57 protein-coding genes and 2 tRNA genes (2 of these 59 only partly in view) are annotated in these 54,092 nt (G+C 71.0%); 25 read left to right on the top strand and 34 right to left on the bottom strand.

All coding sequences use genetic code 11. The features are described from left to right. From NUG21_RS19035 to crp, 3 genes are all read right to left on the bottom strand, one after another. Positions 1-3, bottom strand: partial view of a glycoside hydrolase family 5 protein gene (locus NUG21_RS19035; protein ID WP_242160199.1) — the 5' end (the start) only. 1,011 nt of this gene lie to the left of the window's left edge; only the first 3 of its 1,014 coding nucleotides appear in the window; its start codon is at positions 1-3; its stop codon lies off the left edge, out of view. Between the two features lie 184 nt (positions 4-187). Next, complete coding sequence (locus NUG21_RS19030) at positions 188-946, bottom strand: sulfite exporter TauE/SafE family protein (RefSeq protein ID WP_160946128.1); 759 nt, start codon at positions 944-946, stop codon at positions 188-190. Positions 947-973: 27 nt separating this feature from the next. Continuing rightward, complete coding sequence (gene crp, locus NUG21_RS19025; RefSeq protein ID WP_010341415.1) at positions 974-1,663, bottom strand: cAMP-activated global transcriptional regulator CRP; 690 nt, start codon at positions 1,661-1,663, stop codon at positions 974-976. A gap of 142 nt (positions 1,664-1,805) precedes the next feature. Between crp and speD the strand changes: the two genes are divergently transcribed. Continuing rightward, positions 1,806-2,600 (top strand): adenosylmethionine decarboxylase, encoded by a 795-nt coding sequence (gene speD, locus NUG21_RS19020; protein ID WP_017910332.1) that lies wholly within the window; start codon positions 1,806-1,808, stop codon positions 2,598-2,600. A 118-nt stretch (positions 2,601-2,718) separates the two neighbouring features. Next, positions 2,719-3,036: a DMT family transporter gene (locus NUG21_RS19015; RefSeq protein WP_019795961.1), complete on the top strand. Its 318-nt coding sequence runs from the start codon at positions 2,719-2,721 to the stop codon at positions 3,034-3,036. A 22-nt stretch (positions 3,037-3,058) separates the two neighbouring features. Here the strand turns inward: NUG21_RS19015 and NUG21_RS19010 are convergent, their stop codons facing one another. Together NUG21_RS19010 and coq7 are read right to left on the bottom strand one after the other, a co-directional pair. After that, complete coding sequence (locus NUG21_RS19010) at positions 3,059-3,565, bottom strand: hypothetical protein (RefSeq protein ID WP_237473071.1); 507 nt, start codon at positions 3,563-3,565, stop codon at positions 3,059-3,061. Between the two features lie 186 nt (positions 3,566-3,751). Then, entirely contained in the window at positions 3,752-4,396 is a 645-nt protein-coding gene (gene coq7, locus NUG21_RS19005; protein ID WP_160946130.1) for a 2-polyprenyl-3-methyl-6-methoxy-1,4-benzoquinone monooxygenase, read from the bottom strand. 214 nt (positions 4,397-4,610) lie between these two features. Between coq7 and rplM the strand changes: the two genes are divergently transcribed. Together rplM and rpsI are read left to right on the top strand one after the other, a co-directional pair. Further along, positions 4,611-5,039, top strand: coding sequence for a 50S ribosomal protein L13 (gene rplM, locus NUG21_RS19000; protein WP_010341420.1), 429 nt, complete (start codon positions 4,611-4,613; stop codon positions 5,037-5,039). 2 nt (positions 5,040-5,041) lie between these two features. Further along, positions 5,042-5,434, top strand: a complete 393-nt coding sequence (gene rpsI / locus NUG21_RS18995; protein ID WP_019797755.1) for a 30S ribosomal protein S9 — start codon at positions 5,042-5,044, stop codon at positions 5,432-5,434. A 478-nt stretch (positions 5,435-5,912) separates the two neighbouring features. On the opposite strand, the gene NUG21_RS18990 is transcribed toward rpsI, so the two are convergent. Then, positions 5,913-5,987, bottom strand: a tRNA-Gln gene (locus tag NUG21_RS18990). Positions 5,988-6,028: 41 nt separating this feature from the next. Beyond that, positions 6,029-6,105 (bottom strand) — tRNA-Met (locus NUG21_RS18985). A 120-nt stretch (positions 6,106-6,225) separates the two neighbouring features. On the opposite strand from NUG21_RS18985, the gene NUG21_RS18980 reads away from it, so the two are divergent. The 3 genes from NUG21_RS18980 (at position 6,226) to bfr (ending at position 7,702) form a co-directional block, all read left to right on the top strand. Then, on the top strand, positions 6,226-6,837 hold the full coding sequence (locus NUG21_RS18980; RefSeq protein ID WP_010341422.1) for an RNA pyrophosphohydrolase: 612 nt from the start codon (positions 6,226-6,228) through the stop codon (positions 6,835-6,837). 79 nt (positions 6,838-6,916) lie between these two features. Further along, on the top strand, positions 6,917-7,126 hold the full coding sequence (locus NUG21_RS18975; RefSeq protein ID WP_160946132.1) for a (2Fe-2S)-binding protein: 210 nt from the start codon (positions 6,917-6,919) through the stop codon (positions 7,124-7,126). A 105-nt stretch (positions 7,127-7,231) separates the two neighbouring features. Beyond that, entirely contained in the window at positions 7,232-7,702 is a 471-nt protein-coding gene (gene bfr / locus NUG21_RS18970; protein WP_263391694.1) for a bacterioferritin, read from the top strand. A gap of 780 nt (positions 7,703-8,482) precedes the next feature. Here the strand turns inward: bfr and NUG21_RS18965 are convergent. The 3 genes from NUG21_RS18965 to NUG21_RS18955 are packed head-to-tail and all read right to left on the bottom strand — an operon-like array spanning position 8,483 to position 13,772. Then, a complete protein-coding gene (locus NUG21_RS18965; protein WP_263391693.1) occupies positions 8,483-11,170 on the bottom strand; it encodes a hybrid sensor histidine kinase/response regulator in 2,688 nt (895 codons plus the stop codon). A gap of 2 nt (positions 11,171-11,172) precedes the next feature. After that, positions 11,173-13,110, bottom strand: a complete 1,938-nt coding sequence (locus NUG21_RS18960; protein ID WP_263391692.1) for an EAL domain-containing protein — start codon at positions 13,108-13,110, stop codon at positions 11,173-11,175. A 35-nt stretch (positions 13,111-13,145) separates the two neighbouring features. Next, entirely contained in the window at positions 13,146-13,772 is a 627-nt protein-coding gene (locus tag NUG21_RS18955; RefSeq protein ID WP_242084692.1) for a DUF4126 domain-containing protein, read from the bottom strand. Between the two features lie 192 nt (positions 13,773-13,964). On the opposite strand from NUG21_RS18955, the gene NUG21_RS18950 reads away from it, so the two are divergent. From NUG21_RS18950 to NUG21_RS18930, 5 genes are read left to right on the top strand one after another with little or no spacing between them, the layout of a single operon-like run. Next, on the top strand, positions 13,965-14,699 hold the full coding sequence (locus tag NUG21_RS18950) for a DUF6776 family protein (protein ID WP_160946137.1): 735 nt from the start codon (positions 13,965-13,967) through the stop codon (positions 14,697-14,699). A 7-nt stretch (positions 14,700-14,706) separates the two neighbouring features. Then, the gene (locus NUG21_RS18945; protein ID WP_160946138.1) at positions 14,707-15,156 is read left to right on the top strand and encodes a bactofilin family protein; all 450 of its coding nucleotides are present in this window, start codon (positions 14,707-14,709) and stop codon (positions 15,154-15,156) included. A gap of 31 nt (positions 15,157-15,187) precedes the next feature. After that, the gene (gene erpA, locus NUG21_RS18940; protein WP_017908990.1) at positions 15,188-15,574 is read left to right on the top strand and encodes an iron-sulfur cluster insertion protein ErpA; all 387 of its coding nucleotides are present in this window, start codon (positions 15,188-15,190) and stop codon (positions 15,572-15,574) included. Positions 15,575-15,622: 48 nt separating this feature from the next. Further along, the gene (gene nudC, locus NUG21_RS18935) at positions 15,623-16,549 is read left to right on the top strand and encodes an NAD(+) diphosphatase (RefSeq protein WP_263391691.1); all 927 of its coding nucleotides are present in this window, start codon (positions 15,623-15,625) and stop codon (positions 16,547-16,549) included. A gap of 53 nt (positions 16,550-16,602) precedes the next feature. Continuing rightward, on the top strand, positions 16,603-17,499 hold the full coding sequence (locus NUG21_RS18930) for a hypothetical protein (protein WP_160946140.1): 897 nt from the start codon (positions 16,603-16,605) through the stop codon (positions 17,497-17,499). Positions 17,500-17,720: 221 nt separating this feature from the next. On the opposite strand, the gene NUG21_RS18925 is transcribed toward NUG21_RS18930, so the two are convergent. The 8 genes from NUG21_RS18925 to NUG21_RS18890 all read right to left on the bottom strand — a co-directional run bounded on the left by NUG21_RS18925 (position 17,721) and on the right by NUG21_RS18890 (position 23,688). Further along, a complete protein-coding gene (locus NUG21_RS18925; protein WP_019797682.1) occupies positions 17,721-18,128 on the bottom strand; it encodes a DUF2752 domain-containing protein in 408 nt (135 codons plus the stop codon). Between the two features lie 5 nt (positions 18,129-18,133). After that, the gene (locus tag NUG21_RS18920) at positions 18,134-18,484 is read right to left on the bottom strand and encodes a CD225/dispanin family protein (protein WP_160946142.1); all 351 of its coding nucleotides are present in this window, start codon (positions 18,482-18,484) and stop codon (positions 18,134-18,136) included. Positions 18,485-18,560: 76 nt separating this feature from the next. Beyond that, positions 18,561-18,983: a DUF2752 domain-containing protein gene (locus NUG21_RS18915; RefSeq protein WP_184502400.1), complete on the bottom strand. Its 423-nt coding sequence runs from the start codon at positions 18,981-18,983 to the stop codon at positions 18,561-18,563. A gap of 58 nt (positions 18,984-19,041) precedes the next feature. Next, positions 19,042-19,323: a CD225/dispanin family protein gene (locus NUG21_RS18910; RefSeq protein WP_160946144.1), complete on the bottom strand. Its 282-nt coding sequence runs from the start codon at positions 19,321-19,323 to the stop codon at positions 19,042-19,044. 46 nt (positions 19,324-19,369) lie between these two features. Further along, positions 19,370-19,669, bottom strand: a complete 300-nt coding sequence (locus NUG21_RS18905; RefSeq protein WP_048489319.1) for a CD225/dispanin family protein — start codon at positions 19,667-19,669, stop codon at positions 19,370-19,372. 94 nt (positions 19,670-19,763) lie between these two features. Continuing rightward, complete coding sequence (locus NUG21_RS18900; RefSeq protein ID WP_263391690.1) at positions 19,764-21,686, bottom strand: MFS transporter; 1,923 nt, start codon at positions 21,684-21,686, stop codon at positions 19,764-19,766. A 27-nt stretch (positions 21,687-21,713) separates the two neighbouring features. Continuing rightward, positions 21,714-22,658, bottom strand: coding sequence for a LysR substrate-binding domain-containing protein (locus NUG21_RS18895; RefSeq protein WP_263391689.1), 945 nt, complete (start codon positions 22,656-22,658; stop codon positions 21,714-21,716). A 103-nt stretch (positions 22,659-22,761) separates the two neighbouring features. Further along, on the bottom strand, positions 22,762-23,688 hold the full coding sequence (locus tag NUG21_RS18890) for a 2OG-Fe(II) oxygenase (protein ID WP_242084680.1): 927 nt from the start codon (positions 23,686-23,688) through the stop codon (positions 22,762-22,764). A 214-nt stretch (positions 23,689-23,902) separates the two neighbouring features. On the opposite strand from NUG21_RS18890, the gene NUG21_RS18885 reads away from it, so the two are divergent. Further along, complete coding sequence (locus NUG21_RS18885) at positions 23,903-25,114, top strand: MFS transporter (RefSeq protein WP_263391688.1); 1,212 nt, start codon at positions 23,903-23,905, stop codon at positions 25,112-25,114. Here the strand turns inward: NUG21_RS18885 and yccS are convergent. The 6 genes from yccS to NUG21_RS18855 all read right to left on the bottom strand — a co-directional run bounded on the left by yccS (position 25,059) and on the right by NUG21_RS18855 (position 32,351). Next, complete coding sequence (yccS, locus tag NUG21_RS18880) at positions 25,059-27,281, bottom strand: YccS family putative transporter (RefSeq protein ID WP_263393118.1); 2,223 nt, start codon at positions 27,279-27,281, stop codon at positions 25,059-25,061. The genes NUG21_RS18885 and yccS overlap by 56 nt on opposite strands. A gap of 67 nt (positions 27,282-27,348) precedes the next feature. Beyond that, the gene (locus NUG21_RS18875; protein WP_263391687.1) at positions 27,349-28,026 is read right to left on the bottom strand and encodes a uracil-DNA glycosylase family protein; all 678 of its coding nucleotides are present in this window, start codon (positions 28,024-28,026) and stop codon (positions 27,349-27,351) included. Positions 28,027-28,278: 252 nt separating this feature from the next. Next, entirely contained in the window at positions 28,279-29,568 is a 1,290-nt protein-coding gene (purD, locus tag NUG21_RS18870) for a phosphoribosylamine--glycine ligase (protein WP_263391686.1), read from the bottom strand. A gap of 55 nt (positions 29,569-29,623) precedes the next feature. Continuing rightward, on the bottom strand, positions 29,624-30,475 hold the full coding sequence (locus tag NUG21_RS18865; protein ID WP_263391685.1) for a hypothetical protein: 852 nt from the start codon (positions 30,473-30,475) through the stop codon (positions 29,624-29,626). 15 nt (positions 30,476-30,490) lie between these two features. Continuing rightward, complete coding sequence (purH, locus tag NUG21_RS18860) at positions 30,491-32,074, bottom strand: bifunctional phosphoribosylaminoimidazolecarboxamide formyltransferase/IMP cyclohydrolase (RefSeq protein ID WP_160946152.1); 1,584 nt, start codon at positions 32,072-32,074, stop codon at positions 30,491-30,493. 109 nt (positions 32,075-32,183) lie between these two features. Then, the gene (locus tag NUG21_RS18855) at positions 32,184-32,351 is read right to left on the bottom strand and encodes a hypothetical protein (RefSeq protein WP_160946153.1); all 168 of its coding nucleotides are present in this window, start codon (positions 32,349-32,351) and stop codon (positions 32,184-32,186) included. Positions 32,352-32,417: 66 nt separating this feature from the next. On the opposite strand from NUG21_RS18855, the gene NUG21_RS18850 reads away from it, so the two are divergent. The 8 genes from NUG21_RS18850 (at position 32,418) to NUG21_RS18815 (ending at position 40,351) form a co-directional block, all read left to right on the top strand. Beyond that, complete coding sequence (locus NUG21_RS18850; protein WP_160946154.1) at positions 32,418-33,032, top strand: CDP-alcohol phosphatidyltransferase family protein; 615 nt, start codon at positions 32,418-32,420, stop codon at positions 33,030-33,032. 63 nt (positions 33,033-33,095) lie between these two features. Then, positions 33,096-34,850 (top strand): bifunctional alpha/beta hydrolase/class I SAM-dependent methyltransferase, encoded by a 1,755-nt coding sequence (locus tag NUG21_RS18845; RefSeq protein WP_263391684.1) that lies wholly within the window; start codon positions 33,096-33,098, stop codon positions 34,848-34,850. Next, the gene (locus NUG21_RS18840) at positions 34,847-36,184 is read left to right on the top strand and encodes a phosphatase PAP2/dual specificity phosphatase family protein (protein WP_263391683.1); all 1,338 of its coding nucleotides are present in this window, start codon (positions 34,847-34,849) and stop codon (positions 36,182-36,184) included. Before NUG21_RS18845 ends, NUG21_RS18840 begins: the two co-directional genes overlap by 4 nt. Continuing rightward, the gene (locus NUG21_RS18835; protein ID WP_263391682.1) at positions 36,181-36,615 is read left to right on the top strand and encodes a hypothetical protein; all 435 of its coding nucleotides are present in this window, start codon (positions 36,181-36,183) and stop codon (positions 36,613-36,615) included. Before NUG21_RS18840 ends, NUG21_RS18835 begins: the two co-directional genes overlap by 4 nt. A gap of 13 nt (positions 36,616-36,628) precedes the next feature. Next, positions 36,629-38,098 carry a TIGR04222 domain-containing membrane protein gene (locus tag NUG21_RS18830; RefSeq protein ID WP_263391681.1) on the top strand — a complete coding sequence of 490 codons (1,470 nt, stop codon included), beginning with the start codon at positions 36,629-36,631 and terminating at the stop codon, positions 38,096-38,098. A 20-nt stretch (positions 38,099-38,118) separates the two neighbouring features. Then, positions 38,119-38,751 (top strand): CDP-alcohol phosphatidyltransferase family protein, encoded by a 633-nt coding sequence (locus NUG21_RS18825; protein ID WP_184502582.1) that lies wholly within the window; start codon positions 38,119-38,121, stop codon positions 38,749-38,751. Continuing rightward, on the top strand, positions 38,748-39,380 hold the full coding sequence (locus NUG21_RS18820; RefSeq protein ID WP_263391680.1) for a lysophospholipid acyltransferase family protein: 633 nt from the start codon (positions 38,748-38,750) through the stop codon (positions 39,378-39,380). The genes NUG21_RS18825 and NUG21_RS18820 overlap by 4 nt, the downstream gene beginning before the upstream one ends. After that, a complete protein-coding gene (locus tag NUG21_RS18815) occupies positions 39,377-40,351 on the top strand; it encodes a phosphatidate cytidylyltransferase (protein WP_160946161.1) in 975 nt (324 codons plus the stop codon). The genes NUG21_RS18820 and NUG21_RS18815 overlap by 4 nt, the downstream gene beginning before the upstream one ends. 464 nt (positions 40,352-40,815) lie before the next feature. Here the strand turns inward: NUG21_RS18815 and fis are convergent, their stop codons facing one another. From fis to prmA, 4 genes are all read right to left on the bottom strand, one after another. Next, entirely contained in the window at positions 40,816-41,088 is a 273-nt protein-coding gene (fis, locus tag NUG21_RS18810; RefSeq protein WP_010343856.1) for a DNA-binding transcriptional regulator Fis, read from the bottom strand. Between the two features lie 116 nt (positions 41,089-41,204). Next, the gene (locus NUG21_RS18805; RefSeq protein WP_263391679.1) at positions 41,205-42,059 is read right to left on the bottom strand and encodes a DUF3426 domain-containing protein; all 855 of its coding nucleotides are present in this window, start codon (positions 42,057-42,059) and stop codon (positions 41,205-41,207) included. Between the two features lie 299 nt (positions 42,060-42,358). Continuing rightward, positions 42,359-42,736 carry a helix-turn-helix transcriptional regulator gene (locus tag NUG21_RS18800; protein WP_160946162.1) on the bottom strand — a complete coding sequence of 126 codons (378 nt, stop codon included), beginning with the start codon at positions 42,734-42,736 and terminating at the stop codon, positions 42,359-42,361. 186 nt (positions 42,737-42,922) lie between these two features. Further along, positions 42,923-43,843, bottom strand: coding sequence for a 50S ribosomal protein L11 methyltransferase (gene prmA / locus NUG21_RS18795; protein WP_263391678.1), 921 nt, complete (start codon positions 43,841-43,843; stop codon positions 42,923-42,925). A 221-nt stretch (positions 43,844-44,064) separates the two neighbouring features. On the opposite strand from prmA, the gene NUG21_RS18790 reads away from it, so the two are divergent. Continuing rightward, complete coding sequence (locus tag NUG21_RS18790; RefSeq protein ID WP_263391677.1) at positions 44,065-44,991, top strand: hypothetical protein; 927 nt, start codon at positions 44,065-44,067, stop codon at positions 44,989-44,991. Then, a complete protein-coding gene (locus NUG21_RS18785) occupies positions 44,988-45,344 on the top strand; it encodes a hypothetical protein (protein ID WP_160946165.1) in 357 nt (118 codons plus the stop codon). The genes NUG21_RS18790 and NUG21_RS18785 overlap by 4 nt, the downstream gene beginning before the upstream one ends. A gap of 200 nt (positions 45,345-45,544) precedes the next feature. Here the strand turns inward: NUG21_RS18785 and accC are convergent, their stop codons facing one another. The 4 genes from accC to aroQ form a co-directional block, all read right to left on the bottom strand. Continuing rightward, a complete protein-coding gene (gene accC / locus NUG21_RS18780; protein ID WP_010343850.1) occupies positions 45,545-46,909 on the bottom strand; it encodes an acetyl-CoA carboxylase biotin carboxylase subunit in 1,365 nt (454 codons plus the stop codon). Next, complete coding sequence (locus tag NUG21_RS18775) at positions 46,899-47,333, bottom strand: four helix bundle protein (RefSeq protein WP_263391676.1); 435 nt, start codon at positions 47,331-47,333, stop codon at positions 46,899-46,901. The genes accC and NUG21_RS18775 overlap by 11 nt, the downstream gene beginning before the upstream one ends. A gap of 16 nt (positions 47,334-47,349) precedes the next feature. Continuing rightward, positions 47,350-47,832 carry an acetyl-CoA carboxylase biotin carboxyl carrier protein gene (accB, locus tag NUG21_RS18770; RefSeq protein ID WP_010343848.1) on the bottom strand — a complete coding sequence of 161 codons (483 nt, stop codon included), beginning with the start codon at positions 47,830-47,832 and terminating at the stop codon, positions 47,350-47,352. Between the two features lie 86 nt (positions 47,833-47,918). Then, positions 47,919-48,365, bottom strand: coding sequence for a type II 3-dehydroquinate dehydratase (gene aroQ, locus NUG21_RS18765; RefSeq protein ID WP_160946166.1), 447 nt, complete (start codon positions 48,363-48,365; stop codon positions 47,919-47,921). A 325-nt stretch (positions 48,366-48,690) separates the two neighbouring features. Here aroQ and NUG21_RS18760 point away from each other — a divergent pair, with 325 nt between their 5' ends. Together NUG21_RS18760 and NUG21_RS18755 are read left to right on the top strand one after the other, a co-directional pair. Then, the gene (locus NUG21_RS18760; protein ID WP_263391675.1) at positions 48,691-50,649 is read left to right on the top strand and encodes a glycoside hydrolase family 84 protein; all 1,959 of its coding nucleotides are present in this window, start codon (positions 48,691-48,693) and stop codon (positions 50,647-50,649) included. A gap of 159 nt (positions 50,650-50,808) precedes the next feature. Next, on the top strand, positions 50,809-52,209 hold the full coding sequence (locus NUG21_RS18755) for an FAD/NAD(P)-binding protein (RefSeq protein WP_263391674.1): 1,401 nt from the start codon (positions 50,809-50,811) through the stop codon (positions 52,207-52,209). A 122-nt stretch (positions 52,210-52,331) separates the two neighbouring features. Here the strand turns inward: NUG21_RS18755 and NUG21_RS18750 are convergent, their stop codons facing one another. After that, complete coding sequence (locus NUG21_RS18750) at positions 52,332-52,925, bottom strand: TlpA family protein disulfide reductase (protein ID WP_263391673.1); 594 nt, start codon at positions 52,923-52,925, stop codon at positions 52,332-52,334. Continuing rightward, a protein-coding gene (locus NUG21_RS18745; protein ID WP_263391672.1) for a protein-disulfide reductase DsbD family protein crosses the window boundary here: on the bottom strand, positions 52,922-54,092 show its 3' portion. 1,124 nt of this gene lie beyond the right edge of the window; only the last 1,171 of its 2,295 coding nucleotides appear in the window; its start codon lies off the right edge, out of view; its stop codon occupies positions 52,922-52,924. Before NUG21_RS18745 ends, NUG21_RS18750 begins: the two co-directional genes overlap by 4 nt.

The following is a 54,092-nucleotide window of genomic DNA, read 5'->3' as shown; positions in this document are numbered from 1 at the left end:
CATGGCGGTCTCGCGGGGCAGTGGAGTGGTGAGACGCACCGCCATCGGCGGCGGCATCCCGGCCGCGATCATCGCGCGGCCCGCCCAGGGAAAAGCGAACGCGGCCTGACCGCCTGATGCGTGGCCAGCGCCGCGTCAGGTGCCGCCGACGCCGCTCCTGCGAATCCCCAATCCCGACTCCCGGGCGTCAGCCCAGCCAGCGATACAGCGCCCCGCCCACCTGATACAAGCTGATGCCCAGCACCAGCAGGCCGACCGCCACCAGCACCCAGCGCTCGCGCACGCGCTTGACCAACAGCGCTGCCAGCGGCGCGGCGAGCATGCCGCCGACCAGCAGGCCGAGCACGATGTCCAGGTGCTGCAGGCCCATCGTCAGCAGGAAGGTCAGCGAGATCGACAGCGTCACCAGGAACTCGGCGGCGTTGACCGTGCCGATGGTGGTGCGGGCCTGGCCGCCGCGGGCGAGCAGCGTCGAGGTCGCCACCGGCCCCCAGCCGCCGCCGCCGCTGGCGTCCAGCAGGCCGGCGACGAAGCCCAGCAGCGGCACCCGCTGCACCTCGCGGCGCGGCAGTGCACGGCCGGCCGCGCGCAGCAGGATCAGCACCGCCAGGGCGAGCAGGTACAGATAGACGAAGGGGCGGATCAGCTCGCCCGGCAGCTGCGTCAGCACATAGGCGCCGGCGATGCCGCCGACCATGCCCGGCAGCGCCAGGCGCAGGAACAGCCGCTTGTCGACGTTGCCCAGGGCCAGATGCGACAGGCCGGAGGCGCCGGTGGTGAACACCTCGGCGCTGTGCACGCTGGCGCTGACCACCGCCGGCGGCAGGCCCAGGCTCAGCAGCACCGAGGAGGAGACCAGGCCGAAGGCCATGCCCAGCGCGCCGTCCACCAGTTGCGCGGCCAGGCCGACCAGCACGAACCAGTAGAAGGTCTCGCTCAGCAGCATCGCGCCGGGCCTAGCGCCCCATGGCGGTCAGCGCGCGCCGTACAGCACCACGGTCTTGCCGCGGGCATGCAGGATGCCGTCGACCTGCAGCTTCTTCAGCACCCGGCCGGCCATCTCGCGCGAGCAGCCGACCAGCCGCGCCAGTTCCTGGCGCGACACGCGCAGCTGCATGCCCTGCGGGTGGCTCATCGCCTCCGGCTCCTGGGCCAGGTCGTGCAGGGTGCGCACGATGCGGTCGGTGACGTCCAGGAACGCCAGGCGGCTGGCCTTGCGCGAGGTGTCCAGCAGGCGCTTGGACAGCTGCACGCCGATCGCGTACAGCACCCGCGGCGCATCGGACGACAGCGAGCCCAGGAACAGCTGGTGCAGGCGCTCGTAGCTGATCTCGGCCAGCTCGCAGGGCGTGCGGGTGCGCAGGATCACCTCGCGCTGGTCGGATTCGATGAACAGGCCCATCTCGCCGACGAACTCGCCGCTGCCGAAATAGCCCAGCACCAACTCGCGGTCGTCATCTTCCTCGGCGATGATGCTGACCGAGCCGCTGACGACGTAGTAGAGGGTGCCGGCCGGATCGCCTGGCCTGAACACGTCCGTCCGCGCCGGATAGCGGCGACGGTGGCTGTGGGCCAGGAAGCGGTCGATGGTGGCGGTGTCCAACGTCAGAGGACTTGGAGCGATGCGCACAGGTGCTGCAGTCGATGTGTTTCCGGGGCTCATGGCGGCTTCGCTACGGCGTAATTCCTGAAGCTTAACGGGACGCGTTCGCGGCGGCAAACAAGAGACGGGCGCCACGTTTCGCAGTCGGGCCATTTGGCTCATAATTGAGTGTCTTTCCCCCCACTTCCAGAGGATCCACGCCGTGGTCAAGCCGTTGCCTCGCCTGAGGCTGCAAGGTTTCAACAACCTCACCAAGGCGTTGAGCTTCAACATCTACGACGTCTGCTACGCGATTTCCGAAGAGGAGCGCCAGCGCTACATCGAGTACATCGACGAGCAGTACGACGCCGATCGCCTGACCCAGATCCTCACCGATGTGGCCGAGATCATCGGCGCCAACATCCTCAACATCGCGCGCCAGGACTACGATCCGCAGGGCGCTTCGGTGACGATCCTGATCTCCGAAGAGCCGGTCATCGACAAGAAGGCGGCGGGCAAGGAGATCATTTCCGACGCCGTGGTCGCGCACATGGACAAGAGCCACATCACCGTCCATACCTACCCGGAAACCCATCCGCAGCACGGTATCGCCACGTTCCGCGCCGACATCGACGTCGCCACCTGCGGCGTGATTTCGCCGCTGAAGGCCCTCAATTACCTGATCGAGAGCCTGGAATCGGACATCGTGATCATGGACTACCGCGTGCGCGGCTTCACCCGCGACGTGAAGGGCAAGAAGCACTACATCGACCACAAGATCAACTCGATCCAGAACTTCCTGGCCAAGAACGTCAAGTCGCGCTACGAGATGTTCGACGTCAACGTCTATCAGGAGAACATCTTCCATACCAAGATGCACCTGAAGGACTTCGACCTGGACCAGTACCTGTTCGAGGAAAAGGCCAAGAACCTCTCGTTCAAGGAGCGCATGCGCATCGAGGCGCTGCTCAAGCGCGAGATCGAGGAGCTGTTCCACGGGCGCAACCTGTCCGAGTAAGCGACCGCGACATTGGCGGGACGGCCCGCCCGCAGCCTGCGCTGCGACCCCTGCCGACGGCGGCCCGATGTGCAGACATCGGGCCGTTTTCATTTGGATTTGTCTACGGAGAAAGACAATGCCCTGGATCTACCTGTTGCTGGCCGGCCTGTTCGAGATCGGCTTCGCCCTCGGCCTCAAGTACAGCGAAGGCTTCACCCGGCCCTGGCCGACCGTGGCGACCCTGGCCGGTGCCGGCCTCAGCCTGTGGCTGCTGACCCAGGCGCTCAAGCACATCCCGCTCGGCACCGCCTATGCGATCTGGACCGGCATCGGGGCGCTGGGCACGGCCATGCTCGGCGTGGTCCTGTTCGGCGACAGCGCCTCGCCGGCGCGGCTGGCCTGCATCGGCCTGATCGTGGTCGGGGTGATCGGCCTGAAGCTGGTCGGCCACTGAGCGCGGCGCGCGAGCGCGGGACTCAGGCGGCGATGCGGCGCCGGGTCAGGACCCGGCCGATCAGCATCCGGTGCGCGACCACCGCCAGCAGCGCGGCGATCGACAGCGCGATCATCGCGCGGGTGAACACGCTGCCGAGATTGCCGGCGTGCTGCAGCTGGTCCAGGCGCCCGAAGCGCGAGGGATCGGCATTGGCGTAGGCGATCTCGACGGTGGCGCCGTCCAGCAGCAGCGGCGCGGCTTCGGCGCCGCTGGCTTCGAAGGCGCCGCTGTGCAGGCGGCCCTTGCTCTCGAACACGTAATGGAAGCGGTAGCGCACCAGCGGCTGGGTCTGCATGCCGAAGGCACCGTCGGCGATCACCGGCACGGTGGCGACCGAGTGGTCGCGCAGGATCGCGCTGGCCTGGCGATAGTCGCCGAGCAGGTGATGCAGCAGGGCGCCGCCGCCGAGCGCGAACAGGCTCGCGAACAGCAGGCGCGACAACCAGCGGGTGCGGGGCGACGGTAGATGGAGCGAAGATGCGGGCATGGCGATCGGCAGGCGGAGCGCACGCGTGCGTGACTCGGCGCGGGTACTTCGGAGAGCGGACGGCACGAGGGACGCACCGCGGCTCGAACGGCGTGCGCCGACGTGGAATCAGTCAGCGTTCGTTCACTTTAACGCGATCGAGCCGGTAATGCCAGCCGGGGTGGTGCCAGCCCGACCGGCGGACGCCTACAGCCGATAGGCGACGGCCTTCATCAGCCGCGAGGCGGCGGCCATGACCGTGGGGATCGGCGGCGGCAGGCGCCGTGCGCCGGCCTGTTCGGCGTGCTCGGCGTGGCGGGCCTCGTCGGCCTTCATCACGTTCAGTATGTCGCGGCTGCGCAGGTCGGCCGGCGGCAGGGTCTGCAGATGTTCGTCCAGGTGCGCCTCGACCTGGCGCTCGGTCTCGACCACGAAGCCCAGGTTCCAGCCATCGCCGCGCAGCCCGGCCAGGGTGCCGATCGCGTAGCTGCCGGCGTACCACAGCGGATTGAACAGGCTGGGGCGGCTGTCGAGCTCGCGCAGCCGCGCCGCGCACCAGGCCAGGTGGTCGGTCTCCTCCTGCGCCGCCTCCAGCAGGTGCGCGCGGGTAGCCGGATCGCGCGCGACCGCGGCCTGGCCGAAGTACAGGCCCTGGGCGCAGACCTCGCCGACGTGGTTGATGCGCATCAGGCCGGCGGCGTGGCGGCGCTCGTCCGGCGCCAGCACCACGTCGGCGGTGGCCGCGGCGGGGTAGGGGCGCTGCGCCGGCGGATCGCCGAACACGGTCTCCAGCGCGCGCTGGGCCTCGACCAGGGCGCGATCGAGCGGGGAATGCTGGCGGCTGGCGATCATGGGGAAGGCCCGAAGCGGTGGGGCCCTCGATTTTGGCCCCCGGCCGGCGCACTGCCAAGCGTGCCGCCGGACCCGCGGCCGCCGGTCAGGGGTGGACTTGCGCGCCGCGGCCGGGCCACGTAGAATTTCGCCTCTTGCGTTTTTGCAATTCACAACGCGTGGCAAAGTTCCGGCCGTTCGCCGCAGGAATCCGCCCGACCAACCGAGTCTTATAATGAGCACCTTCACTGCTAAGTCCGAGACCGTCCAGCGCGACTGGTATCTCGTCGACGCCGCCGGCAAAACGCTGGGCCGGCTTTCCACCGAACTGGCCCGCCGCCTGCGCGGCAAGCACAAGCCGGTCTACACCCCGCACGTCGATACCGGCGATTACCTGGTGGTGATCAACGCCGAGAAGATCGTCGTCACCGGCAACAAGCTCAAGGACAAGAAGTACCATCGCTTCACCGGCTACATCGGCAACCTGAAGACCGAGAGCCTGGAGCAGGCGCTGGAGCGCCACCCGGAGCGCGTGATCGAAATCGCGGTCAAGGGCATGCTGCCCAAGGGCCCGCTGGGCCGCGCGATGTACCGCAAGCTCAAGGTCTATTCCGGTGCGGAGCATCCGCACGCCGCTCAGCAGCCGCAGGTTCTGGATATCTAATCATGGCGATTTCGCAAAACTACGGCACTGGCCGCCGCAAGTCCTCCACTGCCCGCGTGTTCCTGCGCAAGGGCACCGGCAACATCTCCGTCAACGGCCGTCCGCTGGACGAGTTCTTCGGCCGCGAGACCGCGCGCATGATCGTGCGCCAGCCGCTGGAGCTGACCAAGAACACCGAGAGCTTCGACATCGTCGTCACCGCCACCGGCGGCGGCACCACCGGCCAAGCCGGTGCGATCCGCCTGGGTATCGCCCGTGCGCTGGTCGAGTACGACGAAACCCTGAAGAGCGAGCTGCGCAAGGCCGGCTTCATGACCCGCGACGCCCGCGAAGTCGAGCGTAAGAAGGTCGGTCTGCACAAGGCCCGCCGCGCCACCCAGTTCTCCAAGCGCTGATCCATCGCGCCTGGCGTGGGCTCCTTCGGGAGCCTGCTGGGACCACGCAAAAGCCCGGCTTTGGCCGGGCTTTTGTCGTTCTGGGGTGTGGTTTGTGCTGGCAGGTGCCGTGGTGGTCGTCGAGGCTCTGCCTCGACGGATCTGCTCACAGGGCTTGGGCGATCTCCAGCCTGATTGGAGATCCGGGGTCGCTGGGGAGTTTCCTGCCTCAAACTCGTGGTCGCGCGCCCTGCTGCCGAAATGCTTCCGATGAAGTTCATAGGCGCGCGCTTACTTCCGACGATCCGCATTCCATCTGGTGGAGTAGCCCCTTGGAGTCCAAGGGGCCCCGCCGACAGGCGCGGGGATGTGGAGGCGGAAGGGCTGGGGTCCACGCCTTGCGCAGCAAGGTGTGGGGCGCAGGCGCTGCGCGCCTGCGCGAACCCGCAGCCAAACACACAAAAAAGGCCGATCTTACGATCGGCCTTTTTTGTGTGTTTGGCTGCCCCGGATGGATTCGAACCACCGAATGCCTGAGTCAGAGTCAGGTGCCTTACCGCTTGGCGACGGGGCAATGTGGACTGCAAGTATCGCACGCCTTGGGCGTACACACCATGGTGGCTATGGGTGGACTCGAACCACCGACCCCAGCATTATGAGTGCTGTGCTCTAACCGGCTGAGCTACATAGCCCTGGTGAACCGCCAATTCTTATGGAGAAGCGGCCGGCTGTCAACGGGTTTCTGCGCTGCTTGTGGCCCGGCCGCAGCCATGGCAGAGTCGGAGCCAGTAGATTTTTCAGGAGTCCGCATCGTGATCGATCCGGACGGCTATCGACCGAACGTAGGCATCGTGCTGATGCGGCCGGATGGTCAGGTGTTCTGGGCACGCCGTGTGCGCCGGGACGGCTGGCAGTTCCCGCAGGGCGGCATGAACACCGACGAGACCCCGGTGGAGGCCATGTACCGCGAGTTGCGCGAGGAAACCGGGCTGTTGCCCGAGCATGTGGAAGTGCTCGGCGCCACCCCCGGTTGGCTGCGCTATCGCCTGCCCAGCCGGGCCATCCGCCGCAACGAGCGCCAGGTCTGCATCGGCCAGAAGCAGGTGTGGTTCCTGCTGCGGATGCAGTGCGACGAGAGCCAGCTGAACCTGGAACTGACCGAGACGCCGGAGTTCGACCACTGGCGCTGGGTCGATTTCTGGTACCCGGTGGAGCACGTGGTGCTGTTCAAGCGCGGGGTCTACGCGCGGGCGCTGCGCCACCTGGCGCCGCTGGCGCAGACCATCGCCGGCGCCGGCATCCGCGCCATGCCGACCCTGGCCCAGGAGGCCTGGCTACCGGGCAATACCGCCGGCCACGAGCGCCCGCGCAAGCGTCCGCGCAAGCGCGGCGGGCCCTGGGCGGCCCGAATTAATAACGATTAACGGGCGGAATTGACAACCATTCTCACTTTGGTTTGAATGGCGGCAGGCGCAGTCCGCGCCGTCCGCCGCCAAGCCTGCCGTGTACGTCTGCATCTGCAATGGGGTCACCGATCGCCAGATCCGCGAAGCCGCCGAAGCCGGCTGCCGCAGCGTGTCCGAACTGACCATGCGCACGGGCTGCGGTGCCACCTGCGGCTCCTGCCTGGACATGGCCGGCGAGGTGCTGGAGCGCGCGCTGAGCCGCGAGCTGCCGTTGCCGGTGCTGGGCGGCCTGGCCCGCGCCGCCTGAGACCATCCGCCGCGCTGCGGCGCGGGATGATCACGATTCGCGTTCCTTCACGTCGCGGCGCGATTCGCTAGAGTCTGCGCTTTCCGGATTTACGCGAGCGACATCATGAAGGGCGACAGCAAAGTCATCGAGTTCCTCAACAAGGTCCTCTACAACGAGCTGACCGCGATCAACCAGTACTTCCTGCACGCCAAGATGCTGAAGAACTGGGGCCTGAAGGAACTGGCCGAGCACGAGTACAAGGAATCCATCGACGAGATGAAGCACGCCGACAAGCTGGCGGACCGCATCCTGTTCCTCGAGGGGCTTCCCAACTTCCAGGCGCTGGGCAAGCTGCGCATCGGCGAGAACCCCAAGGAAATCCTCGAGTGCGACCTGGCGCTGGAGCGAGAAGGCACCGTCATTCTGCGCGACGGCATCGCCTACGCCGAGTCGATCCAGGACTACGTCAGCCGCCAATTGCTGGCCGACATCCTGGAATCGGAAGAAGAGCACATCGACTGGCTGGAAACCCAGCTCGACCTGATCGAGCGCATCGGCGAGCCGAACTACCTGCTGACCAAGCTCGACGATTGAATCGTCGGCGCATGACGCCGCGGCGCCGGCCTGTGTCCGCGCCGCGTTGGAGAGTGTGCGGGCTCTGCACTCCGGGACGTGGATCGGCTCAGCCACGCACGTGCAGCAGCGGCTTCAGTCGCGACGCGTGGATGGCGGAAGGTCGCCGATGATCCCGAGCAGCAACACATGCCGTTCCTGCGCGAATCCATGATGACGGCATCGCATCCGCATCGTGCGGCGTCGCCCTTTTGTTGGAGCGGCTTCCGCCGCGACGCGTCGCGGGCCGAAAGTCGCCGCTGATCCCGAACAGCGGCACATGCCGCTGCTGCGCGAGCCCATGTGGCCGACATGGCATCGGCAGCGCACGACCTCCGCGTTTCTGTGGGAGCGGCTTCCGCCGCGACGCATTGATGGTGATCGGTCGCAGCTGAAGCTGCTCCTGCATGCACCGAGCCGGCGGCGACTGCGGCCGCATCGCGCGCGGCGAGAGTTTCCTGTGCGGATCAACCGCAACACCTCGCATCTGACTCTCGCGACGTCCCCTGCGCGATCGCAGGCGGAGCATGCGACACGGCGAAGGTCATGGCGGTGCATCGCGACGCCCATGCACGCACCGCGCCCTCTTACGGTAGGAGCGGCTTCAGCCGCGACAGGCGTTACCGGTAACGCCTGTCGCGGCTGAAGCCGCTCCTGCGAGAAAAGCAGCAGGCGGTGCGTCTGCGTCTTCGACGCTCGGTGGCAGGTCTGGGCGGGCGATCGTGCCGCCTGCAGGCACGGGGCGACCCGCGCGATGCCGCGTTACGGCGCAGCGGGTTCGGCGGCATCGTGGACGCTGGCGCGGTAGCCGCTCAGTGCCAGGCGCGCGCGCGCGAACTCGGCGATCACCAGCGCGACCGCGACCACGGGCCGATCCAGCGTGCCGGTGCGCACGCCCGACTCGATGCGCAGTGCCGCCGCCGACAGCGCCAGTGCGCCGAGGTTGGCGGCCGAGGACTTCAGCGTGTGCGCGGCCTCGCGCAGCGCGTCGCTCTGCGCGGTCGCGGCGGCCTGCTCCAGGCGCTGGATCAGCAGTGGCGCATCAGCCAGGAACAATTCGACGATCTGCGCCACGCTGGCCGAGCCGACGACCTCGCGCAGCTCGTCGAGCACCGCGATGTCCAGCACCGGCGCCGGCACCGCCGATGGCGGCTCGAGATCCCCTGCCTCCGGCGGGGCGAGCGGTGGCGTCGACGTCGCGGTGGCGCCGCGCGACGCCCCGTCCTGTTCCAGCGCAGGCGCTGCCGGGGAAACGTCGCGCCTGTCGTGATTGGGCGATGGCAGCGGGGCAGTCGACGTCGTGGTGGGGCTGGACGCCGTGCCAGCGTCCGCCGGGTGCATGACGGCGCGGTCGGTGTCCTGCGGTTCGACGTGCATCGCGTCGGCGAGCGCATCCGCCGCCGGTCCATTGACGATGGCCGCATCCGCCCCGGGCGCGACTGCCACGCGGGCCGGCATGGCCGCCGGCTGCTTCGGCAGCCAGCGCTGCAGGCAAGCCTGCAGCCGCGCGCGGTCGATCGGCTTGGACAGGTAATCGTCCATGCCGGCCTCGAGGCAGCGCTGGCGGTCGCCGGCCATCGCGTTGGCGGTCATCGCCACGATCGGCAGGCGCGGGCGTGCCGCCTCGGCCTCGCGCTGGCGCCACTGGCGGGTGGCGGCGTAGCCGTCCAGCACCGGCATCTGGCAGTCCATCAGCACCAGGTCGTACGGCTGCCGCGCCAACTGCGCCAGCGCGGCGGCGCCGTCCTCGACGCTGTCGGCGTGGTGGCCCAGCGATTCCAGCAGGCGCCGTGCCACCATCAGGTTGACCGGATTGTCCTCGACCAGCAGCAGCCGGTAGCCGCTGTGCGGTGGCGGCGCATCGGCCTCCGCCGCAGCGGTCGCCGCAGCGGCGGCGCGGATTGGCGTGGGGCTGTCCTTGGCGTCCTGCGCGAAGGCGTCGTGGTAGAACGTATCCGCGGCGTCTTCGCTGGCGCCGGCGGTCTCGCTGGCCAGGCTCGGCGTCGCAGGCGCCAGCGCCAGCATGCTGCGCAGGTCGATGTCGGCGGCCTGCCGCGACAGCAGCGCGCCGTGCGCGCGAATTTCCTCGGGAATGTCGGCCTCGCCGTACAGCCAGATCAGCCGCGTGGTCTGCGGTGCCGGCAGCCGCGCCACGGCACGCTGCAGGGCGCGCGCGCTCTGCCGCAGGCCGTCCAGGTCGCCGATCACCAGATCGTAGGCCGGGCGCGCGCCGCTGCCGTTGCCGCGCAGCCGCTCCAGCGCCTCCTGGGTCGAATCGACCTTGCTGAGCTGCACGCCCCAGTTCGGCAGCAGCACGCTCAGGCGCTGCTGCAGGCGCTGGTCGGCGCCGACCAGCAGCGCGTGCAGCCGCGGCAGGCCGCCCGGGTTCTGCGACAGGTCGCCGATCACCTTCAGCAGCGGGATCTCGAACCAGAACGTGGCGCCCTGGCCCAGCCGCGACGCCACGCCGATGCGTCCGCCCATCAGTTCGACGATGCGCTTGCAGATGGTCAGGCCCAGCCCGGTGCCGCCGTACAGGCGGGTGGTGGAGGCATCGGCCTGGGTGAAGGCCTGGAACAGGTGCTCCTGGCGCTCGGCGCTGATGCCGATGCCGGTGTCGCGGACCTCGAAGCGCAGCAGGTGCTGCGCCGGGGTCTCGCCGAGCCGGCGCACGCCCAGGTCGATGCCGCCGCGCGCGGTGAACTTGACCGCGTTGCCGAGCAGGTTGCTCAGCACCTGGCGCAGGCGCACCGGATCGCCGCGCACCGGCAGGCGCACCGCCGGGTCCAGTTGCAGCGCCATGCGCAGGCCCTTGGCCTCGGCCGCGCGCTGCATCAGCTCCAGCACGCCGTCGAGCAGTTCGCGCAGGTTGAAGGTGGTGATCTCCAGCTCCAGCCGGTTCGCTTCCAGCTTGGAGTAATCCAGGATGTCGTCGACGATGCGCAGCAGCTGCAGCGAGGAGGTGTTGGCCGCGCGCAGCATCTCGCGCTGGTCCAGGCCGAGCGGGCCGCGCCCGATCAGCTCCAGCATCGGGATGATGCCGTTGAGCGGGGTGCGGATCTCGTGGCTCATCGTCGCCAGGAACTCGCCCTTGGCCAGCACCGCCGCTTCAGCCGCCTGGGTGGCCGCCTCGGCAGCCTGCTTGGCCTGCAGCAGTTCCTGCTCCAGCCGCGCGCGCGCGTGCACGTCGTGCTGCAGGGCATTGCGTTCGGACTCGGCCAGCGCCGCACGCGCCAGCGCCGCATCCAGGCGTTCGATCTGCTGGCGCGCGCGGCAGCCGGCAAGGGTGGCCAACACTGCGGCGGCGGCCATGCACAGCGGCGCCAGCCAGTGCCACGGCGCCGGCAACGGCAGTGCCAGCGGCGGCAGTGCCAGCAGGGTGCCGGCGACCGCGAGCGCCGCGGCGAAGGCCGCCGGCCGCGGAACCGGCCGGCGTCTGCGGTCGGACATGGCTACAGCACCGCGTTCTGGAAGTCGAAGTTCAGCTGGTCGCCGACCGACTGCACCAGGTTGCCCTGGATGAAATCGACCCCGCCCATCCACATCGCAGCCGCCGCCTGCGCCTGCTCGATCTGCTGGCCGATGATCAGCAGGCCGGCGCGGTGCGCCAGGTCGATGGTGGCGCGCAGCTGGTCGCGCAGATCCGGATCGGCATGCGCGCCGGCGAAGCGTGCCGACAGGCGCAGATAGCCCAGCGGCAGGTGCGCGAGCAGGGCCTCGGCTTCGGCGCCCGGCTCGAACTGGCTGATGCAGAACTGCACGCCCAGCGGCATCAGCCGCGCGCAGAACTGCTGCAGCGTGGCGGTATGGACCAGCGCATCGTCCAGGCGCAGGTCGATCACCAGCGAGGTGCCGGTGACGCCACGGCGGCCGATCGTGTCGATCAGCCATTCGGCGAAGGCGGTGCGCGCCAGCGTACGCGAGGATTGCGACACGAACAGGCGCAGCGGCGGGGTGGCGTGCTGGTACAGGTGCAGCAGGCCCAGCGCGTGGTCCAGCACCTGCTGGTCGAGGTCGGCGATGCGGCCGCCGGCCTCGGCCGCCGGCAGCACCTGGCCGGCCGAGAGCAGGCTGCCGTCGCGCTGGCGCAGGCGCAGCAGCACCTGATACTGGGCGATGTCGCCGCCGGCGACGGCGACGATCGGCTGGTAGGCCGGTTCCAGCTGCCCCTCCAGCATGGCGATGCGTTGCAGGTCCTCGTCCGCGTGCGGCGGCACGTAGGCGGCGATGCCCTGCGGCTGCAGCCGCGCCTGCAGCGCGGTGCGTTCCACCGCCTCCAGCGCGCTGCCCGCGTCCTCGAAGCCATGGCCGAAGTCGGCATAGCCGATCGCGCAACGCAGGTGCAGCGCCTCGTCCTCGCGCAGCGGGAAGGCGTGGCCGGACAGGGTGTCGCGCAGGCCCTGCGCGCGCTGCCGCTGCGCGTCGGCATCGGCGTCCTCGGCCAGCAGCAGGAAACTGTTGTCGTTGAGCCGCGCCAGCGGCTGCGGCGCGGTGATGCCGGCCAGGCGGCGCCCGACCTGCGCCATCAGCCGCTCGAATGCGGCGTAGCCGTAGCGTTCGCGCAGGCCGAGCGCGCTGGCGATCTCGATGAAGTACAGGCTGCCGGGGCGGCGCGCGCGCAGCGTCGTGTCCAGCAGCTGCAGCAGATGCGCGCGAGTCGGCAGACCGGTCTCGGGATTGTTCAGCGGCGCCGCCTCGGCGTGGTCCTGCTGCGCCTGCTGGCGCGCGCGGCGGATACGGTTGGACACCGCGGCGATCAGGTGCCGCGGCCGGATCGGCTTGGTCAGGAAGTCGTCGGCGCCGCTGTCGAGCACTTCGTACTCCAGCTCCGGATCCGCATCGCCGGACAGGAACACGATCGGCAGCAACTGGTGCTGCGGCTGCTGGCGGATCAGGGTGGTCAGGCGCATGCCGTCCAGGCCCGGCATGTGCAGATCCATCAGGATCAGGTCCGGGCGGTAGTCGACGATGGCCTGCTGCACGTCTTCGGCCTGCATCTGCACCTGCGCGTGCATGCCGGCACCGTGCAGCACGCTCTGCGCGAACAGCGCCTGCGCGCGGTCGTCCTCGACGATCAGCACGCGGTAGGGCGCGGCTGCGGCCGCGGCCTGTGCGGCGGGATCGGCGTCGGTGTCGGCGACGACGAAGGCGGCCGCGCTGGCATCGGCCGGGCCGTCGTCGTGCTCGCTGCTGGCCAGCGGCATGGCGGCCGCCGTGGAGTCGGCCGCGAGAGCGGCCACGCGATCATCGGCGGCGAGGTCGGCGGGCGCCGTGGTCTGCGCGTCGCCGACCCAGCGGCGCCAGTAGTGCGGCGGCGGGGTTTCGGCGCGGACATGGCGCGCGCGCGGGTCCTCGCGATGGGAAAGCGGAGCGGCGTCGTTGGCGGGCATCGCGTCTGGTTCCTGGTGCGCGTCCAATTATGCGATCAAGTTCGCGAAGGCTGCGTGCCTTGCGGCGCGGCAGACGGCGCCGCCGGCGCCAGCAGGCGGCGCATGCCCCGCCACAGCAGGCGCCACGTCCACCACACCAGCAGCGCGCCGAGCACGCTCGCCGCCAGCACCACGGCCAACGCCAGCCACGGGTGCGCCAGAGCCAGGGCCAGGGCGGCGATCACCACCGAATCCTCGGCCAGCGAGGCGATCCAGTTGCTCGCCGGCTCCGGCGAGGTGTTGAGCAGGGCGCGGGTCCCGGCCTTGAGCGCGTGGCTGGTCAGGGCCACGCCGGCCCCGGTGGCCAGCGCGCCGGCGCCGAGCTGGCCGTCGGGCGAGAGCGTGGCCGCGGCCAGGAAGGCGCCGGCGGGGATCCGGGTCAGGGTCTGCAGCAGGTCCCACACCGAATCCACGCCGGGGATCTTGTCGGCGAAGAACTCGGCCAGCGCCAGCGCGCCGGAGGTGCCGAGCACCCACCACGACTGCGTCGCCTGCAGCGCCGGCGGCAGGTCCAGCCAGCCGAGCAGGCCGGCCAGGCCGACCCCGAACACGGTCAGGTAGACGCGGATGCCGGCCAGCCAGGCCAGCAGGATGCCGATTACGAAAAGATGGGCGTCGGTCATGGCAGGCGCTCCTGCAACTGCACGGATGCCGGCCACTATCGGCCAAGCCTGCCGCGAAGGCCAGCCCGCGGGGCGGGGCGTGGGATGCGGTGCAGTCCGGCGCCGCTCAGGAGGGTGGCTTACACTAGGTGGCCCAGCAGGCCGACCCGCGAGGATCGACGCCGGCGCCGCCTCGGTGGCGCGGCAGCGCGCATGAACCGACCCGTTCCCCGTTTCCAGATCGTGCCCAACGGCGCCGCGCCCCGCCGCGGCCGCGGGTTGTGGCTGCTGCTGGCCGGACTGTGGCTGCTGTCGCTGGCGCTGACCTGGTGGCTGGCCAGCCGCCAGGCCGCACCGCGGCTGAGTGCGGTCAGCGCGCAGTTGCGCGAGGCCGAGCGCAACCTGCAGGCGCAACAGCGGCAGATCGAGACGCTCAACCAGCGCCAGGCCACCCTGGCCCGCTCCGACCAGATCAGCCGCGCCGCCAACAACGAGGTGCAGAGTTCGCTGGCCGAGCGCGACGAGGAGATCGCCGGGCTGCGTGCCGACGTGGCCTTCTACGAGCGCCTGGTCGGCGCCACCAGCCAGCGCAAGGGCCTGAGCGTGCATTCGGTGGAGTTTTCCGCCGAGGCCGGCGGCACCTGGCGCTACAACGTGGTGCTGACCCAGAACCTCAACCGCGGTGCGATCAGCCAGGGCCAGCTGCGCCTGACCGTGGAAGGCGTGCGCGGCGGCAAGCTGACCAGCGTGGGCTGGGACGAATTGCACCAGAAGACCGGTGTGCCCGGGCAGGACTACTCGTTCCGCTACTTCCAGCAACTGGATGGCAGCGTGATCCTGCCCAAGGGCTTCACGCCGCAACGGGTGCGGGTGGTATTGAGCGGCGGCGGGGCGCCGGTCAGCCAGACCTTCGATTGGACATTGGCCGGTAACGGCAAAGGGGAATAATCAGCCTATGTTTGGAAACAAGAACAGCCGCAGCAGCGGCCAGACCGTGGTCGATACGCTGATCGGCGCGCAGGTGGTGATCCGCGGCGACCTGGTGTTCAGCGGCGGGCTCTACGTGGAAGGGCGCATCCTCGGCAAGGTCGTGGCCGAGGACGGCGCGCCGGCCACGCTGACCCTGTCCGAGCACGGCAGCATCGAGGGCGAAGTGCGCGCGCCGGTGGTGATCATCAACGGCCAACTGATCGGCGACGTGCATGCCGCCGAGCGCGTGGAACTGGCGTCCAAGGCGCGGGTGCAGGGCAACGTGCACTACCAGGTGGTGGAGATGAACGCCGGCGCGCAGCTGACCGGGCGCCTGATCCACGCCGGCAGCCTGGCGGCGCTGGCGCCGCCGGAAGCGCATCGCGAGGCCGCCGGCGACGCCGAGCCGCCGCGCGCGCTGACCGCCGAGGCTTGATTCGGGGGCCGGCCGTCCCCATCCTGCCGCCATGAGCACTCTCGTTTCCCTGCCGGGCGCCGCGCCCACGCCCGACTACCAGTCGCTGGATCGGCCGTTGAACTTCACCGCGGCCGCCGCGGCCAAGGTGCGCGAGCTGATCCGCGAGGAAGGCAACGACGCCCTGGCGCTGCGCGTGTACATCCAGGGCGGCGGCTGCTCCGGCTTCCAGTACGGCTTCGAGTTCGACGAGAACCGCGCCGAGGACGACCTGGCGGTGCAGACCGACCAGGTCACCCTGCTGGTCGACCCGCTCAGCCTGCAGTACCTGATGGGCGCGGAAGTGGACTACAGCGAGGGCCTGCACGGGGCGCAGTTCGTGATCCGCAATCCCAACGCCAAGACCACCTGCGGGTGCGGCAGCAGCTTCAGCGTGTAGACACGCTGCGGCTTGCGGGACGCGCGGTTTGCCTGCACCCTGCGGCGCATGTCCGATCCGACTGACTCCTTCGCCTTCGCCGGTCCCGCGATCGACCGTGCCGATACCGTGCGCAACGATCCGGCCGCGCTGCGCCAGGCCTGGGAGCAGGCACGGGTGCTGGTGCTGGACGCCGATGGCCATGCGCATGCCGAGACCGACGGACGCCCGCTGATCGCCAGCGCCGCCGCGCTTGGCGCGCCGGCGGAGCAGGCGCTCTTCCTCGGCCTGGACCACAGCCAGGCCTGGTTCGCGCTGGCCGCCGAGGCGGTGCCGCAGCGGGCGCCGCCGCCGCAGCGCATCGACCTGCGCCGTGCCGCCACCGAGTGGCCGGCGCTGGAGGCTGGCCTGTTCGCCTACGCCCGCGCGATGCTGCACTGGCAGGCGCGCACCCGCTTCTGCGGCGTGTGCGGCGGTGCCATCGCGCTGCAGCGCGGCGGCTTCCTCGGCGTCTGCACGCAGTGCGCCAGCGAACACTACCCCCGGGTGGATCCGGCGGTGATCGTCGCGGTCAGCGATGGCCGGCGCCTGCTGCTGGGGCGCCAGGCGAGCTGGCCGGCGCGGCGCTACTCGGTGATCGCCGGCTTCGTCGAGCCGGGCGAATCGCTGGAGCAGACGGTGGCGCGCGAAGTGGCCGAGGAGACCCAGGTACGGGTGCGGCCTGGCAGTTGCCGCTACTACGGTGCGCAGCCGTGGCCGTTTCCGGGCGCGCTGATGCTCGGCTTCACCGCGCAGGCGGAAGCGGACACGCCGCAGGTGGACGGCGAACTGGAAGACGCGCGCTGGTTCGAGCGCGAAGAGGTCGGCGCCGCGCTGGCTCGCCTGGCGGCGCACGGCGACAGTGCCGACGACGGCCACGGCCTGCGCCTGCCGCCGCGCATTTCCATCGCCCGTGCGCTGATCGAGGACTGGTACCGGCACGGCGCGCCGGCCTGACCGCGCCGGCGCGCTGCGCGCATCCGTTTTCAGAACGGTCCCGGAGGACCTGCATGTTCACGACCCTCGTCGCTGTGATCGTCGCCCTGGTGCTGGGCCATGTCGCGCCCGGCATGGTGGCCTCGTTGCGCCGCTTCGACGCCTTCGGCGACTGGCTGAGCTGGCTGGACACGCATGCCGGCGAGGGCAGCACCTGGCGCGGCCGCTACGGCATCGCGCTGGCGTTGCTGCCGCCGCTGCTGCTGGTCGGCCTGCTGCAGTGGCTGCTGGCGGCGCCGCATCTGGGCCTGCTGACGCTGTTGTTCGGGATCGCGGTCCTGGCCTTCAGCTGGGGGCCGCGCGACCTGGATACCGACGTGGAAGCGATCATCGACGCCGACGATGCCGCGGCGCGGCAGCTGGCGGTGGCGCAGTTGCAGGCCGATGGCGGGCCGCTGCGCGCCGATCCGGCCGGGTTGGTCGAGGCGGTGGCGGTCAGCGCGCTGCGGCGCTGGTTCGCGGTGTTGTTCTGGTTCCTGCTGCTGGGGCCGTTTGGCGCGCTGGGCTACCGGTTGCTGGCGCTGGCCGCGGTCGGCCCGTATGCGTCGCGGCTGCCGCCGGCCACCGCCGCCGGCGCGCGCCAGCTGCTGGCAGCGATGGAATGGCCGGTGGCGCACCTGATGACGTTTTCGCTGGCCCTGGTCGGCAATTTCGAAGCGGTGTTCGGTGCCTGGCGCGCCGCCGGCGGCAAACGCTGGCAACTGGACAGCGGCTTCCTCGGGCCGGTGGCCTGCGCCAGCGTGCGCGGCGAACTCGATGCCGAGGCGCACGACTACAGTGATGCGGGCATGGTGGTGCCGGCGCTGCGGCGCCTGCCCGAACTGCGCGATGCGATGAGCCAGGTCTGGCGGGTGCTGCTGCTGTGGCTGGTGCTGCTGGCGCTGCTGGTGATCGCCGGTTGGGTCAGCTGAGGCTGCTCCCGACATCAGGGCATCCTCCAATAGCCTGTTTCTGCCACGCACGCCGTTGTCGCGTAGGAGCGGCTTCAGCCGCGACGGACTTGTCGGGAACGCCTGTCGCGGCTGAAGCCGCTGCTACAGGACGCGTGCCGACGTGACGAGAGGTGCCCATCAGCCGGGCTGGGAGGTGCGCGTCCGCTACCCGACGCGACGCGGCGGATACGGCAGGCCGGCTAGTGCGGCGCCAGCAGGGTGAACGGGAACCACGGCAGGTTGCGTGCGATCCAGTAGCCCGGCAGCGCGACCAGCCAGAAGTTCGGCCGCGAGACCACGTTGATCACCGGTGCGAACCAGGCTGCGCGCCAGCCGGCCTTCCAGGCGATCAGGCCGGGCAGCAGCGCCAGGCCGAGCATCGCGCCGGGATTCATCGCGAACGCACCGACCGGGTCCAGGTGCACCAGCGCATGCAGCGCCCGCGTCATGCCGCAGCCCGGGCAGTAGTAGCCGGTGAGCGCATGGAACATGCACGGCGCGAAGGGGTTGTTCGCGGCATTGGGGTCGAAGCGGTACAACAGCGTGGCGCCGCCGGCCGCGAGTGCGGCGGCGGCGCCCAGGCACGCCCGTTGTTGCCAGGCGCGCATGCCGATCAGCTCGCGTGCTGGATCTGCTGCATGTAGTCCATGTAGCTCTGCATGCCGCCGGTGGCGAGCATGCCGATGTTGATCAGCAGGCCGATGATGGCCAGCGCGGTGGTCACCCAGCACCAGGTCTTGGCGGTGTTGGAGGCGCGGCGCGCACCCTCCAGGTCGCCCTGGTTGAGCAGGCCGTTGACCTTGCTGGAGAACACGATGGCGACGATGCCGGTGATCAGCGCCGGGCAGCACAGGCAGAAGCCGAGCACGGTCGAGATGATCGCCCAGGCCAGGTGGTTGGGGACCGGACCGGGAACGCCGGAGGCGGGGGCGGGCGGAGGCGTGACGGGGCCGACGGTGCTCATGTGGATCTCCTTGATGGGTGGTGCACGGCAGTTGCTGAGTCTAGACGAGTCGCTGCGGTGCGGGTGTGGCGGGCCGTCAGTGCGGCGCGAGCAGGGTGAAGGGAGACCAGGGCAGGTTGCGCAGCAGCGCGTAGCCGAGCAGCACCCACAGCCACAGCCGCGGGTCGGCGAGGATCTTCAGCAGCGGCGCCAGCGGGCGCAGGCGCAGGCCGGCGGCGTTGAGCGCCATGATCGCCAGCAGCGGCAGTGCCACCACCAGCAGGGGATTGCTGCTCCAGGCGTGAGCCAGGTCCAGATGCACCAGCGCGTGCAGGCAGCGGGTGCTGCCGCAGCCGGGGCAATACAGGCCGGTGAGGGCGCGGAACGGGCAGCCGGGCAGCGGATTGCCGGGGACATTGGGATCGACCCGGCGCAGCACCACGGTGGCGACCACCGCGGCGCCGCTCAGTGCGGCCAGCGGCAGCCAGCGGGGCAGGGACTGCAGGCGCGGCAGGGACATGGCAGGCAGGCGAGCGCGTGTGGCCGGCCGCCGTCGCAGGCGACGGCGGCCGCGGTCCTCAGGACATGGACGACTGCTGCATCATGCCCAGGCCGCCCAGGGCGAAGATGAAGATCAGGTACAGCACGATCAGCACCACCGAGGTGATCGCCGAGTAGATCGCCCACTTCTTGGCCTTGTCCGCCGACTCGCGCGCGCCGGTCACGTCGCCCGCGGCGAGCTTGGTGTTGACCTGCGCGGCATAGACGATGGACACGATGCCCAGCGGCAGGCAGCAGAACAGCGTGGTCAGGATCGCCCAGACGAGGTTGTTGGACACTTGCGGTGCGGTGGTATTCATCCGTGTTGCTCCGGTGGTTGGGTGGTGAAACGGGAAACGCCCAGGGTCAGTGGCTGGTCAGGCTGCCGAGGAAGGCCAGGCCGCCGAACAGCAGGAACCACAGCGCCATCAGGATCGGCAGCGCGAACGCGGACCACATCGCCCACAGGCCGGCCTTGCGCGATGCCTCGCGTGCGCCGGCGATGTCGCCTGCGGCGCGGCGGCCATCCACCTGCGAGGCGTAGACGATGGAGACGATGCCCAGCGGCAGGCAGCAGAACAGCGTGGAGAGGATGGCCCAGACGAGATTGTTGGGCACATAGACGCCCGTCGCGTTGGGCGCTGGTGGTGGTACGACCTGATTCACTGTCCTCGGTCCTTCGCAATGGACGCCGCTGCTTGTGGCGTCTCCCCTGCGGGTAATTTACCCGAAGCGCGCGCCCGCGGCACCTGCGCCGCGCTCAGGCGGCATCGCCGCGCAGCCGCCGCACCTGCGCTTCCAGGGTCTCGGCGGTGGCCTGCGCGCCGGGCACCGGCGCATCGGCCATCACCTCGACATGCGCGCGGAAGCGCCGCGGCACGCGCATGCGCCGCAACCGCGAATCGCGCTTGCTCCACATGCTGGTCCACATGTTGCGCAGCGCCATCGGCACTACCGGCACCGCGCGGCGCGCCAGGATCTTCTCCACGCCGGACTTGAACGCGGCGATCTCGCCGTCCTTGGTCAGCGCGCCCTCGGGGAAGATGCACACCAGTTCCCCTTCGGCGAGCGCGGCGTCGATGGCGTCGAACGCGCGCTGCATCAGTTCGGGGTCTTCGCGCGCGCCGGCGATCGGGATCGCCTTGGCGGTGCGGAAGATCCAGCGCATCACCGGAATGTTGAAGATGCGGTAGTACATGACGAAGCGCACCGGCCGCGGAATCGCCGCGGCCAGCACCAGTGCGTCCATGTAGCTGACGTGGTTGCACACGATCAGCGCGGCACCTTCCTCGGGCACGTGACGTTCGACCCCGTGCAGGCGCAGCCGGTACAGCGTGCGCACCATCACCCAGCTGAGGAAGCGCATCAGGAATTCGGGGACGATGCTGAAGATCCAGATCGCCACCAGCGCATTGGCGATGGCCAGCGCCAGGAACACCTGCGGAATGCTCAGCCCGGGCATCGGGATGCGCGTGCCGAACAGCTGCAGCTCCCGCATCTGCAGGGCGATGCCGATCATCGCCGCCAGCACGATGAACAGCGAGTTCTGGATGTTGAGCCCGGCGATGACGCGCGACAGCTCCGCCTTCGGCGTGCGGCTCTGGATCAGCGCGAACAGCGGCACCACGAACAGGCCGGTGCACAGGCCGATGCCGACCAGGTCGAGCATGATCCGCCAGCTGCCGGCCTGGTGCACGAACTGGCCGATGCCCAGGCCGGTCTGCAGCGCGGCGCCGGGCCGGGCGAAGTACAGGTCGAGCATGAAGGCGCTGATGCCGAACGCGCCCAGCGGCACCAGGCCGATTTCCACGGTGCGCCCGGACAGCTTCTCGCACAGCAGCGAGCCGGTGCCGGTGCCGATCGAGAACAGCGCCAGGGCGAAGATGTACAGGTCCTGCGCGCCGCCCAGGTTGAGTTCGGCGTAGGTCGGCAACTGCGCGGTGAGCACGGTGCCGACGAACCAGAACCAGGACACGCCGAGCACGGCGTTGCGCACCGCCAGCTGGCGCCGGGTCAGGCGCATGATCGCCAGCGATTCCGGCAGCGGGTTCCAGTTGATCTTCAGCTCGGGCGCGCCGGCGTCGACCTTGGGGATGCAGCGCGCCACCAGGTTGCCGGTGACCGCCAGCGCCACCACCGCGGTGGCCGCGGCCACCGGCCCGTGGCTGCCGGCGATCTGGAAGATCAGCCCGCCCAGGATCATGCCGCACAGGATCGAGATCGAGGTGCCCATCTCGACCAGGCCGTTGCCGCCGGTCAGTTCCTCCGGCTTGAGCACCGACGGCAGGATCGAATACTTCACCGGCCCGAACAGGGTCGATTGCAGGCCGGTGCAGAACAGCGCCACCAGCAGCACCGCCATGTTCTCGGTCAGGAAGCCGACCGCGGCCAGCGACATGATGCCGATCTCCATCGTGGTGGTGATGACCACCAGCCGCGATTTCTCCAGCTTCTCGGCGATCTGCCCGGCCAGCGAGGAGAACAGGAAGTACGGCAGGATGAACAACGCCGGCGCCAGGTTGGTGTACAGCGTGCGCTGCTCGGGGGTCACGCCCAGATAGAACAGCAGGCCGATGATCGCCTGCCGGTACACGTTGTCGTTGAAGGCGCCCAGCGCCTGGACCACGAAGAACGGCAGAAAGCGGCGTTGCCGCAGCAGGGCGAACTGGCTGTGGGCGGACATGCAGGCTCCTTTGCGAACGCGCGCAGCCTAGCAGGTTCGCCGCGCGCGCAGGCGCGGCGCGCGGCGGCCCGCTCCGGGGTTGTCCGGCGCGGCCTGGAGGGCGTCGCGTCGCGCGCGCAGCAGGGCGATGAAGGCGCGCGCGGCCGGGGTCGGGTCCGGCCGCCATACGGCGTAGGTGAGGAAGCGGAAGCGCTCGCGCAACGCCACCGTGGCCACGCCGTGCATGCCGGTGGCCATGGTCTGCGGCACCACCGCCAGGCCTAGGTCCTCGGCCACCAGTTGCCGCTGCAGGTCGGCGTGGGTGACCTCGTATTGCAGGCGCTGGCGCAGGCCGGCGGCGGCGAAGGCGCGGTCGATGATGCCGCGCACGCCGGCGCCGGGGGTCAGCCCGGCCATCGGTGTGTCCTCCAGTTCACGCAGGGCGACCTCGCGGCGCGCGGCGAAGCGGTTGCCGGGCGCGGCGATCAGCGCCAGCCCTTCCTCGTGCAGCAGCAGGTGTTGCGGCGGCAGCGCCACGTGCGGACCGACCCCGACCAGGGCCACGTCGAGCCGGCCTTCGCTCAGCTCCAGCAGCAGCGCATCGCTCATGCCGGTGCGCAGGTGCACGTCCACCGCACTGTGCGCTTCGCGGAACTGGCGCAGCACCGCCGGCACCTGCACCGCGTTCAACGAGGAGATCTGGCCGATCTGCAGGCGGCCGCGCACCGTGCCCAGGGTCTGCGCCATTTCCTCGTGCAGGCGCTCGGCCGCGCGCAGGGTGGCGCGCGCGTTGTGCAGGAACACCTCGCCGGCGGCGGTGGCGCGCACGTGGCGCGCACCGCGCTCGAACAGCCGCGCGCCCAGCGCCTGCTCGATCTTGGCGATCTGGTGGCTCAGCGCCGATTGCACGGTGTGGCAGCGGCGCGCGGCCGCGGTGAAGCTGCCTTCCTCGGCGACGGCGACGGCGAATTCGAGCTGGCGCAGGGTCAGCATGGGCTTGCCTGGCGCGCGCCATGGCGACGTTGCGGTCGAGCAGCGGTGGCGCTGCTCGCATGCAGCGCCGCTTGTCGCTGCGCGGTCTGTTGCCGCCGCCGCCTCATGCCGGGCGTCCCAGCCGCTTGCGCCATTGCTGGCGCAGCCACAGGCGGATGTTGTAGCGGCGCTTGCGGCTCATGAACGGGTAGCGCAGGGTGATGCCGAGCAGGCCGCGCAGCGTGTCCAGCCGCGGCGCATGCGCGGGCAGCGCGTCGCAGCGCACCGAGATGCGGTCGCAGCCGGCGTCGTGGGTGCGGTGGATGACGTCGGCACGCATGATCAGCAGGTCGCCGACCGCAAGCTGCGGCACCACCTTGTGCGCTTCGAGGTCGAAGCCGATCTTCCAGCCGGGACTGGCGTCGTGCAGGTCCTCGATCGCATACCAGTCGCCGATGGCGATGGCCTGCCCGGGAAAACGCAGCCGGAACCAGTCCAGCGTGTCGGCCTCCACGCAGCGGAAGCGCAGCGCGCCGCGGCCCTGGATGCGCTCATGCAGCCGTGGATCCAGGCGCGCGACCACGTCGTCGGCGACGATCGCCACGTTGGCCAGGCCGGCGTCGGGCTTGAACACCGGCATGTAGCAGATCAGGTAGTTGCGGTGGTCGCCATGCAGGAAATAGCTGAAGTGGTCCAGGTGCCAGTTGAGCGCGCCGCCCGGCGCGGTCTTCGGATCGCGGTGCTGGTCGAACGGCAGGCGCAGGCTCGGCGCGGCATGGCTCTCGCGGATGCGGATGGCGCAGTAGCCGAAGCGGTCGGCGGCGATCGCCAGGCCCATGGCCGCGGCCACTGCCGGCACGGTGGCGGCGATGCGCGCCTGGATCCGCTGCATGTCCGCCGCCGGCAGGTCGCCGATCACGCCGTCGTGGAACTTCTCGGCGCCTTCCAGGAAGCGCAGCAGGCCGTCGGGGATGTCGCCTTCGCCCAGGAAGCCGCGGACCACCGCGTAGCCGTGCTGGTGCAGCGCCTCGGCGATGTCGGTGCTGGGCATGGTGCGGGTTCCTTCAAAGCGATGGCGGTCTGGGTGGCCGTGTCCCAGTCTGGACGTTGCGTTCGTTTGGAGCGCGATCCGCCGACGTGACCCGGCCGTCGGCAGCGACGCTCACGCTATCTCAAAAGCAGATGGCAGTGGTGAAAAAAATGCGTTTGAAAGATCGATCCTTCCGCCACAGACTGCGCCCCTCTCTTCGATCCGGTTCCCGTCCATGGACACGACCTCACATCCGCCGATACGCCGCGGCCTGGTGCTGCTGATGGCCATCGCCACCGGCCTGGCGGTGGCCAGCAACTACTATGCGCAGCCGCTGCTGGAAGTGCTGGCGCAGACCTTCGTCATCGACGTGCGTCGCGCTGGCGCGGTGGTCACCACCGCGCAGCTGGCCTATGCCGCCGGCCTGCTGTTCCTGGTGCCGCTGGGCGACCGCTTCGAGCGCCGCAGCCTGATCGTCGGTCTGTATGCGCTCAGCGCGGTCGGCCTGCTGGTCAGCGCGATGGCCCACAGCTTCGCGCTGCTGGTGCTCGGCACCCTGATCACCGGGCTGAGCTCGGTGGCGGCGCAGATCCTGGTGCCGTTCGCCGCCACCCTGGCCGCGCCGCACGAGCGCGGCCGGGTCATCGGCACGGTGATGAGCGGGCTGCTGCTGGGCATCCTGCTGGCGCGCACGGTGTCCGGCCTGCTGGCTGGCGTTGGCGGCTGGCACACCGTGTACTGGGTGGCCGCGGCGCTGATCCTGGTGGCCTCGGGCCTGCTGTGGCGCGGCCTGCCGCGGCACCCGGGCAACCCGCACCTGTCCTATCCGCACCTGATCGGTTCGGTGCTGGCGCTGCTGCGCGACGAGCCGGTGCTGCGCGCGCGCTCGGTGCTGGGTGGGCTGCTGTTCGCCGGCTTCAGCATGTTCTGGACCACCCTGGCGTTCCTGCTGTCCGGCCCGGACTACCGCTACGGCACCGCGACCATCGGCCTGTTCGGGCTGATCGGCGCGGCCGGCGCGTTCGCCGCCAATCTCTCCGGCAAGCTGTCCGACCGCGGCGCCGGCCACTGGGTCGGCTGGGGTGGCCTGGTCATGCTGCTGCTGTCGTGGCTGTTGCTGCTCGGCGCGCCGCACTCGCTGTGGTTGCTGATCGCCGGGGTGGTGTTGCTGGACGTGGCGGTGCAGGGCGTGCACATCGGCAACCAGAGCGTGATCTACCAACTGGATCCGGCCGCGCGCAACCGCATCACCTCGGCCTACGTCACCTGCTACTTCATCGGCGGTGCGGTCGGGTCCAGCCTCGGCACCGCAGCCTACGCCTACGCCGGCTGGCGCGGGGTGGCGATCGGCGGTGCGGCGCTGGCGGTGGCGGCCTTGCTGTGGATGGGCATCAGCGTGCGGCCGGCGCGGCCAGCACCGGCGCCGGCGGCGCAGGTGCGGCGCTGACCGCCTGCGCGGCGGCACGCAGCTTGGGCAGCAGGCGCAGGGTCAGGGCGAGCTGGTTGCGCACCAGCCGGCGCTTGGCCTCGTCGATGCCGTCCTCGCGCTCCAGCGCGTCGGCCAGTGCGATCTCGGCGGGTTCGTCGGCGGCCGGCAGCGCGCGCCGCTCGGCCAGCGCGTCGGCCAGTGCGCCCAGCGCCTGCGGCAGGTAATCGCCGGCGCGGGCGATGTCCGGGTCGGTCTCGCCGGCCAGCGCGGCGCGGTGCGCGCCCAGCGCCGACAGGTAGCCGAGCAAGGTGTTGGAGAGGGCCAGGAAGCGGAAGCCGGCGTCCAGGTTGCGGCGGTAGCGGCCGGGCTCGCGCAGCATGTTCGACAACGCCACCGACAGCGCGGCGTCGGCGTTGTGCATGTCGCGGCGGGCGATGCGGTAGGGCAGGTCGTCGCGCATGCCGCTGCGGTACTGCTCCAGCACCTGCGCCAGATAGCGCGCGCTGCTGGACAGCACCGTCGCCAGCACCTGGTTGAGGCGCCGGCCCTGCCAGTCCGGCAGGATCAGGAACGAGGCGGCCGCGGCGATCGCGCAGCCGATCAGGGTGTCGAGCAGGCGCGGCCAGATCAGCATGAAGCCGTCGCCGATCAGGTTGAAGCAGAACAGCGCCATCACCGTGATCGCCGCGGTGGCCAGCATGTAGCGGTCGGTGCGGGTGACGAAGAACACCAGCGTGCCGAGCAATGCGAACAGCAACTGCAGCTCGGTGCCAGGGAACAGCTGCATCAGCGCCCAGGCCGCGCCCAGGCCGATGAGGGTGCCGGCGATGCGCTGGGCCAGGCGCAGGCGGGTGGCGCCGTAGTTGGGCCGGCACACGAAGGCGGTGGTCAACAGGATCCAGTAGCCGTTGCTGGCGTGGATCGACTGCATGATGGCGTAGCCCACCACCAGCGCGATGGCCATGCGCAGGCCGTGCCGGAACAGCACCGAGCCGGGCGTGAGCTGCTGGCCGATGCGCCGCAGCATCTCGCGCAGGGTGTGCGGCGAGGAGTCGCGCAGGCGGGTGTCGAGGGTGTCGCTGGTGGTGTCCGATTGCGCGGCCTCGGCCAGGCGCCGCTCGATGCTGTGCAGGTTGGTCACCAGCAGTTCCAGCGAACCGAGCAGCCGCGCCTGCCGTGGATCGGCGCGGGCATGCAGGAAATCCAGCGACTGCCGCAGGTCGGTGGTGGCCTGCTGGGTCTGCTCGCCGTAGTCGAACGGCTGGCGCAGCCGGATCGCCTCGCCCAGGGCCGCGCAGGCCTTGCCCTGCAGGGCCAGCAGGTGCTGGCAGCGGTACAGCACGTCGCTGTGGAAGAACGCATCGGTCAGCGCCTCGTACGGGTAGTGCGAGGAACTGGCGCGCTCGTGGAAATCCTGCGCCATGTAGTACAGGCGGAAGTACAGGCCCGACTGCACGCCGGGCCGGCCGGAGCGGCCGAAGCGGCTGATGATCGCGGTCTTGGCCGCGTTGAGCGCGGCCACCACCTGCGCGTTCTGCTCGGCCAGCGCCAGGCGCCGCGCGTGCAGGTCGCTCTGCCGCACCGGCTCGAACAGGGCCGCCTTGAGCCGCAGGTAGCGGCCCAGCTCCAGGTATAGCCGCGACAGCCGCTCGCGCACCGGCCGGTTGGCGAACAGCACCGTCCACAGCACCGACAGCACGCCGTACCAGCTGGCGCCGAGCAGCAGCAGGGCCACGCCATGCCAGGCATTGCCGCCGACGTGGCCGTTCTGGTTGCCGTGGTCCAGGCCGATCATCGCGTAGATCGCCAGCGCCACCGTGGCTTGGGCGATCGAGGCGTAGCGTTCGCCGAGCGCGCCGAGCAGGGTCAGGGCGAAGGTGGACAGCGCCAGGCCCGCCGCGAACGGCCACGGATACGGGAACAGCAGCACCACCGCGGCCGCGGCGGCGGCGAAGCACAGCAGTGACAGCAGCACCGACTTGATCCGGCCCAGCCAGTTGTCGTCGGTCTCGGCGATGGCGCTGGCGATGGTGCCCAGGAAGATCGCCGGCACCGCCTCCAGTTGCTGCTGGTGCCAACACACGCCCATCGCCACCGCCAGCGCGATGAACACGCGCAGCCCGTAGCTGGCCTTTTCATGGGCCCACAGGCGGCTCAGGCGGGTTTCGATCGAGGGGCTCGGCACCGCGACACGATAGCGCACCGTCGCTGTATGCGATCCCCCTCGAGCGGGCCCGTCTACGCGAGTGCGCTCAGACGTCCAGTTGCCGCAGGCGGGCGTCCAGCAGCGCCGGGAAGCGCTTGTACCAAGCCTGGTTGAGCGGCGAGGGATGCGGCAGCGGGTACAGCGTCACGCGACGAGTGCGGCGGCCGTCCTCGCTGCGCAGCTCCACCTCGGTCTGCGCCTGGAAGCGGTCCTCGCGCGCCCAGAACGCGTCCAGCGCCGCGCGCACCTCGCGCGGCTGGTCGATGCCGAACCACAGGAAGGCCTCGCGGCCGAGGGTGAGGATGGCGTGGCCGCGCCACTGCTCGAGCAGCAGGCGCCGCATCAGCGGGTGGAAGCGCCGCTTCACCGGCATCGACCAGGCCTTGTTGCCCACCGGCTTGTACGGCACGGTGTTGAGCCAGAATGCAACGCGGCCGGCCTCGAGCCCGGCGGCGAAATCGGGCATCTCCGCGCCGTCGTGCAGGTGCCGGTACAGCGCCTTGCGCACCAGCTGGCCGCCGCTGCCGACGAAGGGGGCGCCGTGCTCCACCTCGCTGCGGCCCGGGTCGCGGCCGAGGATGCAGAGGCGTGCATCACGGCGGCCGAGGCCGATGATGGGATCGAGCGGATCCTTGCCGCAGGCGGCATAGGCCGCAGTGTCGATGCCGTCGGTCTGCGCGGCGAGCGCGCGGAAGCGGGTGCGGAGGGTCGGGGAGAGGGGCATGGGGTTTGCGCGAACCGGGGGAGGTTTCAGGCTAGCGCAAGGGCGATGGTGGCCGCGTGCGGGCCTCCGTAGGCGCGGCTTCAGCCGCGACCGGCGTTCCCGGTCATGCCCGTGTCGTGGCTGAAGCCGCTCCTACAGGGAGCGGGCTGGGCATCCTTGTGGGAGGGACTTCAGTCCCGACGAGTGAAGTTGTCAGTTGTGCTTTGGGCTTCGCTCGTCGCGGCTGAAGCCGCTCCTCCACGTGGCGACGTGCTACGCCCCCTGCTCGCGCGCGATCGCACGCCAGCCGATGTCGTGGCGGTGGAATTCGCTGGCCCAGCGAATCTGCTCCACGCCGGCGTACGCATGCCCCTGCGCCTCCGCCACGCTGTCGCCCAGCGCGGCCACGCACAGCACGCGGCCGCCGGCGCTGAGCACGCGGCCCTGCGCGTCCAGCGTGGTGCCGGCATGGAACACCTTGGCGTTGGCCGGCACCGCGTCCAGGCCGGTGATCGGCTCACCGGTGACCGGGGTCTCCGGATACGGCGCCGCCGCCAGCACCACGCCCAGCGACGGGCGCGGGTCCCACTGCGCCTGCGTCGCGTGCAGGCGCTCGTCGAGCGCGGCCTCAAGCAGGTCGAGCAGGTCCGACTGCAGGCGCAGCATCACCGGTTGCGTTTCCGGGTCGCCGAAGCGCACGTTGAATTCGATCACCTTGGGCGCGCCGCTGGCGTCGATCATCAGCCCGGCGTAGAGGAAGCCGGTGAACGGCACGCCGTCGGCGCGCATGCCGCGCACGGTCGGCTCGACCACCTCGCGCATCACCCGCGCGTGCACCTCGGGCGTCACCACCGGCGCTGGCGAGTACGCGCCCATGCCGCCGGTGTTGGGGCCGGTGTCGCCGTCGCCGACGCGCTTGTGGTCCTGGCTGGTGGCCATCGGCAGCGCGGTGTGGCCGTCGACCATGGAGATGAAGCTGGCTTCCTCGCCCTCGAGGAATTCCTCGATCACCACGCGCGCGCCGGCGTCGCCGAAGGCGTTGCCGGAGAGCATGTCGCGTACCGCGGCCTCGGCCTCGGCCAGCGACATCGCCACGATCACGCCCTTGCCGGCGGCCAGGCCGTCGGCCTTGATCACGATCGGCGCGCCCTTGTCGCGCACATAGGCCAGCGCGGCCTCGACCTCGGTGTGCACGGCGTAGAACGCGGTGGGAATGCCGTGGCGCTGCAGGAAGTCCTTGGCGTAGGCCTTGCTGCCTTCCAGTTGCGCGGCGGCGGCGGTGGGGCCGAAGATGCGCAGCCCGGCGGCGCGGAAGCGGTCGACCACGCCCAGCACCAGCGGCACTTCCGGGCCGACCACGGTCAGCGCCACGCCTTCGTCCTGGGCCAGCGCCAGCAGCCCGTCGAGGTCGTTCACCTTGACCGGCACGTTGCGGCACTTGGCCTCGCTGGCGGTGCCGGCATTGCCGGGCGCCACCAGCACTTCGTCGACACGGGGGGACTGGGCCAGCTTCCAGGCCAGGGCGTGTTCGCGGCCGCCGGAGCCGATGACGAGCAGTTTCATCGCGGAATTCCAGATTGCAGGGGAAAGGGGATCGGCTGCACCGGGCGCGCGTGCCTCATGCGCAGCCTTCGCGCTGCAGCGCTTCGGGGAAATGGTAGGTCCAGGTCTTGGTGTCCAGCACGAAGCGGTGTTCGCGCTGGACCTGACGCTGGCCGCAATCCACGCCGGTTTCCTCGATCAGCAGCGGCCACACGCGGGCGGCGTGGTCGCGGTCGTCGAAGCGCAGGGCGAAGTCGAGGTCGAACTGACCGGCCTTGCAGTCCGCTGCCGCGTCGGCGGCGTCGCAGTCGGCGGCAGCGCCGTTGTCGATGTGGCTGCGCAGGCTGCCGGCATCGACCAGGCCCTTGGGGCCGGGCAGGATCAGCGTTTGCGATTGCAGCGCATAGCCCTGGCCGAACCAGCCGTCCTCCACGCGGAACCCGTAGAAGTCGCTGCCGGCGCGGACGATGCCGACCTCGCCCGGCTGGCCGTTGCTGCCGTAGGTGCCGCCGGTGCGCTCGGCGGCGACGGCGAAGCCCTGGCCCTCGGGGCGCAGCACGTAGAAGTCGATGGTGCCCGGTTCCGGATGGCCGGCATCGCGCAGCGTGCCGCACACCGCCAGCAACTGCTGCCAGCCGTCGCCGATGACCACCGGCTGTTCGGCGCAGACCTGCCAATCCACCCCATGGCTCGCGCCATCCTGGGTCCACTGCCCTGGCCAGTGCCCGGCGAGCATGGCGGCGCTGCCGTAGCGTTGCTGCAGGAACGCCTGCAGCCGCGCGGTGCGGCTGACGTGAGCCGGCGCTGCGGCGCTGGCGGACGCAGGTGCCGCGCTGGGTGCGGGCGTCGCGGCCGGCGTGCAGCCGCCGAGCACGAGCACGCCGGCCAGGGCCAGCATGGCGAGCGGACGGGGCGCGACAGCGGACATGCGCAGCTCCGCGACTCAGTGACGGAAGTGGCGCACGCCGGTGAACACCATGGCGATGCCGTGCTCGTCGGCCGCGGCGATGACCTCGGCGTCGCGCATCGAACCGCCGGGCTGGATCACTGCCTTGATGCCGGCCGCGGCGGCGGCGTCGATGCCGTCGCGGAACGGGAAGAACGCATCGGAGGCCATCACCGAGCCTTCCACGGCCAGGCCGGCATCGGTGGCCTTGATCCCGGCGATGCGCGCCGAATACACCCGGCTCATCTGCCCGGCGCCCACGCCGATGGTGCGGTGGTCCTTGGCGTAGACGATGGCGTTGGACTTGACGTACTTGGCCACCTTCCACGCGAACAGCAGGTCGGCGAACTGCGCCTCGGTCGGCGCCAGGCGGGTCACCACCTTCAGCGCATCGCGCGGCACCACATGCGCGTCGCTGGTCTGCAGCAGGATGCCGGAGCCAACGCGCTTGCTGTCGATGCCGTAGGCGCCGTCGCCGGCGGGGATGCGCAGCACGCGCACGTTGGCCTTTTTCTTGGCGTATTCGAGCGCGGCGTCGTCGTAGTCGGGGGCGATCAGCACTTCGACGAACTGGCGGTCCAGGATCACCTTGGCGGTGGCCGCATCCAGCGTGCGGTTGAAGGCGATGATGCCGCCGAAGGCGCTGGTCGGGTCGGTGGCGTAGGCCAGTTCGTAGGCGTCGCCGCAGCCGGCGCCGACCGCCACGCCGCACGGGTTGGCGTGCTTGACGATGACGCAGGCCGGCGCGTCGAACTGACGCACGCACTCCCAGGCCGCGTCGCTGTCGGCGATGTTGTTGTAGGACAGCTCCTTGCCCTGCAGCTGGGTGAAGGTGGCCAGGGTGCCGGGGGTGGGGAAGAGGTCGCGGTAGAACGCGGCCTGCTGGTGCGGGTTCTCGCCGTAGCGCAGTTCCATCACCTTGACGAAGCTGGAGTTCATCTGCGCCGGGAACGGGCTGCGCACCGGAACCGCGGCGTCGCTGGCGGTGACCGCGGACAGGTAGTTGCTGATCGCCGCGTCGTACTGGGCGACGCGGTTGAACGCGGCCACGGCCAGGGCGAAGCGCTTGGCTGCCGACAAGCGGCCGTCGTTGGCCTCCAGCTCGGCCAGCAGCTCGGCGTACTGCGTCGGATCGGTGGCCACCGCCACGCGGGCGAAGTTCTTGGCCGCCGAGCGCAGCATCGCCGGGCCGCCGATATCGATGTTCTCGACCGCCACGTCGAGCGTGCAGTTGGCATCGGCGGTGACCCGCTCGAACGGATACAGGTTGAGCACCAGCAGGTCGATCGCGGCGATGCCGTGTTCGGCCATCACCGCATCGTCGGTGCCGGCGCGGCCAAGCAGGCCGCCGTGCACCAGCGGATGCAGGGTCTTGACCCGGCCGTCCATCATTTCCGGGAAGCCGGTCAGCTCGGACACGTCCTTCACCGCCAGCCCGGCTTCGCGCAGCGCCTTGGCGGTGCCGCCGGTGGACAGCAGTTCGACGTTGCGCGCGGCCAGCGCGCGGGCCAGGTCGATCAGGCCGGTCTTGTCGGAAACGGACAGCAGCGCCCGGCGCACGGGCAGGAAATCGGAGGACATGGGGCAGGGCGGGGGCAGCGGAACGGGCCGCCATTGTAGGCGCTGAGGCCCGCCGACGCCCGGCCGGGGCGCGCGCCCGGCCCGCCGATCGTGCATGCGAAGGCCCATTTCAGGCGATTGCGACGAAGGTGGTGCGGCTATAGGCAGCTTCGCTCTCGTACCGCAGGCGGCGCGACATCGCGCCGTGCAGCGTGTCGACCACGCCCATCCGCGGTGTCGCCTCGCGCGCGTCGCCTGCCGTGGGCGAGCGGGCGGCGGGGCGGGCGGCGCGCGCCATCGCGCGCGCCGCCGCGGCGATGCATTAGGCTGTCGCCGCCCCGCCCTCGCCGTCAGGACCACGCGCGTGTCGATCTATGCCCTCAAAGGACGTTTCCAGGATCTGCTGCGGCCGGGTGTGCGCGTGGTGTACCGGCGCGGCGTCACCGCCAACCAGGTGACCGTGGCCGCGGCGCTGCTGTCGTTGCTGGTCGCCGCGGTGGTCTACGCGCAAGGCGCCACGCAGCCGCTGTGGTACGCGCTGCTTCCCGTCTGGATGCTGCTGCGGATGGCCTTGAACGCGGTGGACGGCATGCTGGCGCGCGAGTTCGGCCAGCAGTCGCGGCTGGGCGCCTACCTCAACGAACTGAGCGACGTGGTCGCCGATGCGGCGCTGTACCTGAGCCTGCTCGGCGTGCCTGGCGTTGGCGCCGGCTGGCTGTGGCTGATGGCGCTGACTGCAGCGATGACCGAATATGCCGGCGTGCTCGGGCTGATGGTCGGCGCCAGTCGCCGCTACGATGGGCCGATGGGCAAGAGCGATCGTGCCTTCGTCGTCGGCCTGCTGGGGCTGCTGCTGGCCGGCGGCTGGATCGGGGCGGCGACGGTGACTGGGGTCGCCATGGGCGTGGCGCTGTTGTGCGTGGCGACCGTGGTGCGTCGGGTCGCCGCCGGATTGCGCGAGGCGGCCACGCGCGCCTGAGTGGGGGCGGTCGTCGCGGCCGCGGGGCACAGGGATTCACGGCAGACAGGACATCGGCAACGGATGCGGCAGGTCAACGAGAGCGAATTCGCCAGCTTCGACGGCACACGGCTGTTCTACCGGCACTGGCCGGCCACCGCGCCGGCGGCGCCGCCGCGGGCGGTGCTGCTGCTGCACCGCGGCCACGAACATTCCGGGCGGGTCATGCACCTGGCCGAGGAACTGGGCCTGGACGATTGCGCGCTGTTCGCCTGGGATGCGCGCGGCAATGGCCGCTCGCCCGGCGCGCGCGGCGACGCGCCCGGCTTCCCGGCGCTGGTGCGCGACCTGGACCGCTTCGTCGCGCACATCGGCGAGGTCCACGGCATCGCCGTGCAGGACATCGTGGTGGTGGCGCAGAGCGTGGGCGCGGTGATCGCCAGCACCTGGGTCCACGATTACGCGCCGCCGCTGCGCGCGCTGGTGCTGGCCTCTCCGGCGTTCAAGGTCAAGCTGTACGTGCCGTTCGCGCGGTCCGGGCTGGCCCTGATGCAGAAACTGCGCGGCAACTTTTTCGTCAACAGCTACGTCAAGCCGCAGTGGCTGACCCACGACCCGGCGCGGGTCGAGAGCTATCGCCACGATCCGCTGATCACTCGGCCGATCTCGGTGCGCGTGTTGCTCGGCCTGTATGCGGCGGCCGATCGCGTGGTCGGCGATGCGCAGGCGATCACCGTGCCGGTGCAACTGCTGGTGTCCGGCAGCGATTTCGTGGTGCACCGCGGACCGCAGGATCGCTTCTACGAGCGTTTGTCCTCGCCGGTGAAGGAGCGTCACCTGCTGCCCGGCTTCTTCCACGACACCTTGGGCGAGCGCGACCGCGCGCCGGCGCTGGCGCAGATCCGCCGCTTCGTGCGCGCGCGCTTCGCCGAGGCGCCGGCGCTGCCCAGCCTGCGCCAGGCGCACCGGCGCGGGCCGACCTTCGAGGAAGCCGAGCGCCTGGCCTGGCCGCCGCAGCGCTACAGCCTGCAGGACCTGCGCTGGCGCGGCGTGCGTGCCGGGCTGCGCCTGGGCGGGCGGCTGTCCGAGGGCATCGCCCTGGGCCTGCAGACCGGCTTCGATTCCGGCAGCACGCTGGACTACATCTACCGCGACCAGGCCGCCGGGCGCGGCCCGCTGGGGCGGATGATCGACCGCAACTACCTGGATGCGATCGGCTGGCGCGGCATCCGCGTGCGCCGCCAGCATCTGCACGAACTGCTGGGCCTGGCGATGCAGCGGCTGCGCGCCGCGGGCGTGCCGGTGCGCGCGCTGGACATCGCCGCCGGCCACGGCCGCTACGTGCTGGAAGCGCTGGCCGGCGGCAGCCAGCGCGCCGATGCGATCCTGCTGCGCGATTTCAGCCCCTTGAACGTCGAGCAGGGCCGCGCGCTGATTGCCGCGCTCGGCGCCGCCGACATCGCCCGCTTCGAGCAGGGCGACGCCTTCGACCCCGACGCGCTGGCCGCGCTGCAACCGCGGCCTACGCTGGCGGTGGTGTCGGGCCTGTACGAGTTGTTCCCGGACAACGACCAGGTGCTGCGTTCGCTGCAGGGCGTGGCCGCGGCGGTGGCGCCGGGCGGTTACCTGGCCTACACGGGCCAGCCCTGGCATCCGCAGCTGGAGTTCATCGCCCGCGCGTTGACCAGCCACCGCGGCGGCGCGGCCTGGGTGATGCGCCGGCGCACCCAGCAGGAGATGGACGAACTGGTGCGCGCGGCCGGCTTCCGCAAGCTGGAGCAGCGCATCGACGAGTGGGGCATCTTCACCGTGTCGCTGGCGCAGCGGATCGCGCCATGAGCGTTGCGGCCACGCGGCCGTGGCGGCGTGCGCTGGCCTGGCTGGCGCTGCTGGGGCCGTTCTTCTTCCTCAGCTACGGCCTGGCCAACACCCTGGCCGCGCGCCGCGCCGACGTGCCGTCGTTGCCGTTCGCCTGGGAACCCCACATCCCGTTCTGGCCGTGGAGCATCGTGCCGTACTGGTCGATCGACCTGTTCTACGCGGCCTCGTTCTTCGTCTGCCGCACGCGCGCCGAACTGGATACGCATGCGCGGCGCCTGCTCACCGCGCAGCTGCTGGCCGTGGCCTGCTTCCTGTTGTGGCCGCTGCGCTTTAGCTTCGAGCGGCCAGCGACCGAGGGCGTGTTCGGCTGGCTGTTCGCGGTGCTGCTCGGCTTCGACAAGCCGTTCAACCAGGCGCCGTCGCTGCACATCGTGTTGCTGGTGGTGCTGTGGGTGCGCTATGCGCAGCATCTGCACGGGCTGGCGCGGTCGGCCCTGCACGGCTGGTTCGCGCTGATCGGGTTGTCGGTGCTGACCACCTACCAGCATCATTTCCTCGACGTGCCCACCGGCCTGGCCGCCGGCTGGCTGTGCGTGTGGCTGTGGCCGGAGCGCATCGCCGCGCCGTGGCGGGCGGCGGCACCGGCGCGCGATCCGCGGCGCTGGCGCCTGGCCGCGCTGTACCTGCTCGGCAGCACGGCCTGCGCGGCCGCCGCACGCGCGCTCGGGGGCGCCGGCTGGTGGCTGCTGTGGCCGGCGCTGTCGTTGCTGCTGGTCGCGCTCAGCTATGCGCTGCTCGGCCCGCTCGGCCTGCAGAAACGCGCCGACGGCCGCCTGAGCCTGGCCGCGCGCTGGCTGTACGCGCCGTACCTCGCCGCTGCGTGGCTCAACTCGCGCGCCTGGACCTGGCGCGATCCGGTGCCGCGCGAGATCGCCGACGGCGTCTGGCTCGGGCGCATGCCCGGCCGCGGCGAGCGTACGCGCTTCGCCGCGGTGGTCGACGTCAGCGCGGAACTGTCGTTGCGCGAGGCGCAGGCGCACGACCGCGTGGTGCCGATGCTGGACCTGGTGGCGCCGCCGGCCGCGGCCTTGCGCGCGGCCGCCGACGCGATCGCGACGGCGCGCGCGCACGGCCCGGTGCTGGCCTGCTGCGCGCTGGGCTATTCGCGCAGCGCGGCCGCGGTCGCCACCTGGCTGCTGCGCAGCGGCCGTGCCACCAGCGTGGACGACGCGCTGGCGCTGCTGCGGGCGCGCGCGCCACGCATCGTGCTGGGGCCGGCGCAGCGTGCCGCCATCGCCGCCGCCTGCACCGCGCCGCCGGCGCCGCTGCAGGCGCAGGAACTGCCGGCATGAGCACGCCGCTGGAATTACGGACGATGGCGGCGGTGCTGCGCCAGGGCGCGCCGCTGGATCGGCTGTCGCGGGTGTTGCTGGCGACGGCCCTGCTGCTGGGCGCCTGGGATGCCGGCACCGGCGCCATGCTCGCCGCGGCGTTGTGCGGAGGCTCGGTGTTGGCCGGCCTGCTGCAGCGCTACTGGGCGGCGCGGGTCGGGTTGGATGCGGATCTGCTCGAGGCGGTGCTGGCCGAAGCCGAGCCAGCGCGCGCCGGGGCCGACCTGGACGCGGTGCTGCAGCGCTTGGGCCTGCTGCGCACGCTGCCACCGCCGCGCGACTGGCTGGCGCGCTGGCAGGGCATGCGCGGTTTGCTGCGGCGGCAGGTGCTGTGCTTCACCGCGCAACTGCTGATGCTGTTGCTGGCGCTGTGCATGGCGCGGTTCGGATGAGGAGGCGGGCACGATGACCGATGAACCTGCAGCAGCGTTGCGATCGGAGGTCGATGCGGCGCGGCAGGCGCTGTGGCAACGGCTGCAGGCCTACGGTTTCGGGGAGGGCGAGGCGGCGTTGCCGGCATTCGTGCGCCGCGTGGCCAAGGAGGCCAATGTCTCGCGGGCGCTGGCCGCGCAGGCGGTCGAGGAATACCGGCGCTTCTGCTTCCTGGCCTGCGTGGCCGGCGAAGAGGTGACGCCCAGCGCCCTGATCGACCAGGTCTGGCACACCCACCTCACCGACACCCGCGAGTACTGGCAACGGTTCTGTCCGCAGGTGTTGCGGATCACCCTGCACCATCACCCCGGGCGTGGCGACCCGGCCGACGCCGAACGCTTCCAGGCGCAGTACAAGGCCACGCTGGGGCACTACTGGCATCATTTCGGCGAGCCGCCTGTGGCGTGCTGGCCGGCACCGGCCGGCGCGCCGACCACGCCGGCCCCTCGCCAGGCCGGCACGCACCGCGTCCTGCCCGCGGGCGGCGGCGTCGCCCTGTGGTGCTGGCTGCTGGGCGTGGCACTGCTGTTTGCGGTGCTATGGCAGGGCAACGGCCCGCGCTCGCCGCTGCACTGGTCCGGGCCGCCGTTCCTGCTGCTGTTCCTGGCCGGCATCGGCCTGGCCTGGAGCCTGGGCGCGCGTCTGCGCCTGGCGGTGCGCGCACTGCGCGGCGGCGACACCCAGGCGACGCTGGACGCGGCCGAACTGGCGTATCTCGCGGGCGGCAGCGAGCGCGTCGCCGATCAACAGTTGGCGCTGCTGCTGGCGGCCGGGGCGGTGCGCCTGCACGTCGACCCGCGCGTGCGCCGCCAGGCGCTTCTGGAGCACACCCGCGTCGCCGCACCGCCGCCGCTGCAGCGTGCGCAGGCGATCGTGCGCGCGCATCCGCACCTGGCGCAGGCGCTGGCCGCGTTGCGGCGCGACGCCGCGCCGCTGCGCCGGTCGCTGGTCGCCAAGGGGCTGTGGCTGGGACATGGCCAGGCGCTGTGTGCGCGCCTGTTCGGCGCCGCGCCGTTGCTGGCGCTGTGGACCTTTGGCCTGCTGAAGCTGCGCATCGGCCTGCAGCTGCAGCGCCCGATCGGTTTCCTGGTGGCGGCGATGGTGGTCGTCACGGTCGTTGCGCTCGGTTTCCTGCTCACGCCGCCGCGGCGCAGCGTCGCCGGTGATGCGCTATTGGCCGAGCGCGATGCGGCCTGGCGCGACGGCGTCACCGCGCCCTCGCTGGCGCCCGGTTCGCACCTGGCGCTGCCGCTGGCCCTGGCCGGCACCAGCGTGCTGATGACCACACCCTGGGCCGACTACCACGCCTTGCGTTCGCCGCTGTCCAACGGTGGCGGCGGTAGCGCTTCGACCACCAGTTGCGGTGGCGGTGGCGGCAGCAGCGATGGCGGCGGCAGCAGTTGCGGCGGTGGTGGTTGCGGCGGATGTGGAGGTGGCGACTGATGGCCGGTTCGAGCTGGCACATGCGGCGCGCGCAGTGGCGTGGGCGCCTGGCGCTGGCGTTGCGCGCGCGCGGGGCCACGCCCAACGGCGTGTCCTGGAGCGGGCTGGCGTGCGCGGTGCTGGCCGCGCTGATGTTCGCCCTGGCCTGGCGCGAGCCGCCGGCCAATGCCGCCGCGTTGCTGGTGCTGGCGGCGCTGGCGCTGCAGGCGCGACTGCTGTGCAACCGCCTGGACGGGCTGCTGGCGCATCAGACGCAGCTGATCGGCCGTGCCGGTGCGGTGTACAACGAGGCGCCGGACCGCTTGTCGGACGTGGCGGTATGCCTGGGCGTGGGCTATGGCCTGCAGCCGGTGCTGGGCATCGGTGCGGAACTGGGCTGGGCCGCCGCCCTGCTGTGCGTGGGCACCGCCTATGTGCGCATGCTCGGCCTGGCCTGCGCGGTGCGCGAACCGCTGCAGGGGCCGATGGCGCGCGTGCAGCGCATGCATTGGCTGTCGCTGGCCGCGTTGGCGGCGGCCGCCGCGCTGCTGCTGCAACACGCCATGCTGGCCCGCATGATTCTGGCCGTCGCGCTGGGGCTGCTGATCGCCGCCGCCGCCCTCACCATCGTGATTCGCGTGCGCGCCATCGTGCGCGAACTGGAGTGGAAATGATCGCCAGCCTGATCGCCCGCGGCTGCAGCGCCGCGATCCGCCTGCTCACCGGCGCGCGTGCGCTGTGGCGCGGCTGCATGCCGTCCAGCGAACGCCGTGTGTACTACGGTAATCACGCCAGCCATGGCGATTTCGTGCTGATCTGGTCGTCGCTGCCGGCGCCGCTGCGGCGCGAGGTGCGGCCGGTGGCGGCGGCCGACTATTGGCAACGCGACGCGCTGCGCCGCTACCTGATCCACGCGGTATTCAACGGCGTACTGATCGAGCGCGAGGCCGCGCAGCGCACGCGCGATCCGATCGACTGCCTGTGCGAGGCGGTGGATGCTGGCGGCTCGCTGATCCTGTTCCCGGAAGGCACGCGCAACACCGAGGACGGCCTGCTGCCGTTCAAGAGCGGGCTCTATCACCTGGCGCGGCAGCGTCCGGAACTGGAGTTCGTGCCGGTGTGGATCGACAACCTCAAGCGGGTGATGCCCAAGGGCATGTGGCTGCCGCTGCCGTTGCTGTGCACCACCACCTTCGGCGAACCGCTGCGGCTGGGCGCCGGCGAGGACAAGCAGGCCTTCCTCGATCGCGCGCGTGCCGCCTTGTTGGCGTTGGCGCCGGAGCAGGCGGAGGGGGCCCGATGAATCCGATCGCGCTGAGCGACCACCTGCAGCAATCCTCGCTGCGACAACAGACGGTGTGGCTGTTCCTGGGCATCGCCACGGTGCTGATCGTGGCCACGCTGATCGCCGAGACCTTGCGCTGGCGCGCACGCGGACGGCCCAGCGCGGTGCTGGACAACCTGGTGGCGCGGATCCGCGCCTGGTGGGTGATGGCCGGGGTGGTGGCGCTGGCGTTCGCCTTCGGCCGGCTCGGCGTGATCGTGCTGTTCGCGCTGGTGTCGCTGTTCGCGCTGCGCGAGTTCATCACTCTCACCCCGACCCGGCGCGGCGACTACTACGCGCTGCTGGCCGCGTTCTACGTGGTGCTGCCGTGGCAGTACTGGCTGGTGTGGAGCGACTGGTACGGCCTGTACACGCTGCTGATCCCGGTCTACGCGTTCCTGGTGCTGCCGATCCTGGCGACCATCGGTGGCGATACCACGCGCTACCTGGAGCGCACGGCCAAGGTGCAGTGGGGGCTGATGATCTGCGTGTTCTGCATCTCGCACGTGCCCGCGCTGCTGAACCTGCGCATCCCCGGCTACGAGGACCGCAACCTGCTGCTGTTCGCGTTCCTGGTGATCGTGGTGCAGTCCTCGGACGTGCTGCAGTACGTCTGGGGCAAGCTGCTGGGCCGGCACCTGATCGCGCCCAAGCTGTCGCCGTCCAAGACCGTGGAAGGCTTCGTCGGCGGCATCCTCTCGGCCAGCCTGCTCGGCGCGGCGCTGTGGTGGATCACCCCGTTCTCGCCGCTGCAGGCGTTCGCGTTGGCGCTGGTCGCCAACCTGATGGGCTTCTTCGGCGGCCTGGTGATGTCGGCGATCAAGCGCGACCGCGGCATCAAGGACTGGGGCCACATGATCGAAGGCCACGGCGGCGTGCTCGATCGACTGGATTCGGTGTGTTTTGCGGCGCCGGTGTTCTTCCACCTGATCCGCTATGGATGGGTGTGAGGGGCGGGGAGTGGGGATGGTGGGATTGGCGATTGGGGATTGGTTGGAGCGGCGCGCGGGGCGCGGTGCGCGTGTGCGCCTGTGCGGGCGTAGGAGCGGCTTCAGCCGCGATGCTTTACCGAGAGCGCAGCGCAGGAGGACAGCAAGGCTTCCGCACCCGCATCTTCAGACGATGTCGCGTCGGGGCTGAAGCCCCTCCCACAGTCGCGAGGCGCGCGTTTCGGCGTTCGGTGTTTTCTTCGCTGCGGTAGTGCGTTCGATCGCCTGGGTAGGTTTCAGGCGTCGCGGCTGAAGCCGCTCCTACGAGGGCGATGTGCAGGCGCTACACGCTCGGTATCGGATTGCTTGACAGTCACGTCATGCAGGACAGCACGCTTGGTTCCCGATTCCCGATTCCCGATTCCCGGCCTTCCACCAGCCGCAGGCTGGTCATCCCGAATCCGAATCCCCAATCTCGGCCTCACTCAGGCCAGCCCATATTCCTTGAGCTTCTTGCGCAGGGTGGCGCGGTGGATGCCCAGCAGCGCCGCGGCGCGGCTCTGGTTGCCTTCGCAATGGTTGAGCACTTCCACGAACAACGGGATCTCCATCTCGCGCAGCACGATCTCGTACACGTCGTCGGCGTCGCAGCCGTCGAGGTCGCGCAGGTAGCGGCGGACCGATTGCGCCACGTGTTCGCGCAGCGGCGGCTTCGGCGCGCCGCGACTGGAGTCAGGACGAGTGGTGGCGGCGTTCAAGTTCGACGGATCCCCGGATGACAGCGGCGCCGGACGGCAGGAGGGCCGGCGCGGGGGGACGAGTCTAGCGCGTGGCCTGCGCCGCTGCCATGGCGGAGTGCCCGAACGCAGCGTTCTCAGTGGAAATCGAAACTGAATGCCGCAGTCTCGGCCGCCGGTTCGCGCACCTGGAACGCGATCTGTGCGCTCTGTCCCGGCGCCAGGGTGGCGCTGTCCGGACGCGCGCGGCCCAGGTACTCCTGCGGGCGCAGCACGCGGCTGCCGATGGTGCGACCGTCGGCGTCGGCCAGCGACAACTGCAGCAGCGGCCAGGCCTGCGCCCAGCGTGCGTCGTTGCGGAAGGTCGCCTGCACCTGCAGGGTGCCGGCCTGGCCGGGCAGCGGCCGCACCTCGCGGCTGAGCATGGTGAAGGCGGCCGGCTCGCGCCAGGCCGGCACGCTGCAGCGCAGGACCTGGCAGACCCCGGCTACCCATGGCCGCCAGCGCGGATCGGCGCCCAGGCGCTGGCGATCGGCGATGAGGATCTGCAGCGCCAGCAGCAGGCCCAGCCCGACCAGCGCGATCCACTGCCACGGCGCAGCGCGCAGCACCGGGCGCCGCCCGCGCGGGCCGTGCAGGAAGCTCGGTGCGGCAACGGGTGCGGCAGCGGGGCTGGCGGTCGCGGTGGCCGCGGTCGTGGCGGGGACCGGTGCCGGCGCGGGCGCTGGTATCCGCGCCTCCAGGTCGTCCTTGTCGGGCGTGGCGGGGTGCGCGCCGATGTCGTGCTCGGTCTCGAGCGGCGTCGCGTTCGCAGACGCGGGCGAGACGCTCGGCGCCACCGGCGGCGCTGTGGTGTCGGTCAGCGGCGCCGCGGCTGCCGACACGTCATCGTCCGCCGCCGGCGCGACCGGGGTCGCGTCCCGCGTGGCGGCCGGATCGGGCTGACGCAGCAAGGTGGCAAGGCTGGGACGGGGCGGAGTGCGATCGGGCATGCGCGACGGCGGCGACGGCGAGAGCCGTATTCAAGCATGCGCCGGCGGGATGTGCAGCGCACGGCGGACGGGCTGCGGCCTTCCAGGACGGGACAGGGCCGGAGCAAGAGCCGTCACGAGGGTCGACGAGCCTCCACGCCCATGCGCTAGCACGCCACAGCACTTGTCGTTTGTCGGAGCGCATGGCCAAACGCGCCATGGGGAACCACCGCCTCCAACCGGGGCATGCGCAGAAAAGCCGCGCTGCCATCGCCCAGGGCCTGCTGACGCGGCCGGCTTGGCGATCCGCCGCATCGCGCTCAGCGCGACTTGCGGGTGTCGAGCAGGTCCAGCAGGCCGGCGCGCTGGCGCGGACTCAGACTTTCGAAGCGCTCCAGCAGGCGCAGGTGCTGGTCGGTGAATTGGTATTGGTTGCGCAGTTCGCCGATGGCGGCGGCGTCCACCGCGATCGGTTCGCCGAACACGCGCTCGCCGCGGCCGGTGGCCAGGTATTCGAAGCTCAGCCCGCTGCGGCGGGCCAGGGCGATCAGGTGCTCCACGGCCGGCGCGGTGCCCTCGGCCATTTCCCACTGCGCCACCGCGCTGCGGGTCACGCCCAGGTCCAGCGCCAGGGCCTCCTGGGTGAGGCCGGTGAGCTTGCGCGCTTCGCGCACCCGTTCGTACAGCTTGCTGTTCACACGCACCTCCGCAGGGGAGGCGAGATATAGCCGCGCCGGCCGCCACGGTTGGTTCGTAGCGCTGTCCAGCGATGAAATGTTAGCGATACTGTCTTTGCGTCATCGGACCGGCGCGCTCAGCAAGGGGCCGCGCTCGGGCCTGGCGAATGCCGCGCGCCAGCGTGGGCCGGCGCGGTCGCCCCCGGTTCAGTCGCGGCGCACGCCGTCGATGCGCATCCAGTCGCCGTCCTGTTCGGTGCGCAGTTGCGTGAACCACGGCGCGTAGCGCTGCAGCAGTTCCTGTTCCTGGCCGTGCAGGATGCCGGACAGGGCGATGCGCCCGCCCGGGGCCACGCGCGCGGCCAGGGTCGGCGCCAGCGCATCCAGCGCCGAGGCCAGGATGTTGGCCACCACCACCGGATAGGTGGCGGCCGGTTCGTCGGCGGGCAGGTACACCGCCAGGCGTTCGCCGACCGCATTGCGTTCGGCGTTGTCGTGGCTGGCCAGCAGCGCCTGCGGGTCGTTGTCCACGCCCACCGCGGCGGCAGCGCCCAGCTTCAGCGCGGCCAGCGCCAGGATCCCCGAACCGCAGCCGAAATCGAGCACGCGCGCCTGCGTCAGGACGCCCTCGGTGGCCAGCGCGTCCAGCCAGCGCAGGCACAGCGCGGTGGTCGGGTGGGTGCCGGAGCCGAACGCCAGGCCCGGATCCAGGCGCACCACCGCGGCGTCGGCGCCGCTGGCGTCCTCCGGCAGGTCGTGGTTCCACGGCACGATGAAGGTGCGCGCGCCGAAGCGCATCGGCTGGAACTGGTCCAGCCAGGCCCGTTCCCAGTCCTGGTCGTCGACCTTGCGGAAGGTGACCTGGGCCCAGTCCAGCCCGGGGTCGAACGCCTCCAGCGCGGCCAGCAGCACCAGCCCGTCCTGGTCCTCGGGGAACAGCGCGCTCAGCACCAGCGTGCCCCACAGCGGGGTCTCGCCCACGCCCGGTTCCAGGATCGCGCGTTCGTTGCTGGTGTCGGCGTCGGCATCGAGCAGGGTCACCGCCAGCGCGCCGACGTCCTCCAGCGCAGTTTCGTAGCGGGGCTGGGTGGCGTCGGTGCAGCGCAGGGTCAGTTCGAGGAACGGCATCGGTCGGTGGGGCAAGAAGGGGAAGCGCGCATCTTAGACGGGCGGCGGACCTCGCGCTGGAGGCCGCCTTGCCGGCGCAGCATGCCGTTCGTCCGGCGGCGGCACCGCCACAGGCATTTGGCGCATGCCGTGGCCGCGGCCTGGGGTAGACTGCCGGCTCGCAGCGGCCGGGCGACAGGGGGTCCGGCTGCGCTTGTGCCCGTTGTCCGGCTCTCTTGCGCATGCCCGTCGTGTCCCGTCCAACCTGGCTGTTGCTGGCGCCCGCCGCGCTGTTGCTGGGCGTGGTCGCCTATCGCGCGCTGTCCTTGCCGCCGGCACCGGCCGCGGCCGTGCAGACGACTGCGGTGGCGGCCGGTGCCGCTCCTGCGCCCGCCGCGCCGGCCAGCGCTCCGTTGCCGGCGTCGACGCCGGCGCGCCTGCGTGGCGAGACCGAGGGCGAACGCGGCGCCGATCTCTACCGTGCCGCGCAGCAGCTGTCGATCGCCGCCGCGCACGGCGACCCCGAGGCGTCCTGGCGGCTCAGCCGCATCTACGACTATTGCGCCGGCTATGCGATGGACCCGATCGGCTATGGCGCCGACACCCGCGCGATCGCCGACGCGCGCCTGCCGACCTCGGCGCAGATGGTGCAGGCGCGCGCCCGCGTCGGCCGCCGCTGCGCCGGATTCGTGCCCGGCGACGGCCTGACCCGGCAGACCATCGTCGCCCAGCGCGTGCAGGCCGCGCGCGGCGGCAACCTCGCCGCCGAAGCGGCGCTGCTGGCGTTGGGCCAGCCATTGCACGCCGGCGCCGAGTACAAGCGCGATCTGGTGGCGCGGGTGCGCGCCTCCGGCGATCCCGATGCCTACGTGGCGCTGGCGCCGGCGATGGGCCTGGCCGCCAGCGGCGACGACGGCCTGGACGGCCGCGTGGCCGGCACCCAGTTTTCCGAATTGGCCTGGCAGTTGGCCGCCTGCAGGCTGGGATTGGATTGCGGCCCGGACAGCGAGTTGATGACCCGCTATTGCGCCAACGGCGGGATCTGCTCGCGCGATCCCACCCAGGATTTCAGCAGTTTTGTTTACGACGCCGCGGTCCCGCGGCAAGGCACGGACACGATGAACGACATGGTCAACCGACTGGTGGACAGCACGGGAGCAGGCTCATGAATTACCGGCGATGGCTGCACGGCGCCAAATTCTGGTTCTGGGTCCTGGCCTTCGTCGCCTATTCGGCGGCGGCGGCGGGCCTGCTGCTGATCGACACCGCCGAACAGCGCTACCGGGGCCTGTCCAAGGTCGAACTGACCACGGCGCGCTCCACGCCGGACGTGCGCCGCGCCGGCGCCGCGCAGGTGGCGGCGATCTACCGCGCCAACAGCGGCATGCCGTTCTCCACCCTGGCCCCGGGCAGCACCTTCCAGATCGTCTGGCCGGACGGCTCCACCGAGACGGTGATGATCGTCAGCCCGACCTCGAGCCTGGGCGTGGAGCCGGTGGTGGGGACGCAGCAGGGGAAGTAGCCGGGAGTGGGGAATCGGGAGTGGCGGGCTGCGCGTGTGCCAGCCCGCTGCGATGCCAGGCAGTCGTAGGAGCGGCTTCAGCCGCGACGCGTCACCATCAGGTCGCGCCACTCCTGATGGAGTGGCGCTTTTTTCGTCAGTTTGCGTGACACTGGCATGCGCCGGCGCAGCCTCTTGCGAATCCCGAATCCCGACCGTTCCTACAGCGCGATCGACTTGTTCTTGCGTTCGGCCAGGCGCTTTTCCAGGTAGTGGATGTTCTGGCCGCCGGCCTGGAAGCCCTTGTCGCGCATGATCCGCTGCTGCAGCGGGATGTTGGTCTTGATGCCGTCCACCACCATCTCGCTCAGCGCCACGCGCATGCGCGCGATCGCGGTCTCGCGGTCGGGGCCGTGCACGATCAGCTTGCCGATCATCGAGTCGTAGTTCGGCGGCACCTTGTAGCCGCTGTAGATGTGCGTGTCCACGCGCACGCCGGGGCCGCCGGGCGGATGGAAGCCGGTGATCAGGCCCGGGTTGGGCATGAAGGTTTCCGGGTCCTCGGCGTTGATGCGGCACTCGATCGCATGGCCGCGCAGGACGATGTCCTTCTGCTTGATGCTGAGCTTGTGCCCGGCGGCGATGCGCAGCTGCTCGCAGACCAGGTCGATGCCGGTGATGCGCTCGGTGACCGGGTGCTCCACCTGGATGCGCGTGTTCATTTCGATGAAGTAGAAGCGGCCGTTCTCGAACAGGAACTCGAAGGTGCCGGCGCCGCGGTAGCCGATGCGGATGCAGGCGTCCACGCAGACCTTGCCGATCTCGTTGCGCAGTTCCTCGGTAATGCCCGGCGCCGGCGCTTCCTCCACCACCTTCTGGTGGCGGCGCTGCATCGAGCAGTCGCGCTCGCCCAGGTGGATGGCGCCGCCCTGGCCGTCGGCCAGCACCTGGATCTCCACGTGGCGCGGATTCTCCAGGAACTTCTCCATGTACACCTGGTCGTTGCTGAAGGCGGCCTTGGCTTCGGACTTGGTGGTCTCGATCGCGGCCTTCAGCGCGGCCTCCGAATGCACCACGCGCATGCCGCGGCCGCCGCCGCCGCCGGCGGCCTTGATGATCACCGGGTAGCCGATCTCGCGGGCGATCTTGGTGTTGGCGACGATGTCCTCGCCCAGCGGGCCGCCCGAGCCGGGCACGCACGGCACGCCGGCGGCCTTCATTGCGCGGATCGCCTCGACCTTGTCGCCCATCAGGCGGATGGTGTCGGCCTTGGGCCCGATGAAGATGAAGCCGGACTGCTCCACGCGCTCGGCGAAGTCGGCGTTCTCCGACAGGAAGCCGTAGCCGGGGTGGATGGCCTGGGCGTCGGTGACCTCGGCCGCGGCGATCAGCGCCGGGATGTTGAGGTAGCTCTCCGACGAGGGTGCCGGGCCGATGCACACCGACTCGTCGGCCATGGCCACGTGCTTGAGGTTGCGGTCCACGGTGGAATGCACCGCGACCGTGCGGATGCCGAGCGTATGGCACGCGCGCAGGATGCGCAGCGCGATTTCGCCGCGATTGGCGATGACGACTTTATCGAGCATGGGATTCGGGATTCGGGATTGGGGATTCGTAGGGGGCAACGTCCTCCCGGATGGAGTGGGCATTGTCCAGCGAACGAATCAGGGCGTTGAGTCGGGAAAAAACGCGATCGAGCAGCGCGGCCAGCGAGGCGTCTGCGCCGCTGAAACCAAGCCTCACGGCGAGCTGGGTCTGGGTATCCAGTTCCGACAGCGAGCCACGGGCCATCGACAGGAAGCGCAGGTACTCCGCAGTGGATCTGCGGGCCGCCCCCTCGGCAATGTTGGAGGGAACACTGACGGCTGCTCGGCGCATCTGCGCGATGAGTCCGAAACGCTCGGAGTCGGGGAAGTGTTCGGTGATCCGGTAGATCGATTCGACCAGCGTCATCGCGTCGCGCCATACCTCCAGGCGCTCGTGCGGCCGCTGTTGCGAATCCCGAATCACGAATCCCCAATCCCGGCTACTGAATCACGAACAACGGCTGATCAAACTCCACCGGCTGGCCGCTTTCGCCCAGGATCGCGACGATGGTGCCGGAGACATCGGCTTCGATCGGGTTGAACATCTTCATCGCTTCGATGATCGCCAGGGTCTCGCCGGCCTTGACCGCCTGGCCGACGCTGACGAAGGCCGGCTTGTCCGGGGCCGGCGAGGTGTAGAAGGTGCCGACCATCGGTGCGCGCAGCACGTGGCCCTCGGGCAGGGCGTTGCCGGGCTTGGCGCTGCCGCCGGTGGAGGCCTCGGTGGGCGAGCTCATCGGCATCGGCGCAGCGGCGGCCGGCGCGGCCGCGGGGGCGGCGGCCACGTACTGCGGCGCGCTGGCGGTCATGCCCTTGGGGGTGCGCGCCAGGCGCACGCTTTCCTCGCCTTCCTTGATCTCGATCTCGGCGAGATTCGATTCTTCCAGCAGGTCGATCAGTTTCTTGATTTTGCGGAGATCCATAACGGCCTCGTGAGGTGACTCGGAAAAAGACCGGGCGCGCGGCCCGGGGACTCAGACGGGGGTGCGGGGCGCCGGTCGGGCGCGGCTCATGCGGCCGCTCCCAGCCGGGTCAGCGCCGCGTCCATCGCATAGCGGTAGCTGTCGGCGCCGAAGCCGCAGACCACGCCGACCGCGTGGTCGCTGAAATAGCTGTGGTGGCGGAACGGTTCGCGGCTGTGCGGGTTGGACAGGTGGATCTCGATGAACGGGATCGCCACCGCCGCCAGCGCGTCGCGCAGCGCCACCGAGGTATGGGTGAACGCGGCCGGGTTGATCAGGATGAAGGCGGTGCCGTCGCCGCGCGCGGCCTGCACCCGGTCCACCAGCACGTGCTCGGCGTTGGACTGCAGGCTCTCCAGCTGATGGCCGGCGGCGCTGGCCTGGGCCTGCAGCGCGGCATCGATCTGCGCGAGGGTGGCATGGCCGTACACGCCCGGCTCGCGGGTGCCGAGCAGGTTGAGGTTGGGGCCATGCAGCAGCAGCAGTCGCGCCATCGGGAACAAAGCAGCCGAAAGGGCGGCAGTCTGCGCGAAGCCGGCATTGCTGTCCAGTTCGGCGAAGTTGCGGGCGTTTTAAACAATCGTTTGATTTTTCCGCCCGGCCGCAGCGGCGTGCGGGGGCATGTGCCCGGCCTCGGCGGCGTGGGATAGCGCGCTGCGCCGCGGCCTGCGGTTATGTCGCATCTTGCGCCGGACCATGCAAGTGTCGCCGCAGCATGGGACAGGGACATGGCGGCCGAGACCACGCACGGCGCACAGCGATGCGCGGAGTGGTATATACCATTTCAAAATCACTGAAATACCAGTCGAGGGTGGACGCATGCGAACCGACCGAATTGGCCGTGGCGGCCTTGCCCGCTCCATCCTGGCGCTGGCGCTGCTGGCCGGCGCGATCGCCGCGCCCGCGCTGGCGGCGGCGCCGGCGACGCTGCCGGCGGTGTACCCGGCGCCCACTGCGCTGCGTCTGCTCGGGCCGGAACTGCCGCTGGGGCCGTCGGTGGTGCTGGTGCAGGCCGGCACGCCCGATCCGGCCACCGACGCGCTGGTGCGCGCGGTGTTGCGCGAGGCCGGGGTCTCTCGCATCCGCCGCGCCAGCGCGCTGCCGCGCGACCCGCAGGCGGTGGCGGTGGTGCTCGGCACGGTCGACGCGGCACCGGTGCGCGATGCGCTGGCCGTCGTCGACCTGGACGTGCCGGAGCGCGCGGAAGGCTATGCGCTGGGCAGCGTGGCCCGCGGCCGCGGCGCGCTGATCGTGCTGGCCGGCCGCGACGGCGACGGCCTGTACCACGCGGCGCAGACGTTCCGGCAACTGGTCGCACACGGGCGCATCGCCTCGGTGGCGGTGACCGACGCGCCGGCGATGCCGGTGCGCGGCACGATCGAGGGTTTCTACGGCAAGCCCTGGAGCATGGCCGAGCGTGCCGCGCACCTGGCGTTCCTGGCGCGCTTCAAGGCCAACACCTACATCTACAGCCCCAAGGACGACGCCTTCGCGCGCGACCGCTGGCGCGCGCCGTACCCGGCGGCCACGCTGGCGGCGCTGGGCACGCTGGCCGCAGTCGCCAACCGCGAGCACATCAACTTCGTCTACGCGCTCTCGCCGGGGCCGTCGATCTGCTACAGCGACGCGGCCGACCTGCAGGCGATCCGGCGCAAGTTCGCCGCGTTGCGCGCGCGCGGCGTGCGCAGCTTCTACATCGCCTTCGACGACATCGAATACACCAAGTGGAACTGCCCCGGCGACGCCGCCGCGTTCGGCCCCGCCGGCGAACAGGCCGCGGCCACCGCGCAGGCGCAGCTGCTCAATGCGGTGCAGGCGGACATCGCCGCGGCCGGCCACGGCGCGCTGATCATGGTGCCGACCGAGTACTTCAACGTCACCGAGTCGCCATACAAGGCGACGCTGCGGCAGGCGCTGGATCCGCGCGTGGTGGTGCAGTGGACCGGCACCGACGTGGTCCCGGCGTCGATCTCGGTCAGCGACGCGAAGAACGCGACCAAGGCGTTCGGGCGCAAGACGCTGCTGTGGGACAACTACCCGGTCAACGATTTCGCCGAGACCGCCGGGCGCCTGCTGCTGGCGCCGTACGACCGCCGCCAGGCCGGGCTGTCGGCGGAATTGAGCGGCATCGTGGCCAACCCGATGAACCAGGAAGTGGCCAGCCGGCCGGCGGTGGCCGGGCTGCTCGCCTTCGCCTGGAACGACCGCGGCTACGATGCGCCACGGACCTGGCGCGCGGCCGCGCGCGACCTGGCCGGCGGCGATGCGCAGGTCGCCGACGCGCTGCTGACCTTCTTCGACACCCAGCACCTGGCGCCGACCTTCGGCCATCTGCCCTGGCAGCCGCAGGCGCCGCGGCTCAAGGCGTTGATCGATGCGACACGCGATGCGCTGGCCGACGGCGATCCGGCCGCCCGCAGCGCGGCGCTGGCCGCGCTGGGCCGCGCCGCCGACGACCTGGCGGCGGCACCGCAGCGCATCCGTGCCGGCGCCACCACCGGCGCGTTCGTGGCCGAGGCGGCGCCGTGGCTGGACGCGACCGCGCGATGGGGCCGCGCGCTGCGCCTGAGCGTGGACGGGCTGAACCAGGCGCTGGCCGGCGATCCGGCAGCCGGGCAGGCCTTCGCCACGGCCAAGCAGCTCGCCGCGCAGGCAGCGGCGATTCCCTCCATCCCCGGTGCGACCCGCTTCGGCGGCCCGGTCAAGGTCGCCGACGGCGTGCTGGATACCTTCATCGCCGATGCGCCCGGGCTGGTGGAGCGCCCGCCAGCGCGCTAGTGGGTGGCGGGCGCTCGGCGCTGAAGACCTGCTCATGGGCATCGCCCATGTGCTGATGCCCGATTGCCATGCCGCGCAGCGCACGCATTAACCGGCGATTTACACCCACGCGCCGCATCCAGGGCACAAAGGATGCCCCGAGCGGCCAAGGTGCGTGCCATGCGAATTGCGATCATCGGCGCAGGATTCTGCGGCAACGTGCTGGCCGCGGCGCTGGCCCGGCAGGGCACCGCCAGCCGCATCACCCTGGTCGGCATGGCCGACACCTTCGGCCGCGGCGTCGCCTATGGCGCGGCGCGGCCGGAGCATTTGTTGAACGTGCGCGCCAAGGACCTGGGCGTGGATCCGCAGGACCCGGGCGGGTTCGCCGCGGCGCTGCAGCTGGATGCCGCGCAGGGCATGGCCTTCCTGCCGCGGCTGCAGTACGGCCAGTACCTGGAGCAGCACCTGGCGGCCGCCCTGGCGGAGTCGGCCACCGAGGTGGTGCCGCTGGCGCAGGAGGCGGTGGCATTGGAGCGCGATCCGCAGGGCTTCCGCGTGTTCCTGGCCAATGGCGAGGATTTCGTCAGCGACGTGGTGGTGCTGGCGATCGGCGCGCTGCCGCCGGCGGCATTGCCGGGCGTCGGCCCGCGCCTGGCGGTGCACCGGCGCTACATCGGCTGGCCGTGGCAGGACGGCGTGCTCGACACGGTGCCGCCGCAGGCGCGGCTGCTGCTGGTCGGCACCGGCCTGACCATGGCCGACGTGGCCCTGACCCTGCGCCGGCGCGGCCACCGCGGCGCGATCACCGCCTTGTCGCGGCGCGGCCTGGCGCCGCAGGCGCACCTGCCGCAGCCGGGCGCGCCGGTGAGCCTGCCGCCCAGCGTCGTACAGGCGCTGCGCAGTCACGACCTACGCGGCTTGGTGCGCAGCCTGCGCCAGCTGACCACGGTGGTGGAGGACTGGCGCTGCGTGGTGGATGCGCTGCGTCCGCACCTGCAGCCGTTCTGGAGCGGCCTGGCGCCAGCGGCGCGCGCCCGTTTCCTGCGCCATCTGCGGCCGTACTGGGAGGTGGCGCGGCACCGCCTGGCGCCGGCCGCGGCCACCGCGCTGGCGCAGATGCAGCAGCAGGGGCAGTTGCGGATCCGCGCCGGGCGCCTGCTGCGTGCGCGCCTGGGCGAGGACGCCGTGGAAGCGGTGATCCGCGACCGCGCCGACCGCGGCGCGCGCACCGAGCAGTTCGACGTGCTGATCCGCGCCACCGGGCTGGATACCGACGTCGCCCGCACCAGCCATCCGCTGGTCGCGGCGCTGCGCGAGGCCGGCCTGCTGCAGGCCGATCCGCTGGGCCTGGGGGTGGTGGTCGATCCGCGGTTGCGGGTGCGCGACGCCGGCGGCCAGCCGGTTGCCGGCCTGTACTGCCTGGGACCGCTGTTGCGCGGCGGGCTATGGGAGATCACCGCGGTGCCGGAACTGCGCGCCGCCGCGCAGCGCCTGGCCGAGGAGCTGGCGACGCTGGCGCAGGCGCGAACCGCCGATGGTGGTGCCAGTGGCGATGCACCGCAGCGGCTGGCGTTCTAGTGCCGGATCCCGCGCATTCCTAGCTGTCCGTAGGAGCGGCTTCAGCCGCGACCGGGCTTTACCGGTAATGCCCGGTCGCGGCTGAAGCCGCTCCTACGCGAGCGCGTCCAGCGCTCTGCCGGCTAGCGTGGCGGCTGGGCGCCACCGCCCACCCAGCCCTCGATTTCGCCCGGCGCGAACGGGCCGAGCTTCTGCCTGACGATGCGGCCGTCGGCGTCGATCAGCACGCTGTACGGCAGCAGGCCCTGGGTGTCGCCCAGGCGCACGCTGGCGTCGGCCGGGCCGGGGGTCTCAAGCGCGATCGGATAGCCGATCGGCACCCGCTGCAGGAAGGCGCGCACGTCCTCGACGCGGTCCAGGGCGATGCCCAGCACCTGCAGGCCGTCGGCCGGTTGCGCGCGGGCCAGCCGGTCCAGTTCCGGCATCTCGCGCACGCACGGCTCGCACCAGCTCGCCCACACGTTGACCAGCAGCGGCCGGCCGCGGAACTGCGCCAGGGTCAGCTGGCCGCCATCGAGCGTGGGCAGGCGCAGCGCCGGGGCGGGATCGCCCGGGCGCGCCGCGGCGACCGGCGGCGCTGCCGCATGGCCGCTGGCCGTGGCGGACGTTGCCGGGGCCATCGCCGGCGTCTGTCGTTCCCACCAATGCGCCGCCGCCACGCCGAGCACCGCCGCCACCGCGGCGACCGCCAGCAGGCGCGCGCTGGCGGGGGTCATCGCGCCGCGCGCAGCAGGGCGTCCTCGACCACCGCCTGGCTCAGCACCGGCGGCAGCACCGTCGGCGGCGCGCCGGGCCCGTACACCACGTACAGCGGCACGCCCACCGCCTTGTGCTCGGCGAGGAAGGCGCTGATGCGCGGATCCTCGTTGGTCCAGTCGCCCTTCATGTACACCGCGTCCACCCGCTTGATGGTGTCGCGGAACGCGTCGCTGTCGAACACGTTGCGCTCGTTGGCCTTGCAGGTGACGCACCAGTCGGCGGTCATGTTGACGAACACCACGCGGTTGTCGGTGCGCAGGCGGTCGAGCATCTGCGGCGAATAGGCCACGGTGTTGCGCTCGACGCTGGCGCTGGGCGGCGGCAGCCGGGTCACGCCCCAGGCCGGCAGCAGCGCCAGCAGCAGCAACACGCTGGCCATGCGGGTGCCCAGCGCATGCCCGCGCCAGCGCGCGCGCTCGAACCACCACAGGCCCAGCGCCAGCAGGGTGGCGCCGATCAGCAGCAGCGCCACCGCGTCCACGCCGCGCTGCTTGCCCAGCACCCACAGCAGCCAGATCGCGCTCAGGTACATCGGGAACGCCAGCACCTGCTTGAGCGTCTCCATCCAGGCGCCCGGCTTGGGCAGGCGCTTGGCCAGCGACGGCACGAAGCCGATCAGCAGGAACGGCAGCGCCAGGCCCAGGCCCAGGGTCAGGAACACCAGCATCGCCATCGCCGGCGGCGCAGTCAGCGCATAGCCCAGCGCCGGGCCCATGAACGGGCCGATGCAGGCGCTGGACACCACGCAGGCCAGCACGCCGGTGAAGAAGTCGCCGACCGGGCCGCTGCGCGTGGACAGCGACTGACCGACGCCGCCGAGGTTGGCGCTGAGGGTGAACACGCCCGACAGGCTCAGCCCGACCACGAACATCAGGTACACCAGCACCGCGACGAAGCCCGGGCGCTGCAGCTGGAAGCCCCACAGCAGGCGCGCGGCCACGGCGATGCCGCCGACCACGGCGAAGGAGGCGAGAACGCCCAGCGTGTACCACAGCGCATGGCTGCGGGCGCGGCCGCGGCTCTCGCCGCTCTGCGCCAGGCCCAGCACCTTCAGCGACAGGATCGGCAGCACGCACGGCAGCAGGTTCAGCAGCAGGCCGCCGCCGAGCGCCAGCAGCAGGATC

The sequence above is a fragment of the Xanthomonas sp. CFBP 8445 genome (assembly GCF_025666235.1).
In the GTDB taxonomy this organism is placed as follows: Bacteria; Pseudomonadota; Gammaproteobacteria; order Xanthomonadales; family Xanthomonadaceae; genus Xanthomonas_A; species Xanthomonas_A indica.
Note: the sequence above shows the minus strand (reverse complement) of the source record. Positions and strands in the feature narration are given on the sequence as shown.

Excerpts from the sequence above, each read along its gene's own strand:
- NUG21_RS19030 (WP_160946128.1), bottom strand. The coding sequence starts at position 946 with ATGCTGCTGAGCGAGACCTTCTACTGGTTCGTGCTGGTCGGCCTGGCC.
- crp (WP_010341415.1), bottom strand. The coding sequence starts at position 1,663 with ATGAGCCCCGGAAACACATCGACTGCAGCACCTGTGCGCATCGCTCCA.
- NUG21_RS19015 (WP_019795961.1), top strand. The coding sequence starts at position 2,719 with ATGCCCTGGATCTACCTGTTGCTGGCCGGCCTGTTCGAGATCGGCTTC.
- NUG21_RS19010 (WP_237473071.1), bottom strand. The coding sequence starts at position 3,565 with ATGCCCGCATCTTCGCTCCATCTACCGTCGCCCCGCACCCGCTGGTTG.
- coq7 (WP_160946130.1), bottom strand. The coding sequence starts at position 4,396 with ATGATCGCCAGCCGCCAGCATTCCCCGCTCGATCGCGCCCTGGTCGAG.
- rplM (WP_010341420.1), top strand. The coding sequence starts at position 4,611 with ATGAGCACCTTCACTGCTAAGTCCGAGACCGTCCAGCGCGACTGGTAT.
- rpsI (WP_019797755.1), top strand. The coding sequence starts at position 5,042 with ATGGCGATTTCGCAAAACTACGGCACTGGCCGCCGCAAGTCCTCCACT.
- bfr (WP_263391694.1), top strand. The coding sequence starts at position 7,232 with ATGAAGGGCGACAGCAAAGTCATCGAGTTCCTCAACAAGGTCCTCTAC.
- NUG21_RS18965 (WP_263391693.1), bottom strand. The coding sequence starts at position 11,170 with ATGTCCGACCGCAGACGCCGGCCGGTTCCGCGGCCGGCGGCCTTCGCC.
- NUG21_RS18960 (WP_263391692.1), bottom strand. The coding sequence starts at position 13,110 with ATGCCCGCCAACGACGCCGCTCCGCTTTCCCATCGCGAGGACCCGCGC.
- NUG21_RS18955 (WP_242084692.1), bottom strand. The coding sequence starts at position 13,772 with ATGACCGACGCCCATCTTTTCGTAATCGGCATCCTGCTGGCCTGGCTG.
- NUG21_RS18950 (WP_160946137.1), top strand. The coding sequence starts at position 13,965 with ATGAACCGACCCGTTCCCCGTTTCCAGATCGTGCCCAACGGCGCCGCG.
- NUG21_RS18945 (WP_160946138.1), top strand. The coding sequence starts at position 14,707 with ATGTTTGGAAACAAGAACAGCCGCAGCAGCGGCCAGACCGTGGTCGAT.
- erpA (WP_017908990.1), top strand. The coding sequence starts at position 15,188 with ATGAGCACTCTCGTTTCCCTGCCGGGCGCCGCGCCCACGCCCGACTAC.
- nudC (WP_263391691.1), top strand. The coding sequence starts at position 15,623 with ATGTCCGATCCGACTGACTCCTTCGCCTTCGCCGGTCCCGCGATCGAC.
- NUG21_RS18930 (WP_160946140.1), top strand. The coding sequence starts at position 16,603 with ATGTTCACGACCCTCGTCGCTGTGATCGTCGCCCTGGTGCTGGGCCAT.
- NUG21_RS18925 (WP_019797682.1), bottom strand. The coding sequence starts at position 18,128 with ATGCGCGCCTGGCAACAACGGGCGTGCCTGGGCGCCGCCGCCGCACTC.
- NUG21_RS18920 (WP_160946142.1), bottom strand. The coding sequence starts at position 18,484 with ATGAGCACCGTCGGCCCCGTCACGCCTCCGCCCGCCCCCGCCTCCGGC.
- NUG21_RS18915 (WP_184502400.1), bottom strand. The coding sequence starts at position 18,983 with ATGTCCCTGCCGCGCCTGCAGTCCCTGCCCCGCTGGCTGCCGCTGGCC.
- NUG21_RS18910 (WP_160946144.1), bottom strand. The coding sequence starts at position 19,323 with ATGAATACCACCGCACCGCAAGTGTCCAACAACCTCGTCTGGGCGATC.
- NUG21_RS18900 (WP_263391690.1), bottom strand. The coding sequence starts at position 21,686 with ATGTCCGCCCACAGCCAGTTCGCCCTGCTGCGGCAACGCCGCTTTCTG.
- NUG21_RS18895 (WP_263391689.1), bottom strand. The coding sequence starts at position 22,658 with ATGCTGACCCTGCGCCAGCTCGAATTCGCCGTCGCCGTCGCCGAGGAA.
- NUG21_RS18890 (WP_242084680.1), bottom strand. The coding sequence starts at position 23,688 with ATGCCCAGCACCGACATCGCCGAGGCGCTGCACCAGCACGGCTACGCG.
- NUG21_RS18885 (WP_263391688.1), top strand. The coding sequence starts at position 23,903 with ATGGACACGACCTCACATCCGCCGATACGCCGCGGCCTGGTGCTGCTG.
- NUG21_RS18875 (WP_263391687.1), bottom strand. The coding sequence starts at position 28,026 with ATGCCCCTCTCCCCGACCCTCCGCACCCGCTTCCGCGCGCTCGCCGCG.
- purD (WP_263391686.1), bottom strand. The coding sequence starts at position 29,568 with ATGAAACTGCTCGTCATCGGCTCCGGCGGCCGCGAACACGCCCTGGCC.
- NUG21_RS18865 (WP_263391685.1), bottom strand. The coding sequence starts at position 30,475 with ATGTCCGCTGTCGCGCCCCGTCCGCTCGCCATGCTGGCCCTGGCCGGC.
- purH (WP_160946152.1), bottom strand. The coding sequence starts at position 32,074 with ATGTCCTCCGATTTCCTGCCCGTGCGCCGGGCGCTGCTGTCCGTTTCC.
- NUG21_RS18855 (WP_160946153.1), bottom strand. The coding sequence starts at position 32,351 with ATGGCGCGCGCCGCCCGCCCCGCCGCCCGCTCGCCCACGGCAGGCGAC.
- NUG21_RS18845 (WP_263391684.1), top strand. The coding sequence starts at position 33,096 with ATGCGGCAGGTCAACGAGAGCGAATTCGCCAGCTTCGACGGCACACGG.
- NUG21_RS18840 (WP_263391683.1), top strand. The coding sequence starts at position 34,847 with ATGAGCGTTGCGGCCACGCGGCCGTGGCGGCGTGCGCTGGCCTGGCTG.
- NUG21_RS18835 (WP_263391682.1), top strand. The coding sequence starts at position 36,181 with ATGAGCACGCCGCTGGAATTACGGACGATGGCGGCGGTGCTGCGCCAG.
- NUG21_RS18830 (WP_263391681.1), top strand. The coding sequence starts at position 36,629 with ATGACCGATGAACCTGCAGCAGCGTTGCGATCGGAGGTCGATGCGGCG.
- NUG21_RS18825 (WP_184502582.1), top strand. The coding sequence starts at position 38,119 with ATGCGGCGCGCGCAGTGGCGTGGGCGCCTGGCGCTGGCGTTGCGCGCG.
- NUG21_RS18820 (WP_263391680.1), top strand. The coding sequence starts at position 38,748 with ATGATCGCCAGCCTGATCGCCCGCGGCTGCAGCGCCGCGATCCGCCTG.
- NUG21_RS18815 (WP_160946161.1), top strand. The coding sequence starts at position 39,377 with ATGAATCCGATCGCGCTGAGCGACCACCTGCAGCAATCCTCGCTGCGA.
- NUG21_RS18805 (WP_263391679.1), bottom strand. The coding sequence starts at position 42,059 with ATGCCCGATCGCACTCCGCCCCGTCCCAGCCTTGCCACCTTGCTGCGT.
- prmA (WP_263391678.1), bottom strand. The coding sequence starts at position 43,843 with ATGCCGTTCCTCGAACTGACCCTGCGCTGCACCGACGCCACCCAGCCC.
- NUG21_RS18790 (WP_263391677.1), top strand. The coding sequence starts at position 44,065 with ATGCCCGTCGTGTCCCGTCCAACCTGGCTGTTGCTGGCGCCCGCCGCG.
- NUG21_RS18785 (WP_160946165.1), top strand. The coding sequence starts at position 44,988 with ATGAATTACCGGCGATGGCTGCACGGCGCCAAATTCTGGTTCTGGGTC.
- accC (WP_010343850.1), bottom strand. The coding sequence starts at position 46,909 with ATGCTCGATAAAGTCGTCATCGCCAATCGCGGCGAAATCGCGCTGCGC.
- accB (WP_010343848.1), bottom strand. The coding sequence starts at position 47,832 with ATGGATCTCCGCAAAATCAAGAAACTGATCGACCTGCTGGAAGAATCG.
- aroQ (WP_160946166.1), bottom strand. The coding sequence starts at position 48,365 with ATGGCGCGACTGCTGCTGCTGCATGGCCCCAACCTCAACCTGCTCGGC.
- NUG21_RS18760 (WP_263391675.1), top strand. The coding sequence starts at position 48,691 with ATGCGAACCGACCGAATTGGCCGTGGCGGCCTTGCCCGCTCCATCCTG.
- NUG21_RS18755 (WP_263391674.1), top strand. The coding sequence starts at position 50,809 with ATGCGAATTGCGATCATCGGCGCAGGATTCTGCGGCAACGTGCTGGCC.
- NUG21_RS18750 (WP_263391673.1), bottom strand. The coding sequence starts at position 52,925 with ATGACCCCCGCCAGCGCGCGCCTGCTGGCGGTCGCCGCGGTGGCGGCG.